50 protein-coding genes (1 of these 50 cut by a window edge) are annotated in these 57,115 nt (G+C 71.8%); 26 read left to right on the top strand and 24 right to left on the bottom strand.

Annotation, left to right across the window (positions count from 1 at the left end; all coding sequences use genetic code 11):
* Nucleotides 1-737 carry the end of an alkyl/aryl-sulfatase gene (locus tag ACFWJW_RS11110; protein ID WP_387237966.1) on the top strand. Its footprint begins 1,090 nt before the window's first position, so only the last 737 of its 1,827 coding nucleotides appear in the window; its start codon lies beyond the left edge, outside the window; its stop codon occupies nt 735-737.
* A 98-nt stretch (nt 738-835) separates the two neighbouring features.
* Nucleotides 836-2,869 (top strand): ATP-binding protein, encoded by a 2,034-nt coding sequence (locus ACFWJW_RS11105; protein ID WP_387237963.1) that lies wholly within the window; start codon nt 836-838, stop codon nt 2,867-2,869.
* A gap of 18 nt (nt 2,870-2,887) precedes the next feature.
* On the opposite strand, the gene ACFWJW_RS11100 is transcribed toward ACFWJW_RS11105, so the two are convergent.
* The 5 genes from ACFWJW_RS11100 to ACFWJW_RS11080 are packed head-to-tail and all read right to left on the bottom strand — an operon-like array spanning nt 2,888 to nt 6,731.
* Nucleotides 2,888-3,928: a serine hydrolase domain-containing protein gene (locus ACFWJW_RS11100; protein WP_387237960.1), complete on the bottom strand. Its 1,041-nt coding sequence runs from the start codon at nt 3,926-3,928 to the stop codon at nt 2,888-2,890.
* The gene (locus ACFWJW_RS11095; RefSeq protein ID WP_387237957.1) at nt 3,925-4,848 is read right to left on the bottom strand and encodes a DUF6895 family protein; all 924 of its coding nucleotides are present in this window, start codon (nt 4,846-4,848) and stop codon (nt 3,925-3,927) included. Before ACFWJW_RS11095 ends, ACFWJW_RS11100 begins: the two co-directional genes overlap by 4 nt.
* On the bottom strand, nt 4,845-5,831 hold the full coding sequence (locus tag ACFWJW_RS11090; RefSeq protein ID WP_387237955.1) for a DUF6895 family protein: 987 nt from the start codon (nt 5,829-5,831) through the stop codon (nt 4,845-4,847). The genes ACFWJW_RS11095 and ACFWJW_RS11090 overlap by 4 nt, the downstream gene beginning before the upstream one ends.
* Nucleotides 5,828-6,529 carry a hypothetical protein gene (locus ACFWJW_RS11085; RefSeq protein ID WP_387237952.1) on the bottom strand — a complete coding sequence of 234 codons (702 nt, stop codon included), beginning with the start codon at nt 6,527-6,529 and terminating at the stop codon, nt 5,828-5,830. The genes ACFWJW_RS11090 and ACFWJW_RS11085 overlap by 4 nt, the downstream gene beginning before the upstream one ends.
* A gap of 16 nt (nt 6,530-6,545) precedes the next feature.
* Nucleotides 6,546-6,731 carry a hypothetical protein gene (locus ACFWJW_RS11080; RefSeq protein ID WP_042152426.1) on the bottom strand — a complete coding sequence of 62 codons (186 nt, stop codon included), beginning with the start codon at nt 6,729-6,731 and terminating at the stop codon, nt 6,546-6,548.
* Nucleotides 6,732-7,272: 541 nt separating this feature from the next.
* On the opposite strand from ACFWJW_RS11080, the gene ACFWJW_RS11075 reads away from it, so the two are divergent.
* Nucleotides 7,273-7,845: a hypothetical protein gene (locus tag ACFWJW_RS11075; protein WP_387237949.1), complete on the top strand. Its 573-nt coding sequence runs from the start codon at nt 7,273-7,275 to the stop codon at nt 7,843-7,845.
* 85 nt (nt 7,846-7,930) lie between these two features.
* The gene (locus ACFWJW_RS11070) at nt 7,931-8,338 is read left to right on the top strand and encodes a molybdopterin-binding protein (protein ID WP_387237946.1); all 408 of its coding nucleotides are present in this window, start codon (nt 7,931-7,933) and stop codon (nt 8,336-8,338) included.
* Nucleotides 8,339-8,428: 90 nt separating this feature from the next.
* Here ACFWJW_RS11070 and ACFWJW_RS11065 read toward each other — a convergent pair whose 3' ends face one another.
* On the bottom strand, nt 8,429-9,289 hold the full coding sequence (locus ACFWJW_RS11065; RefSeq protein WP_387237943.1) for a PucR family transcriptional regulator: 861 nt from the start codon (nt 9,287-9,289) through the stop codon (nt 8,429-8,431).
* A gap of 328 nt (nt 9,290-9,617) precedes the next feature.
* Here ACFWJW_RS11065 and ACFWJW_RS11060 point away from each other — a divergent pair, with 328 nt between their 5' ends.
* On the top strand, nt 9,618-10,172 hold the full coding sequence (locus ACFWJW_RS11060; protein WP_387237940.1) for a molybdopterin-dependent oxidoreductase: 555 nt from the start codon (nt 9,618-9,620) through the stop codon (nt 10,170-10,172).
* Nucleotides 10,173-10,200: 28 nt separating this feature from the next.
* On the opposite strand, the gene ACFWJW_RS11055 is transcribed toward ACFWJW_RS11060, so the two are convergent.
* Nucleotides 10,201-10,620 carry a molybdopterin-binding protein gene (locus ACFWJW_RS11055; protein ID WP_387237937.1) on the bottom strand — a complete coding sequence of 140 codons (420 nt, stop codon included), beginning with the start codon at nt 10,618-10,620 and terminating at the stop codon, nt 10,201-10,203.
* 309 nt (nt 10,621-10,929) lie between these two features.
* Here ACFWJW_RS11055 and ACFWJW_RS11050 point away from each other — a divergent pair, with 309 nt between their 5' ends.
* The 3 genes from ACFWJW_RS11050 (at nt 10,930) to ACFWJW_RS11040 (ending at nt 14,338) form a co-directional block, all read left to right on the top strand.
* The gene (locus ACFWJW_RS11050) at nt 10,930-11,325 is read left to right on the top strand and encodes a molybdopterin-binding protein (RefSeq protein ID WP_042152434.1); all 396 of its coding nucleotides are present in this window, start codon (nt 10,930-10,932) and stop codon (nt 11,323-11,325) included.
* Nucleotides 11,326-11,471: 146 nt separating this feature from the next.
* Nucleotides 11,472-12,275, top strand: coding sequence for a molybdate ABC transporter substrate-binding protein (gene modA, locus ACFWJW_RS11045; protein ID WP_387237934.1), 804 nt, complete (start codon nt 11,472-11,474; stop codon nt 12,273-12,275).
* A 92-nt stretch (nt 12,276-12,367) separates the two neighbouring features.
* Nucleotides 12,368-14,338 (top strand): ABC transporter permease, encoded by a 1,971-nt coding sequence (locus ACFWJW_RS11040; protein WP_387237931.1) that lies wholly within the window; start codon nt 12,368-12,370, stop codon nt 14,336-14,338.
* A gap of 16 nt (nt 14,339-14,354) precedes the next feature.
* On the opposite strand, the gene ACFWJW_RS11035 is transcribed toward ACFWJW_RS11040, so the two are convergent.
* From ACFWJW_RS11035 to ACFWJW_RS11000, 8 genes are all read right to left on the bottom strand, one after another.
* Nucleotides 14,355-14,801, bottom strand: coding sequence for a nitroreductase family deazaflavin-dependent oxidoreductase (locus tag ACFWJW_RS11035; RefSeq protein ID WP_387237928.1), 447 nt, complete (start codon nt 14,799-14,801; stop codon nt 14,355-14,357).
* A gap of 927 nt (nt 14,802-15,728) precedes the next feature.
* Complete coding sequence (locus ACFWJW_RS11030) at nt 15,729-17,183, bottom strand: SulP family inorganic anion transporter (RefSeq protein ID WP_387237925.1); 1,455 nt, start codon at nt 17,181-17,183, stop codon at nt 15,729-15,731.
* A gap of 17 nt (nt 17,184-17,200) precedes the next feature.
* Nucleotides 17,201-17,803 (bottom strand): carbonic anhydrase, encoded by a 603-nt coding sequence (locus tag ACFWJW_RS11025; protein WP_387237922.1) that lies wholly within the window; start codon nt 17,801-17,803, stop codon nt 17,201-17,203.
* Nucleotides 17,804-17,894: 91 nt separating this feature from the next.
* Entirely contained in the window at nt 17,895-18,296 is a 402-nt protein-coding gene (locus ACFWJW_RS11020; RefSeq protein ID WP_387237919.1) for a hypothetical protein, read from the bottom strand.
* Between the two features lie 162 nt (nt 18,297-18,458).
* Complete coding sequence (locus ACFWJW_RS11015) at nt 18,459-19,769, bottom strand: MFS transporter (RefSeq protein WP_387237916.1); 1,311 nt, start codon at nt 19,767-19,769, stop codon at nt 18,459-18,461.
* Nucleotides 19,770-19,801: 32 nt separating this feature from the next.
* Nucleotides 19,802-20,317 (bottom strand): hypothetical protein, encoded by a 516-nt coding sequence (locus tag ACFWJW_RS11010; protein ID WP_387237913.1) that lies wholly within the window; start codon nt 20,315-20,317, stop codon nt 19,802-19,804.
* Between the two features lie 53 nt (nt 20,318-20,370).
* Nucleotides 20,371-21,609, bottom strand: a complete 1,239-nt coding sequence (locus ACFWJW_RS11005; protein ID WP_387237910.1) for a hypothetical protein — start codon at nt 21,607-21,609, stop codon at nt 20,371-20,373.
* A 184-nt stretch (nt 21,610-21,793) separates the two neighbouring features.
* The gene (locus ACFWJW_RS11000) at nt 21,794-21,949 is read right to left on the bottom strand and encodes a hypothetical protein (RefSeq protein WP_199812699.1); all 156 of its coding nucleotides are present in this window, start codon (nt 21,947-21,949) and stop codon (nt 21,794-21,796) included.
* Nucleotides 21,950-22,317: 368 nt separating this feature from the next.
* Between ACFWJW_RS11000 and ACFWJW_RS10995 the strand changes: the two genes are divergently transcribed.
* Nucleotides 22,318-24,027 (top strand): hydrogenase maturation protein, encoded by a 1,710-nt coding sequence (locus ACFWJW_RS10995; protein ID WP_387237907.1) that lies wholly within the window; start codon nt 22,318-22,320, stop codon nt 24,025-24,027.
* An 84-nt stretch (nt 24,028-24,111) separates the two neighbouring features.
* Here ACFWJW_RS10995 and ACFWJW_RS10990 read toward each other — a convergent pair whose 3' ends face one another.
* Entirely contained in the window at nt 24,112-24,645 is a 534-nt protein-coding gene (locus ACFWJW_RS10990; RefSeq protein WP_387237904.1) for a winged helix-turn-helix domain-containing protein, read from the bottom strand.
* Between the two features lie 818 nt (nt 24,646-25,463).
* On the opposite strand from ACFWJW_RS10990, the gene ACFWJW_RS10985 reads away from it, so the two are divergent.
* From ACFWJW_RS10985 to ACFWJW_RS10975, 3 genes are all read left to right on the top strand, one after another.
* Entirely contained in the window at nt 25,464-26,420 is a 957-nt protein-coding gene (locus ACFWJW_RS10985; RefSeq protein ID WP_387237901.1) for a hypothetical protein, read from the top strand.
* 211 nt (nt 26,421-26,631) lie between these two features.
* Nucleotides 26,632-28,083, top strand: a complete 1,452-nt coding sequence (locus tag ACFWJW_RS10980) for an amino acid permease (protein WP_387237898.1) — start codon at nt 26,632-26,634, stop codon at nt 28,081-28,083.
* Between the two features lie 140 nt (nt 28,084-28,223).
* Nucleotides 28,224-29,108 (top strand): GNAT family N-acetyltransferase, encoded by an 885-nt coding sequence (locus tag ACFWJW_RS10975; protein WP_387237895.1) that lies wholly within the window; start codon nt 28,224-28,226, stop codon nt 29,106-29,108.
* Between the two features lie 82 nt (nt 29,109-29,190).
* Here ACFWJW_RS10975 and ACFWJW_RS10970 read toward each other — a convergent pair whose 3' ends face one another.
* The 3 genes from ACFWJW_RS10970 to ACFWJW_RS10960 all read right to left on the bottom strand — a co-directional run bounded on the left by ACFWJW_RS10970 (nt 29,191) and on the right by ACFWJW_RS10960 (nt 32,534).
* Nucleotides 29,191-29,697: a DinB family protein gene (locus tag ACFWJW_RS10970; protein ID WP_387237893.1), complete on the bottom strand. Its 507-nt coding sequence runs from the start codon at nt 29,695-29,697 to the stop codon at nt 29,191-29,193.
* 121 nt (nt 29,698-29,818) lie between these two features.
* Nucleotides 29,819-30,010 (bottom strand): hypothetical protein, encoded by a 192-nt coding sequence (locus tag ACFWJW_RS10965; protein WP_387237890.1) that lies wholly within the window; start codon nt 30,008-30,010, stop codon nt 29,819-29,821.
* Nucleotides 30,011-30,134: 124 nt separating this feature from the next.
* Nucleotides 30,135-32,534 (bottom strand): SpoIIE family protein phosphatase, encoded by a 2,400-nt coding sequence (locus ACFWJW_RS10960; protein ID WP_387237887.1) that lies wholly within the window; start codon nt 32,532-32,534, stop codon nt 30,135-30,137.
* 151 nt (nt 32,535-32,685) lie between these two features.
* Between ACFWJW_RS10960 and ACFWJW_RS10955 the strand changes: the two genes are divergently transcribed.
* Nucleotides 32,686-33,468 carry a VOC family protein gene (locus ACFWJW_RS10955; protein WP_387237884.1) on the top strand — a complete coding sequence of 261 codons (783 nt, stop codon included), beginning with the start codon at nt 32,686-32,688 and terminating at the stop codon, nt 33,466-33,468.
* Between the two features lie 57 nt (nt 33,469-33,525).
* Here ACFWJW_RS10955 and ACFWJW_RS10950 read toward each other — a convergent pair whose 3' ends face one another.
* Both ACFWJW_RS10950 and ACFWJW_RS10945 read right to left on the bottom strand, forming a co-directional pair.
* Nucleotides 33,526-36,159, bottom strand: coding sequence for an ABC transporter substrate-binding protein (locus ACFWJW_RS10950; RefSeq protein ID WP_387237881.1), 2,634 nt, complete (start codon nt 36,157-36,159; stop codon nt 33,526-33,528).
* A 316-nt stretch (nt 36,160-36,475) separates the two neighbouring features.
* Nucleotides 36,476-38,026 carry a S1 family peptidase gene (locus ACFWJW_RS10945; protein WP_387237878.1) on the bottom strand — a complete coding sequence of 517 codons (1,551 nt, stop codon included), beginning with the start codon at nt 38,024-38,026 and terminating at the stop codon, nt 36,476-36,478.
* Between the two features lie 396 nt (nt 38,027-38,422).
* On the opposite strand from ACFWJW_RS10945, the gene tdh reads away from it, so the two are divergent.
* The 4 genes from tdh to ACFWJW_RS10925 all read left to right on the top strand — a co-directional run bounded on the left by tdh (nt 38,423) and on the right by ACFWJW_RS10925 (nt 43,214).
* Nucleotides 38,423-39,451 carry an L-threonine 3-dehydrogenase gene (tdh, locus tag ACFWJW_RS10940; RefSeq protein ID WP_387237875.1) on the top strand — a complete coding sequence of 343 codons (1,029 nt, stop codon included), beginning with the start codon at nt 38,423-38,425 and terminating at the stop codon, nt 39,449-39,451.
* A gap of 65 nt (nt 39,452-39,516) precedes the next feature.
* Nucleotides 39,517-40,716, top strand: a complete 1,200-nt coding sequence (locus ACFWJW_RS10935; protein WP_387237872.1) for a glycine C-acetyltransferase — start codon at nt 39,517-39,519, stop codon at nt 40,714-40,716.
* 35 nt (nt 40,717-40,751) lie between these two features.
* Nucleotides 40,752-41,660 (top strand): LysR family transcriptional regulator, encoded by a 909-nt coding sequence (locus ACFWJW_RS10930; protein ID WP_042152478.1) that lies wholly within the window; start codon nt 40,752-40,754, stop codon nt 41,658-41,660.
* 195 nt (nt 41,661-41,855) lie between these two features.
* Entirely contained in the window at nt 41,856-43,214 is a 1,359-nt protein-coding gene (locus ACFWJW_RS10925) for a chloride channel protein (RefSeq protein WP_387237869.1), read from the top strand.
* 23 nt (nt 43,215-43,237) lie between these two features.
* Here ACFWJW_RS10925 and ACFWJW_RS10920 read toward each other — a convergent pair whose 3' ends face one another.
* Both ACFWJW_RS10920 and ACFWJW_RS10915 read right to left on the bottom strand, forming a co-directional pair.
* Nucleotides 43,238-43,906 carry a formylglycine-generating enzyme family protein gene (locus ACFWJW_RS10920; protein ID WP_387237865.1) on the bottom strand — a complete coding sequence of 223 codons (669 nt, stop codon included), beginning with the start codon at nt 43,904-43,906 and terminating at the stop codon, nt 43,238-43,240.
* A 36-nt stretch (nt 43,907-43,942) separates the two neighbouring features.
* Complete coding sequence (locus tag ACFWJW_RS10915) at nt 43,943-44,974, bottom strand: PHP domain-containing protein (RefSeq protein WP_387237862.1); 1,032 nt, start codon at nt 44,972-44,974, stop codon at nt 43,943-43,945.
* A 768-nt stretch (nt 44,975-45,742) separates the two neighbouring features.
* On the opposite strand from ACFWJW_RS10915, the gene ACFWJW_RS10910 reads away from it, so the two are divergent.
* From ACFWJW_RS10910 to ACFWJW_RS10875, 8 genes are all read left to right on the top strand, one after another.
* Nucleotides 45,743-45,958 (top strand): type A2 lantipeptide, encoded by a 216-nt coding sequence (locus ACFWJW_RS10910; protein ID WP_387237859.1) that lies wholly within the window; start codon nt 45,743-45,745, stop codon nt 45,956-45,958.
* A 178-nt stretch (nt 45,959-46,136) separates the two neighbouring features.
* Complete coding sequence (locus ACFWJW_RS10905; protein WP_387237856.1) at nt 46,137-46,943, top strand: HlyD family efflux transporter periplasmic adaptor subunit; 807 nt, start codon at nt 46,137-46,139, stop codon at nt 46,941-46,943.
* Nucleotides 46,940-49,225 (top strand): NHLP family bacteriocin export ABC transporter peptidase/permease/ATPase subunit, encoded by a 2,286-nt coding sequence (locus tag ACFWJW_RS10900; protein WP_387237853.1) that lies wholly within the window; start codon nt 46,940-46,942, stop codon nt 49,223-49,225. The genes ACFWJW_RS10905 and ACFWJW_RS10900 overlap by 4 nt, the downstream gene beginning before the upstream one ends.
* Before the next feature lies 1 nt (nt 49,226).
* Nucleotides 49,227-52,106: an NHLP bacteriocin export ABC transporter permease/ATPase subunit gene (locus ACFWJW_RS10895; RefSeq protein WP_387237850.1), complete on the top strand. Its 2,880-nt coding sequence runs from the start codon at nt 49,227-49,229 to the stop codon at nt 52,104-52,106.
* Nucleotides 52,107-52,211: 105 nt separating this feature from the next.
* Nucleotides 52,212-52,664 carry a cyclic nucleotide-binding domain-containing protein gene (locus ACFWJW_RS10890; RefSeq protein WP_387237847.1) on the top strand — a complete coding sequence of 151 codons (453 nt, stop codon included), beginning with the start codon at nt 52,212-52,214 and terminating at the stop codon, nt 52,662-52,664.
* A 240-nt stretch (nt 52,665-52,904) separates the two neighbouring features.
* Nucleotides 52,905-53,522, top strand: coding sequence for a hypothetical protein (locus ACFWJW_RS10885; RefSeq protein WP_387237844.1), 618 nt, complete (start codon nt 52,905-52,907; stop codon nt 53,520-53,522).
* Entirely contained in the window at nt 53,515-54,804 is a 1,290-nt protein-coding gene (locus ACFWJW_RS10880; RefSeq protein WP_387237841.1) for an MAB_1171c family putative transporter, read from the top strand. Before ACFWJW_RS10885 ends, ACFWJW_RS10880 begins: the two co-directional genes overlap by 8 nt.
* 129 nt (nt 54,805-54,933) lie before the next feature.
* On the top strand, nt 54,934-55,911 hold the full coding sequence (locus tag ACFWJW_RS10875) for a phytoene/squalene synthase family protein (RefSeq protein ID WP_387237838.1): 978 nt from the start codon (nt 54,934-54,936) through the stop codon (nt 55,909-55,911).
* Between the two features lie 42 nt (nt 55,912-55,953).
* Here the strand turns inward: ACFWJW_RS10875 and ACFWJW_RS10870 are convergent, their stop codons facing one another.
* A complete protein-coding gene (locus ACFWJW_RS10870) occupies nt 55,954-56,685 on the bottom strand; it encodes a helix-turn-helix domain-containing protein (protein ID WP_387237835.1) in 732 nt (243 codons plus the stop codon).
* A gap of 212 nt (nt 56,686-56,897) precedes the next feature.
* Between ACFWJW_RS10870 and ACFWJW_RS10865 the strand changes: the two genes are divergently transcribed.
* On the top strand, nt 56,898-57,115 hold a 218-nt coding region (locus ACFWJW_RS10865), incomplete at its 3' end, for a galactokinase family protein (protein ID WP_387237832.1).

Here is a 57,115-nt window from a genome sequence, read left to right as displayed (position 1 = left end):
ACGGCTCGCTCAGCGACAACGTCAAGGCGGTCTACCAGCGCTACCTGGGCTGGTTCGACGGCAACCCCGCCCATCTGTGGGAGCATCCGCCGGCCGAACAGGCCCGGCGCTACGTGGACACCATGGGCGGCGTCGAGGCCACGGTGGACGCGGGCAAGCGCTACGCCGCCGACGGCGATCTGCGGTTCGCCGCCACCCTCCTCAACCACGCCGTCTTCGCCGCCCCGAAGAACCTCCGCGCCCGCCGCGAACTGGCCCTCGTCTACGAACGGCTCGGCTACGGCTGCGAGAACGGCACCTGGCGCAACTTCTACCTCACCGGCGCCATGGAACTGCGCGGCAGCCTCGCCGAGGCCGCACCGGACACCGTCCACCCCGACCTCGCGATGGCACTCCCCGTAGACCACCTCATCGACTCGCTCGCCATCCGTATCGACGGCCCCCGGGCCTGGTCCACCACCCTCGCCCTCGACCTCTACCTCCCCGACGAGGACCGCACCTGGCAGCTGACGCTCTCCCACGGGGCCCTCACCTACGTCAGTGCGCCCGGAGTCCCCACCCCGTCCGAGGAACGCACCCCGGATCTCACCCTCACCCTCACCAAACCCCAGCTGTTCGGTCTGCTCAGCGGCAAGGGGCCGGAAGAGGCCGCACAACACGGCGAGACGGGGGCGCTGCACCAGTTCCTGGGCCTGCTCAGCACGCCGCATCCCACCTTCCCCGTCGTCACGCCCTGACGGAGAACGCGCCGCCCGGCCGGCCGCCGTCAACCTCGCGCCCCGGCCCGCTGCCCCCACCGGACCGCAGGACGCCGCGACTGGGGCAAACTGGCCCGGTGGCGAGCAACATTCCCGAGGAGTCGACCAGCTTCGTGGGCCGGCAGGCCGAACTGCGGCGGATCGACGACGAGTTGACGGAGCACCGGCTGATCACGCTGACCGGCCCCGGTGGTGTGGGCAAGACCCGGATCGCGATGCGGGCCGCGCGTGCGGCGGCGGCCCGGTTTCCTGACGGGGTCTGCTGGGCCGACCTGTGGCCCTTGCAGGGGGACGGGCTGCTGGTGGCCAGCGTCTGCGATGCCGTCGGCCTGGCCGACCACACCGCCCGGACACCGGTGGCCGCGCTGTGCGAATGGCTCACCGACAAGCGGCTGCTGCTGGTCCTGGACTCCTGCGAACACCTCGTCGACGCCTGCCGTGACCTGCTCGGGGACCTGCTGACCGCCGCCCCCGCCGTGACCGTGCTGGTCACCAGCAGACAGCCGCTGGACATCGTCGGCGAGTGGACCACCGAGATCGGCCCGCTGCCGTGCACCGGCGACAACGACGCGCTGGCCCTCTTCACCCAACGGGCCGGCACCGCGGCACCCGGACTGCGGCTCACCACCCCGCTGCATGCCCAGGCCGCCGCCGTCATCTGCCGCCGCCTCGAAGGCATCCCGCTGGCCCTCGAACTGGCCGGCGCCCAACTGGCGCACAGCTCCGTCGAGCACATCGCCGAGCGGCTGACCTCCCGCTTCGACACCCTCGACCCCGCCGACGGCCCGGTACGGCTGCCGAGGCACCGGACGCTGCGCTGCGCCATCGGCTGGAGCCATGAACTGTGCGCACCGCTGGAACGGCTGCTGTGGGCCCGGCTGTCCGTCTTCCGTGGGACCTTCGACGAGGAATCCGCCAGTGCCGTGTGCGCCGGGGGGCCGCTCACCGGACCAGGCGTACGCAGCACCCTGGCCGCCCTGGCCGCCAAGTCGGTGCTCACCCGCGAGGGCACCCGCTTCCGCATGCTCGACACCCTGCGCGAGTACGGCCGGATGTGGCTGGCCGAACTGGGCGAGGTGACCGCCCTCGCCGACCGGCACGCCGCGCACTTCGCCGACTTCGGCCGCCGCGCCGAGCTGGGCTGGCTGGGCCCCGAACAGGTCAGCTGGTACCGCCGGGTCGCCGACGCCCATGTCGATCTGTGCACCGCACTGGACCACCTCCTGGTCACCGACCCGGAACGCGCCCAGCAGCTCAGCGCCTCGATCGGCCTCTTCTGGAGCTGCTGCGGCCATCTGCACGAGGCCCGCGAATACGTGGCCCGGGCCCTCGCCGCCCAGCCGGAGCCGAGCCCGGCCCGCACCCGGGCGCTGTGGGCGCTCGGCGTCGCCGTACTGCTCCAGGGCGATCTGGCACTGGCCGACGCCCTGGGCCTGGAGTGCGCCCGTGCGGCGCGGGCGTCCGACGACGCGGAGGCGGTCCTGGCGGCCGGCTACCTCATCGGCCTCACCCATCTGATCGCCGGCCGCCCGATGTCCGCGCACACCGTCGCGGAACAGGTGCTGGGCCCGCCGCCCTACGACCCGTTCGACTCTCCCGGGCGGCTGCGCTGCCAGCTCGTACAGATCTTCGCGCTCACCGGACTGGGGGAGCTCGCCCGGGCCCGTGCCGAGGCGACCGCACTGCGCCGCGGGTGTGTGGAGCGCGGCGAATACTGGACCCGCTCCTACACCGACTACCAGCTCTCGCTGATCTCGCTGCTCCAGGGCCGCCCCGAGGAATCGGCGGAGCACGCCCGCGCGATGCTCTCGGCCAAGCAGGGCATCGGTGACAAATTCGGGATCGCGCTCGGTCTGGATCTGCTCGCGGCCGCGGTCGCGGCCCAGGGCGACGGTGCCGCGGCCGCCCGCGTCTACGGAAGCGGCCAGGCCATCTGGCGCACCGTCGGGCATCCGCAGCGCGGCACCCCGGAGCTGCGCGCGGTCCGCGAGGAGTGCGAGCAGCGGGCCCGCGCGGCGATCGGCGACGCGGCCTACGCGGAGCTCTTCCACCGGGCCAGCGAGGAACGCCCCGGGACCTCGCTCGCCCGGATCCTGGCGGGCGACCTCTGACCGGCGGCGTTCACCGCTTCAGGGCGCGGGGTCGGCGGCCAGCGCGTACAGCAGCTCGTAGGCGGTGGTGATCATGTGGCAGGTACGGCCGCGGCGGGTGGCCAGCGCGACCAGGCCGGTCCGCGTCGCCGGGTGGTACCCCAGGAACGCCTGCTGGCCGAAGGTCGCCCCGACGTGGAAGAGCAGCGGCCCGCGCGCGGCCGGGTGCTGATACCACGTCAGGGTATGGGTGTCGCGTTTGCGCAGGCCCCGGCGCAGCAGTGGCACCTGCACCTCGCGCAGCGGTCCGGCCAGCGGTGTGTCGTCGGGGGAGAGGTGCGCTTCGAGATAGCTGAGCAGATCGCCGGGGGTGGAGCGGACCGAGCCGGCGGCGATGAAGGCCCCCATGTCGGCGCTGCGTACCGGCGTCACCCCGTTCGTCCGGTGGCCGATGGCGTCGGTGCCGGTGGTGCCGGGGCCCAGGGTCGTGTCCTTGAGGTCGAGCGGTTTCAGCACCCGGTCGGTGAGCAGGGCGGGGTAGCCGGCGCCCGCGGCACGGGACATCACCGGGCCGAGCAGCGCCAGCCCGAAGTTGGAGTACCGCCAGCGGGTGCCCGGCCGGTGCCGCGGCCGGGTCCGGGCGAAGGTGTGCAGCAGCCGCTCCGTGTCGTAACGGGCATAGCCGTTGGCGTATGGGTGCACCAGCGCCCCGGCGATCAGATCGGCGGGGATCCGCGGCAGTCCGGAGGTGTGGGTGGCCAGATGCCGCAGGGTGATCCGGCGGGAGTTCGGATGCGGCAGCGGCAGCTCCGGCAGATGCGCGGTGAGCGGATCGTCCAGGGACAGCACCCCGGACCGGGCCAGATCGGCGAGCAGCAGCACGGTGAAGGTCTTGGACAGCGACCCCAGCTCGTAGCGCAGGGCATGCCGGGGGGTGGGCGGTGCCATGGCCGAACCGCCGGTCATCACGGTCCGCCGGCCGCGCCGGGTGACGGCCACCACGATGTCCGGGGCGTCGATCAGGGTGACCGCGTCCGCGAGACGGTCGGCGAGCCCGGCTCCGGGGCGCTCGGGGCTCATCCGACGGCGGACAGGGCCCGGGACGTGGCCATCGCGGAGGCGAACGCGGCGACCAGAGTGGGGTGGTGGACCAGGTCGAAGACCCGCGCCGCGTCGCCCTGCGGCATCCGGCGCTGAATGGGCATCGCGCCGGTGGCGGACTGCGCGGCGGCGTAGCGCTCCCACAGCTCCGCGTCCAGGGTGGGCCGCGGCAGACAGGCGTCGACGACCAGGAGTTCGCCGAGCAGATCCCAGTGTTCGAGGTCCGCCCAGTCCTCCATCCAGGCGGGCAGATACCGCGTCAGATAGTCGGCGATGGCCGGCGGGATCTGCTCGGGGGCCTCGCCCCAGTTGGTGAGGTGGAAGACGGTGTGGGTGAGGTCGTAGGCGATGTGCAGCTGCACCGTCCACGGCTCCGGCAGCTGTCCCAGCCAGGTGCGCGCCACCGCCTGGTCGAAGTCGCTGCTGGGCGGCAGGCCGAGCTTGCGTTCCGCGTTGAGCACGCCGAGCCGCCGGTTGGGCATCATCTCCAGCGCCGTCCAGGTGGTGGTGCGCCGGCACACCTCCAGCGCGGACTCCAGCCCCGGATGACGGTGGCCCAGTTCGTGGAAGGTCGCATAGACCTCCAGGGGCACCGGGGAGAGCGGCTCGTCGTGCTGGAGCCGGGCCAGTACGTTGCCGCCGTCCAGCAGCTCCCGCCAGGTGAAGTCCAGCAGCTTCCCGGCCCGCTCCTTCTGCCGGGAGCCGGCCACGCCCTCCCGGAACAGCACCTGCATATTGAGTGCCAGCTCCCCGATGGGCTTGAGTCGCTCGACGACCGCGCCGTTGTTGGCGAAGTCCTCAGGGGTCAGCCGGAAGTGCTCACGGTGGTCGTCGAGCCAGGTCAGGGCCCGGTCGCCGACGCGGTGCAGCAGGGCGGGGGATGCGGCCGTCACGGTCACGGGGCAGTCTCGCTTTCGCAGGGGGTCCGCCCGCCCGCCGTCGCCGCGTTCCCGGCCGGAGGACCGGCCTCGGCCTCGTCGGAGGCGATACGCGCGAGGGTGGCGGCGAACGCGGTCACCAGGGTGGAGTGGTAGCAGGCCGTGAACGCCTCGGCCCGGTCGCCCGTGGACGGCGCGGCGCCCAGCTCGGGCACGCTCCCGTCGGCCGCCTGTGCGCCGGCCAGCCGCTGCCAGGCCGCCGCGTCGTAGGGGGCCGCGGGCAGACAGGCCGTCACGGCCAGCAACTCACCGACCAGGTCCCACAGTTGTTCCTCCAGCCAGTTCTCCAGCCAGGCGGGGACCCACCGCCGCAGGTAGTCGGCGAGTTCGGGGGCCAGCCGCTGCCGGTTGCGCCCCCAGTCGGTGAGGTGGAAGACGTCATGGGTGATGCCGTACGCCGCCTTGCGGTCCAGCGCCCAGGGCTCCGGCAGCCGGCCGAGGCCGGTCAGGGCGAGCACGGCACCGAAGTCGGCGTGCCGGCGCAGCCCGATCCGCCGCTCCGCGTTGAGCACGCCGAGCGTGCGGGTGTGGTCCTCGCGGGCCACCCGCCAGCCGCGCAGCCGCGTCGTGGTCCGCGTCAGCGCATCGGCCTCGGCGTGGCGCAGCCCGGCCTGGGCGAAGACGCCGTAGAGCTCCACCGGATAGGTCGCGAACGGCTCACCGCGGATCAGCTCGGCGAACAGCTCACCGTCGCGGGTCTCGTTCCAGGCGAACGCGAAGAGACCGCGGGCCGTCTGCCGGATGTCGTCCCGCGGGTGCAGTACTCCGATCAGCTGAGTGAGTTCGGCCAGCTCACCCAGGGGTTTGAGGGTCAGATTGGGATCGGCGTCCGTGGTCACGTTCGAGGGCAGGCGGAAGAACGGGCGTGCCTCGTCCAGCCACCCCAGGCTGTCGCGGACCATCCGGTCCAACAGCCCGGGGTCGCCGCCCCGGCCCCCGGTCACCAACCCCGTCCGTAGAAGCGCTGGGCGGCCGCGACATGCAGCGCCACCCGGGGGTCACCGCCACCCATATGGCGGACGAACGCCAGCCCGCTGTCGAGCCCCAGGGTCTGCGGGGCCTCGGGCAGCCGTGCCAGCCAGCGGCCCAGGCCGGCCGCCTGAAGCCAGTCCCGGCGGCGGACCGCCCGGACGAAGCCGCGGGCCAGATCGTCGGTACGGGTGGCCAACTGCTCGGCGAGACCGGGCGCCAGCCCGGGCAGCGCGAGCGCGGCGACCTGGGACACCCGGTGAGAAAGTTTGGGCCAAGGGTCTTGGTCGACCCAGTCGGCGGTGGCCTCGGGCGGCGACGGCCAGTGCTGTGCGCTTCCGGGGAGAAAGGCATGCGATGCCTCGACCAGGCCCCGGTAGCTCCACACCGAGACCTCCGAGGCATCCGCTCCCGGCGGATAGGCCGCCAGCGCCTGCCGGACCACCGCTTCGTCGTCCGCACCGATGTGCGCGCCGACCTGGTCCATTGCGTACGGCGCGAGCGCGTCGGCGCCGAGCACCCGGATGGCGGCCGGAGTCAGCGCATCGCTCTGTCGCAGAATGCCGGACAACGCATAAGGGTCGCCCTCACCCCGCAGGGCGAGGGCGACCCCGGTTGCGGCATCGGCAATCACAGCGCTCAGCGGGACTGCTCCCTGCGTCTGTTCAGCCAACGCTTTCCCCTCAGCCTTAGCGAATGTCAGTCTTGGGCCGGGGGGTGGGGGGCGAGATCAGGAGCAGCGCGGCCAGCAGCAGCGCACCTCCACACTCGCGGGTATCGCGGAAAACACCGTCGGCCTCGGCGGGTTCAAGCAGTCCCTCGACCTCGGCGGCCAGGGCGGCCGTCTCGACCGGCGCTGTGCGATCCGTAACCATGCGATCAACTCCTTCGACGAATGGGATACCAGATTCACATCGCCATATTTCGGGCGCAAGAGGAGAAATGGTGCAAATCGTAATCTTTCGGGTTGGTGTGATGGGTGTTCAGGGAGCTCCCCGCACACCAACTTCCTTGATCCGCACGGCGGATGGCGCCTCATCCGGCTCGGCAGGCGGCGGTATGGCGCGCTTGCGCCAGGAGTGACGAAGACCCGCTGATGGCGGATCGGACTGCTCTGTTCGGATGTCCCCATCCGACACGGACGGCCCCCCGAGGGCGACGCCGGAGCGGGCCCCGGGGGGGCGGAAGCGCGCCGCCCCCTCGCTCCGGTTGCCGGACGGCGGCCGCCCCTCCTCGCCTCCCCCTGCGTCCGAGGCAGGCCGCCTTCCTCCGCACGGGTGATCCGGTCCCGTCCTGAGGCGGATGTCCCGGGACACGGGCGGCAGCGATCTTGGGAGCACAGCCAGTGACCGCTCCCCGGGTCGTCGGACGCCCACGCTCTCCGCATCGGCCCGCGCGAGGACGAGGAGACTCCCCATGCCCGCTCGCACCATCCTCACCAAGCTGCACGGCCGGCCGGTGCCGGGCGTCCCCCGCTGGGCGGCGCGGACCGCCTGCGCCATCACCCTGCTCGCCCTGCCCTCCTGCGTCTGGCGTATCGCCGCCCTCAACCTCAACGCACCACTGCTGGAACACGACGCGACGGCCCCGGCCGGCCCGGAGCCGTTCGACGGCGAGTGGTGGTACCTCATCGGGCTCAGCGTGTTCAGTGAGGCGCTGGCGTTCCTGGCGGTCGGGCTGGTCGCCCGGTGGGGCGAGGTGTGGCCGCGCTGGATCCCCGTCCTGCGCGGGCGCCGGGTGCCGGTCCTGGCAGCCGTCCTCCCCGCCGGCCTCGGCTCGGTGGCGTTGCTGGTCTTCCCCTACGCCATGGTCATGTCCGCCCTCGGCCTGAAGATCACCGGCGAACCCGGGGGGATGGCCGCCCACGGCTGGCAGATCGTCGCCTTCTGGATCGCCTACCTGCCGCTCACCGCCTGGGGCCCGCTCCTCGGCCTCCTCACGGTGCACTACTACCGGCGCCGCCGCGCCGCCCCCCAGCGGGCGGATTGATGTCGCGACAGGGTCGCCCCTGCGCCCGGTCAGCCGTCGCGCGGGCACTGACGGGCCGGCCAGGTCACTGCCCTAGAGTGCGGGGGTGCCGACGTACAGCATTGGTCAGGCAGCGGGGCTGCTGGGTGTGAGTTCGGAGACGGTCCGCCGCTGGGCCGACGGTGGTCAGCTGCGGATGGAACGGGACGGTGCGGGAAACCGTGTGCTCGACGGGGTGAGTCTGGCGGCGTTCGCCAAGGAGCGCGCCGCGGGCCTGCATCCGGTCCCCGGCGAGGTGCTGACCTCCGTGCGGAACGCGTTCGCGGGGATCGTCACCCGGGTGACCCTCGACGATGTGATCGCCCAGGTCGAGATCCAGTCCGGACCGCACCGGGTGGTGTCCGTGGTCAGCCGGGAGGCGGTCGAGGATCTGGGGATCGCGGTCGGGGTGACGGCCACCGCCCGGGTGAAGTCCACCCATGTACATATCGACCTGACGGACCACCGGCGCTGACGGCCGGACCACCGGCTTTGACTGCCGGACCACCGGCGCTGGGCCGCCCGTCCGGGTGCTGACCGAGCCGCCCGGCCCACCGCGCGCCGCTCAGCGGCAGAGCAGCGCCGCCTGTAGATCCAGCTTGTGCTCCAGCCGGGACAGATCGCGGCCGGTGAGCAGCTCGACGCGCTGGATGCGGTAGTGCACCGAGTTCACATGCAGCTGGAGCGCCGCGGCCGTCCGCGCCCAGGACCCGTGATGCGCGAGGAAGACCTCCAGCGTCTCCAGCAGCATCCGGTGCGAGCCGTCGCGCGCCAGCGGACCCAGCACCCGGCTCCGGAAGGCCGTACGGACCTCCTCGGGAACCCCGGCGAGCAGGGCGGCCAGGGTGCCCAGGTCCTCGACAGCGGTCACCCGGGCCTGGTCCGGGGCCTTCGCGCGCGCCGCCGCCAGCGCATAACGTGCTTGTCCCAGCGCGGAGTTGAGGCCCTCCGGGGTGCGCACCGGGCCGCTGACCCCGGCGTGCAGCGGTATCTGCGGCCGCCGGGCGTACAGCGCCGGCCACAGCTCGGCGAGCGAGGGCCGCGGCTGGGCGTCGGGCTCCGCCGGGACGAGGGCGACCGCCTCACCGCTGGGGAGCCGCCCGGTCGCACCCGGCTCACCGGGGGAGTGCCGTAGCGCCGCCGCCAGCGCGTTCACCGCGTGGCCGCTCTCCTCGCCGACCGTCGTGGCCACCACGACCCGGTACGGACCGGAAGCGGGCAGCCCACAGGCGCGCAGCGCGGCCTCGAGCGCCGCACCCCCGGCCGCCCCGGCCGCGGCGAGCGCCACCAGTTCGTCCGCCGCCCGACATCCGGCGGCCTGATCTGTGCCGCCCATGTGCTCCGGTGGCGGCTCGTCGTGCCCGGTGGGGCGGCCGCTCGGATCGCCCGGCCGGGGCTGTTGCTGGAGGAGGTCGTGGACGTGCATGTGCGGGCTCCTTGGGCGGCTGCCGGGCACGGTCCCGGCACCTCACATTCACCAGGCGAAAGCGAGTCCACACATGGTAAATGCCAGAAGATCAAGGTCATAGTCCTGTGGGGTGATGGGCTGGAGCCGGGGTGGGGGCGGGGGCAGGGGTCCGCCCGTCCCGACGGGCCGGGGCCTCCGCCCCCGGATATGCCGCCTCCCCTCCCTCTCCCACCTCACGTCAGCCAGGCAAAAACCCGCAACAGCCTCGCATCCGTGATTCAAGGACGCACCGGTCGGGCATCACAGGGACGCAGTCGTCGCGTGGATCGCCTCAAGGAGGTCTCGAATGAGCCGACCCGGCCCGCCGTCCCGCACCGCCGCCGTACGCCCGCTCCCCGGAGAGGCCCTCCCCGCCGGCCACCGGCGCTTTCTGATCCGCGGTCAGCTGCGGTGCCCGCTCGCGCTGACCGTCGCGGATCTGCGGGAGCGGTGGCCGCAGCGGCGGGCCGAGGTGGTTTTCGACTGCGCCACGTACGGGCCGCAGCACCACACCTTCGAGGGGCCCCTGCTGCGGGAGGTCATCGACGCGGCGGGCCCCGCCTTCGACGCCCGGCGGCGCAAGGACCGCTCCCGCTATCTGCTGGCCGTCACGGGCGGGGACGGGCACCACGCGGTGCTGTCCTGGGCGGAGCTCGACGCGGACTTCGGCGATGCGCCGGTCCTGCTGGCGACGGCCATGGACGGGCGGGCCCTCGACGCGGCGGGCAGTCAGCTCGTGGTGCCCTCGGACCGCTGCGGTGCGCGCTATATCAGCGCCCTGACCGGCATCTGGTTCGGGACCTGCGCCCCGCCCGAGCCGGTGCCCGAGACGTCCTCGGGCGATCTGGCGGACAGCTCCTGATTCCCCGTCACCCCGGGGCTTCGGGGGCTCAGGAGGCGGCGAGTGCGATCTCGGTCGACTTGATCAGTGCGATGACCTCGGAGCCGGCGGCCAGGCCGAGGTCCTCGGCCGCGTCCCGGGTGATGGCCGCGGTCAGCTCGCCGCCCGCGACGGCCACCTTGACGCCGGCCATCGCGCCGCCGGTGGCCACCTCGGTGACGGTGCCGGGGATCTGGTTGCGGATGCTGAGGCCCTCGACCGCGCCGGTCGCGAGCGCGACCTCGGTGGACTTGATCAGCGTGCGCACCGCGGAACCCGCCTCGATGCCCAGCTCCCGCACCGCCTCCCGGGTGATGGCGGCGGTGATCTCCTGGCCGCCCGCCAGCCGGACCTTGACGGTCGCCATGACCTCGCCGGGGGTGACGGAGGCGACGGTGCCGGGAATCTGGTTACGGATGCTCAGGCTCATGGACATGCCTCACCGGGGGAGGGGGAAGGTGAACGTAGTGGGGGAAATGCGGGCGTAACTCCCGCTCCGGTCCGCACTGTAGTCACGGTTCGGGTGGCCGCCGGGATGCCTTGCGGCGCCGGATGGGTGTCCGTAGGTGCCGGACGGGTGTCCGTAAGCGCCGGCCGGGATGGAGCACGGTGCGCCCCCCAACCCGGGGTCCGGGCCGGGTGCGGGACCTCGTTCCTTCCTCCAAGGTGACTGGCATTTGCTATAGAGCTTTGCTCTATTGGTTGCAGATGCGAGTCAATGTTGCCTATCTTGTCGCACATGCAGTCCTATACGATCGGCCAGGCGGCGCGACTGCTGGGCGTCAGCCCCGATACCGCGCGCCGCTGGGCGGACGCCGGCAAGGTCGCGACCCATCGCGACGACGGCGGCCGCCGCCTCATCGACGGCCGTGATCTGGCCGCCTTCTCCATCGAGGTGGCGCAGAACGGCACGGGTGAGGACGACGCCTCGTACACCTCCGCACGCAATGCCTTCCCGGGCATCGTCACCGCCGTCACCCTCGGCGATGTCGCCGCCCAGGTCGAGATCCAGGCCGGTCCGCACCGGCTGGTCTCCCTGCTGACCCGGGAAGCGGTGGAGGAACTGGGCCTGGAGGTCGGCATGCAGGCCACCGCCCGCGTGAAGTCCACCAGTGTGCACATCGACCGCACCTGACACACCGCGGTAGCACCACAGCCGATCCGCGAACCGTCCCCCACCGGCCGGCTGCCTCATCTCAGCGGCGTCGCCCGTCCACGGCGCGGCTTTTCCCATCCGCTAGGACGACCCCCGTCGTCCTGGGTTCCAAGGAGTCCCGCCTCATGCCCGAGCTCTTCACCGCGCGCCGCGCCGCCGCCGCGCTCGTCACCGCCGCCCTGCTCGTTCCCCTCACCGCCTGCGGTGGCAACGACGACGGCACGAAGGACAAGGGCGCCGCGAAGTCCGACAGCGCCGCCCCCAAGGCGGAGCTCACCGTGCTCGCCGCGTCCTCGCTGACCGATGTCTTCAAGAAGGCCGGTGCGGTGTACGAGAAGGAACACGCCGGCACCAAGGTGAACTTCTCGTTCGCCGGGTCCCAGGAGCTGGCCGCCCAGGTCCGGGAGGGGGCCCCCGCCGACGCCGTGGTCACCGCCGACACCAAGACCATGGACGGCATCAAGGTGGACGTCGGCAAGCCCACCGTCATCGCCAAGAACCGCCTGGTCATCGTCACCGGTGAGGGCAACCCCAAGAAGGTCGAAAACCTTAAGGCCCTCGCCGACAGCAAGCTGAAGGTCGTGCTCGCCGCCCCCCAGGTGCCGGTCGGCCGCTACGGCCAGCAGGTTCTGGACGCGCAGAAGGTGCACGTCAAGCCGGTCTCCGAGGAGCCCAACGTGCGGGCGGTGCTCAGCAAGGTCGAGCTCGGTGAGGCCGACGCCGGGCTGGTCTACAAGACGGACGCCGCCACCGCGCCGAAGAAGGTCGATGCCGTCGACATCCCCGACGCGCAGAACGCCGTCGCCTCCTATCCGGCCGCGACTCTGAAGGCGTCCCAGCACACCGCGGCCGCCGCCGCGTTCGTGAAGTGGCTGAGCACGCCCGAGGCGCAGCAGATCCTTCAGCGGGCGGGTTTCCAGAAGCCGTAATCCGGCCGGGCGCGCACGGGACTGTCCAGCTCGGGGGAGTGGACAGCCCCGGGCGCGCCACCGCCGGGCCCGCCCCGAGCCGAGGAACCCCGATGAGACGCACCCTCACCCCGCCCCCGGCAGGCAGGTTTCGCGCGCCCGGTGCCCGCACCCCCCTCGTGCTGGCCGTGCCCGCGCTGGTCGCCGTCGCCTTTCTGCTGCTGCCGCTCCTCGGCATCCTCGCCCGCACCAACTGGAGCGACCTCGGCACCCACCTCACCACTCCGGGTGTCCTCGAAGCGCTCCGGCTGTCGCTGCTGGTGTCCTTCTGGGCGCTCGGGCTCGCGCTGCTGCTGGGCGTTCCGCTGGCCTGGCTGCTGGCGCGGGTCAGCTTCCGCGGCAAGGCGCTGGTCCGCTCGCTGGTGCTGCTGCCGATGGTGCTGCCGCCGACCGTCGGCGGTGTCGCGCTGCTGCTCGGCTTCGGCCGCCGTGGCCTGGTCGGCCCGTGGCTGGAGGGCACCTTCGGCATCGTGCTGCCGTTCCACACCTCCGGCGCGGTGGTCGCGGCCACCTTCGTCGCGATGCCGTTCCTCGTCATCAGCCTGGAGGGCACACTCGCCGGACTCCGCCCCAGTTACGAGGAGACCGCGGCCTCCCTCGGGGCCTCCCCCGTACGTGTCTTCTGCACCGTCACCCTCCCCATGGTCGCCCCCGGCCTCGCCGCCGGCGCCGCGCTCACCTGGGCCCGTGCGCTCGGCGAATTCGGCGCGACGATCACCTTCGCCGGGAATCTGCCCGGCACCACCCAGACCCTGCCGCTCCAGGTCTATCTGCTGCTCCAGGACGCCCCGGAAGCCGCCACCTCGGTCTCGTTGCTGCTGCTGGTCATCGCCATGGCCGTACTGATCTGTCTGCGCGGCCGCTGGACCGGCGCCACCAGCACCGACCGCGCGGCCCGCCGGGTACCCGCCGACGACGACACCGGCGCCCCGGCCCCGCCCGCCGCAGGCGCCGAGGAGCCCGCCGCACCGTCCGCGGCGCACCGGGAGCGCTGGCCGCTGCACGCCGAGGTCACCGGCTTCAACCGGCTGACCCTCGACGCCGGCCCGGGCACCACCATCGCCGTCGTCGGCCCCAACGGGGCCGGCAAGACCACCCTGCTGCGCGCCCTGCTCGGCCTCACCCCGCGCGCCCGCGCCGCGCTCCGCCTCGGCGACACGGACGTCACCGCGCTGCCCCCGCACCGCCGCGGCGTCGCCTGGGTCCCCCAGGACGGTGCGCTCTTCCCGCACCTGAACGCCCTGCACAACACCGCATACGGGCTGCGCGCCCACGGCACCCCGCGCGGTGACGCCCGCCGCACGGCACAGCAGTGGCTCGACCGGCTCGGCGTCGGCCACCTCGCGCACCGCAAGCCCGCCCAGCTCTCCGGAGGCCAGGCCCAACGCGTCGCGCTGGCACGGGCGTTGGCCGCCCGCCCCCGTCTGCTGCTGCTCGACGAGCCGCTCGCGGCGCTCGACCAGACCACCCGCGCCCGGGTCCGGCACACCCTGCGCAGCCATCTCGCGGAATTCGGCGGCGTCTGTCTGCTCGTCACCCATGACCCCGTCGAAGCGGTCTCCCTCGCCGACCGGGTCCTCGTCCTCGACGACGGGCGCGCCCTCCAGGACGCCCCGCCCGCCGAGGTCACCCGGCACCCGCGCTCGCCCTGGGTCGCCCGGATGCTCGGCCGTAACGCCTGGCCGGGCACCGTCACCGGCGAGGTCATCGCCCTCACCGGCGGCGGCCGGCTGGTCATCGCCGACCCGCTCCCCGACGGTGCCCGAGCACTGGCGATCATCGCCCCCGAGGCCGTGTCCGTACACCTCGACCGGCCCACGGGCAGCCCCCGCAACGTCTGGCCGGGCACCGTCCGCGAACTCACCTCCGCGGGCAGCCGGCTACGGGTGCTGATCACCTCGCCCGAGGTGCCCGACCTGGTGGCCGAGATCACCCCCTCGGCGGCACTGGAACTCGGCCTGGCCGACGGGGTGTCCGTGTGGACCAGCGTCAAGGCCACCGAGGTCTCCCTGGTGACCCTCTGAGCGTGAAAGCGGCCGGTCAGTGCGCCGTGGGCGCCGGTTCCAGCACGAACACCGGGATCTGCCGGTCCGTCTTCTTCTGGTAGTCGTCGTAATCGGGGTACGCCTCGACGGCACGCCCCCACCACAGCGCCTTCTCCGCCCCCGTGACCTCACGGGCGGTCATGTCCTGGCGCACCGGGCCGTCCTGGAGCTCCACCCGCGGATCGGAGACGAGGTTGTGGTACCAGACGGGGTGCCGGGGGGCACCGCCCATGGAGGCCACCGCCGCATACGCCCCGTCATGCTCCACCCGCATCAGTGGGCTCTTGCGGATCTTGCCGCTCTTGGCGCCCCGGGTGGTGAGGATGACGACGGGCATCCCGCGCAGCGTCGTGCCTTCCCGGCCTCCGGAGGTCTCGTACTGCTCGACCTGATCGCGTACCCACTGCGCCGGGCTCGGCTCGTACTCACCCTGAAGAGGCATGCGGTCCGTCCCATCTCCGTAGACAACGTGACATCGTCGGCGTCCGGGGGCGTCGGCGCCACCCGGCACGGTCCTGACAATCACTCAACAACCGGGGCGGGTGCAATATTCCGGGCTCCGCCGTCGTGTCCGTGCGAGCCCCTGGTGTGCCTCTCGCGCGGTCTTCCGTACGAGCCGGCGCCATGCCTACGTTCTCGCGGATGAGCACCCGATCGGCCGCTGCCGACGCCCCCGCACCAGGCACCGCACAACCCTCGGACGGAACGCCGTCGGTACCGGTGACCTGGTCTTCTTCGTGGTGGCCGCGGCCGCCCCGCTGACCGTGACGGCCGGCGCGGCGCCGGTGGCGATCGGAATGGCCGGCCAGGCGGCACCGCTCGGCCATCTCCTCTCCGGGCTGCTGATGATCGTCTTCGCCGCGGGCTTCACCGCGATGAGCCGGCACGTCCGCCCGCCGGGGCGTTCTACGCCTACATCGGGCGCGGCCTCGGCCGGGCGACGGGGGCCGGCTCGGCGTATGTGGCCGTGCTGTCGTACAACGCCATCGAAGTCGGGCTGCTGGCGGTCTTCGGCTGGTTCGCCGAGTCCGGCTTCCGGAACCTCACCGGGGTGCATGTGCCCTGGGGGGCCTGGGCGACGGCAGGACTCGTCGCGATCGGTGTCCTCGGATGTCTCAAAGTAGCCCTCAGCGCCAAGGCGCTCGCCCTCGCGCTCGCCCTCCAGTCGGGCATCGCCCTCGTCGTGGTGCTCGCCACGATGGTCTCCGGCCGGGACCCGTACGCCGTCACCTTCCTGTGGAGCAACGGCGCCGGCCACCGGCGGCTGCCCCGGGACGCCTCATCGGCGCCACGGGAACAGCCGGACCGGTGGCCGGCGCAGGCGGTCGGGCTGCCCGTCCGCCGGACCGGCGGACGGGCAGGGCGGTGGTCAGGACACCAGTTCCACCTCGTGGGCGCTCCGGCGGTGCTGCTCGGCCCAGTTGGTCAGCGCGGCGCCGCAGGCGTGGTCGAGATGGCGCAGCCCGCTCAGGTCGAGCTCCACGTCCCGGTCCGCGGGCAGCGCGTCGAGCTGGTCGAGGATCTTCGGCAGCCGCAGGAACGTGGCGTTGCCGACGGCCCGCACCTGCACCGGCTCCGCCGTGTCCTCCGGCGTCCGGACCTCCAGGTGGACATGGGAGGTCTCCCAGGCCGTCTTCGCGACGGCCAGCAGCAGACCGATGAGCACGCCCTCGAACATATTGACCGTCACGATCGCGATCGCGGTGACCAGGAGGACGACGGCTTCGCCACGGTGCTCGCGCCACAGCGGACCCAGCGCACGCACCGGGATGAGCTTGCAGCCCGCATGCACCAGGACGCCCGCCAGCGCGGCCACCGGAACGACACCCAGCGCGGCCGGGAACGCCGCGGCGAACACCAGCAGCCAGACACCGTGCAGCACCCGCGACGCCTTGGTCTTCGCGCCCGCCTGCACATTGGCGGCGCTACGGACGATGACGGCGGTCATCGGCAGGGCACCCAGGACACCGCAGACGGCGTTGCCCGCGCCCTGGGCCATCAGCTCCTTGTCGTAGTCGGTCTTCGGCCCGTCGTGCAGCCGGTCGACCGCGGCGGCGCTGAAGAGGGACTCGGCGGAGGCGATCAGCGCGAAGGCGAGGACCGTACCGAGCACACCGAAGCTGCCGAGCCGGCCGAGGTCATCGAGGCCAGGGGGCTGAATCGCGTCCAGCAGCCCGCTGACCTGGACCCGGGCGACCGGCATGTCCAGCACCCACACCGCGGTGGTGGCGAGCGCCACCGCGGCCAGCGGCGCCGGGAGGACCCGTGCGGCGGCCCGCCAGCGCGGCCACAGCACCAGGACGGCGATGGTGCCGGCACCGATGGCGAGCGCGGCCAGCGCGTCCGGCGACCCCGCGGTGGAGCTGACCAGGCCGGGGAACCCGCCGATGTTGGCGAGCCCGCTGCCCGGCGCCTTGGCGTCCGTGAGGGCGTAGAGCTGTCCGGCGATCAGGACCAGGCCGATACCGGCCAGCATGCCCTGGACCACGGCGACCGAGATCGCCCGGAACCAGCGCCCCAACTTCAGTGCACCCATGGCCAGTTGGAGCACACCGGCGGCCAGTACCAGCGCACCGAGCGTGCCGAGGCCGTACTCCTTGACGGCTTCGAAGACCAGCACCGTCAGACCGGCGGCGGGCCCGCTGACCTGGAGGCTGCTGCCGGGGAGCAGACCGGTGAGCAGACCGCCGACGACACCGGTGACCAGGCCCAGTTCGGCCGGGACACCGGAGGCGACCGCCACCCCGACACACAGCGGGACGGCCACGAGAAAGACGACGAGGGAGGCGGTGAAGTCCGCCCGGAAGGAGGTGAAACGCTTCATGAGATCCGGCCCCGCCATCACAGGGGGAGGAACAGGTCGGAGGCCGGGTGATGCGCCGCCACCATGCCGGTGTGGACTTCGTAGAACCAGCCGTGCAGCGTCACCTCTCCGGCGGCCAGCCGCTCCTGTACACAGGGGTAGTCGCGCAGCCGGCTGACCTGTTGGCGGACATGCTGCTGGACCGCGGCGGCGACCGTCGGCTCCTCGTCCCTGGGGAGTTCGTCGGACAGCGCCTGCGCCAGCCAGTCCCGTACGGCCGGAGCGCCGGTCAGGTCCTCACCGCGGGCCTTGGCGCCGACCGCGCCGCAGTGCGAGTGACCGCAGACCACGATGTCGGCCACGCGGAGCACGCGCATCGCGTACTCGATGGTCGCGGCCTCCGCGCAGGCCGCCATGCCGTCCTGGTACACGGGCACGGCGTTGCCGGCCGTCCGGAGCTCGAAGAGTTCACCGGGCCGTGCTCCGGTGATCAGGGACGGTACGACCCGGGAGTCGGAGCAGGTGATGAACAGGGCGAGGGGCGACTGGCCGGCCGCGAGGCGGCCGTACGTCTCTTGTTCGTCGCGGCCCTCGGCGATACGGGCCATCAGGCCCCGGGCATGCTGGATGAAGGTCTCCACGAGGAGGTCTCCTGCTGATGAGGGTTGCCACTGTGGGGTGGTGGCGGGAAGGTACGAGGCGCGGCTGGTGGGGCAGGCCACCACGGCGCCCTCAGCAGCGGAAGACGCAGTGGAGAAGCGGGATTTCGACCGGTCTGGATGCGGCCTTGGTGGTGCTGCCGGCCTTGGGGGCACCCGATGCCGGGACGGTGTCCGGCGCCGCGGCGCTGTAGAGGGGCGGCAGCGGACGGCCGGTGTGGTGCGGGACGCCGACGGCGGTCCGGACGGTGCGCCGGGGCTGGCCGCGCTCGGCCGCGCGCTTGGTCTTTTCCTCGGTGCTGTCGTAGCTCGGCTTGGCGGCCGGCAGGGCGCTCGCGGACTTCGTGCCGGGCGGGCCGGAGAACGTCGCCCGGTCCATGTCGGGATCCGCCGCGCTGCCCAGCAGGAAGGTCAGGATCACCATGACGGCGAGCAACGGCGCGCGGAACCGGCGCGGCACCGGTGTGCCCTGCATGCAGGTGTCCTTCCGCATCGTTGCCCCCCGTGGCTCGTTCACACGGTCCACCCTGCCTTTACAGTGCAGCATCCAGGTTTCCGGCGTGATAACGAGAAATGACGCCAAGTTTCAAGATGCCCGCAATCTCGATTCGGGCACATCTGTGTGACGAACGGACGTTCAATGAGGTTCCCGCTCCGCGGGGGAAGTTGCCGGAGCGGTGTCCGCGTGAGAAGGCCGGCGGACCGCCCAGGCCACCACGGGCACGATCGCCAGCGCAAGCACCGCACCCGCCAGCGCGAGGGTCGGATAGCCGCCCAGGACGACGACCGGACCCGAGGACATGCCGCCGGCCGCGCCCGCGAGCGCGATACCGACATCCACCAGGCCCTGGGCCGACGCGCGCCGGGCGGGCGGCAGCGCGTCGGTGACGATGGCGGTGCCGCTGACCAGCCCGAAGTTCCAGCCGAGGCCGAGCAGTACGAGTGCCGTGGCGAGCGCGGGAACGGAGTGCGGCGGAGCCACGGCGGCCAGGATCCCGGCGGCGGCCAGCGTCAGACCCGAGGCACCGGCTATCCACTGCCGGCCGAGGCGGTCGACCAGCAGCCCGGTGAGCGGGGACGGCAGGAACATCGCCCCGACGTGCAGGGCGATGACCAGCCCGGCCGCCTGGGTGTCATGGCCGTGCGCCTGCATATGGACCGGCGTCATCGTCATGACCGCGATCATCACGAGCTGAGTGAGGATCATGACCGTGGTGCCGATGACCACCTCGCGCCGTCGCGGCTGGGCGTCCGGCCGGCCGTCGGTGTCCTCGGCCGGGCGCTCGCCGGCTTCCGTGGCTTGGGCCGCCGCCAACTTCTCGGCCAGCCGCAGCGGATCGGGCCGCAGCAGAGCGGCCAGGGCCACCGACGCCGACCCGAACGCGGCGACGGCCAGCAGGAACGGCCCGGCGAGACGGGGGATGCCCCAGGAGTGCGCGACCTCTCCCGTGAAGGTCACCAGGTTGGGGCCGACCACCGCGCCGAGCGTGGTGGCGAACAGCACCGTGCTCACCGCCCGGCCGCGCCGCTCGGACGAGGCCAGATCCGCCCCGGCGTAGCGCGCCATCAGGTTCGTCGCGGTGCCCGCCCCGTAGACCAGCAGGGACGTGAACAGCAGCAGCGCACTGCCGACGGTGGCCGCCACGACGACCCCGAGGCTGCCGAGCGCCCCGACGGCGTACCCGAGCGCCAGCCCGGGGCGGCGGCCGTAGCGCCGGCAGATCTGGCCGATGCCGAGGGCGCCCAGCGCGGCCCCGGCGGTGAACAGCGCACTGGGCACGCCGGCCAGCCCGGTCGAGCCGAGCATCTCCTCGGCGAGCAGCGCCCCGACGGTGATTCCGGCGGCGAGGCCCGCGCCGCTGAGGATCTGCGAGAACACCAGGACGGACAGAATCCGCCGCTGTTCGGGTACCTCGTGGCCGGCCGTGACGTCGTTCCGGTCCGTCATGATTCCTTTCGGTTCCCGCGGGTGCGGGCGGGCTAGGTAGTGGCCGCCATCGGTTCCAGCGCCGCGATGGCCGCGAGCGACAGGTCCATCTGCTCGTGGAGGAAGCGCACGATCGTCCAGTGCGGCAGCGCCCCCTCGTCGAACGGGCCGAACTCCTGGCAGTACAACGGGATCCAGCGCAGGGCCTCTTCGAGGGCCTGCTCGCGGCCGGGCTCCTGCTGGTAGTCCTCATAGGCGATGCTGCGGTGCTCGATGAAGAACTGCCCCGGCAGCCGTTGCTCACACAGCGCACGGTATTCGCGGGTCTGGAGGATGAGGTAGTGCCAGATCTCGTCGATGTCCTGCTCGACCGGCAGGAAGAGACCGCTGAGCTGGTCGTGGTGCCGGGAGACGAGATAGAGATAGCGCAGACACTCGGTGACCTGGCGCTCCACGAACTCCCGCGGCGCGGCGGTCTTCTCGTCGAAATACGTCACCACTTCGGCGTGCAGCGCCGCACCGAGCAGTTCCTTGAGGTCATCGGCGGATATCCGCGGCTGGCTGGTCATGCTTCTCCTGTCCGAGTGGCGCGGACGTCCGGGGAACGCGGACGTCCGGTGGGTCAGCTGCCGGTGGTGAGCCAGGCGTACTTCCCTGACTTCCCGATGGGGAGGTGCGTACGGTGTGCGAGCCGGCAGCGCCGCCCGGTCAGTTCACCGATGCCCTCTTCCAGCGCCGAGGTCTGCGCGAGTTCGACGGGCGCGCCGTGGAATGTCGTGTACACCAGCTGTGCTTCGGCGTCGCCGGTCAGCAGCAGCTGGTACCCGAAGACGTCCGGGGAGATCTCGGCGATGCACCGGTCGAGGTCGCCCTGGGCGACCGGCCCGTGCGGAGTGCTGAGCAATTCCTTTTCCCGGCCGCAGAATTGGGCGATCTTTCCCGGATCGGGCGAACCGTCCAGGGTCCGTACGCAGTCGCCGGAGCGGTAGCGGATCAGCGGCATATAGGGATTGCGCACGCTCGTCACGATGAGCTGGTAGATCGTGCTCCCGTCGGCGACCGGCTGGAGCTCGACGCTCATCTTGTCGAGATGCGGCCAGTAGGTGCCGCGGCGGTCGCTGTAGTAGAGGTACCCGAGCTCGGTGCTGCCGAAGAGGTCGATGACCGGGCAGTCGAAGTGCTGGTGCAGAAAGCGCCGGACGTTCGCCGGGGTGTATTCGTAGGCGTGGATGATGCTCGCGGGTGGCGGGAAATCGTCCCACAGCCCCCACTCGCCGACCTTCCGCACCAGATGCGCCAGGTGATAGCCGGAGCAGTCGAGGTGGTACCAGCCGCGTGGGTGCGCCTGGCGGGCGGCCCGGATCTCCGCGAGCATCCGCACCACCTCGTCCCGCTCCCACAGTGCCGGGTCCAGCCGCAGATTGACGTAGCAGGTGCGCTCGTCGAGCCGGCGGTCGTCGAGGGCGGGGACCGGGTCCGGCGTGGTGCCGCGCCGGGCCGCGTTGACCCGCGCCACATGTTCCGTCGCCAGCACCGTGGTCAGGGACACCCGCCGGCAGCCGGCTTCCCAGGTCTCGGCGATATCGGGGTGTTCGCTCCAGAGCTGGTAGTAGGAGCGCAGCAGGAAATACGGGGGCCGGATGATCTGCATCCGGGCGTGGTGGGTGCCGGTGGAGAGGACGAACTCCGCCTCTCCGGACTCCAGCGCCGCGGCCAGCCGGGGCGTCATCCAGTTGTCGGGAAAGCCGCGCGCGATCTCCGGCTTGTCGAGTAGGGGGAAGTAGCCCTTCGCCAGCGACTCACGGTAGATCGGTATGTCGCGGATCTGCTCGATGACCTCGGCGGTCGGCTGACCATCCATGGAAATCCTCGTCGTTGCTCGGGATGCGGTGCACACGGGGAATTCGGGGTGCTGGGCGTGTCCGCAACGTCCCGCCCGGCTCGCGACGCGACGTTGCGGCCACGCCCTGGGCCCGGGAGCGGGCGGCGGTGGCGGGATGCTCACCGCCGCCGGCCCGCTCCCGGGCTTCTGGGTGGCGCGAGGGTCAGGAGATACAGCCGGCCTTGGGCGCGGCGCTGATGCAGCCCGCCTTCGGGGCGGCGCTGATGCAGCCGTTCTTCGCCGCCTGCTGTGCGGAGTTGGCGGCGAGCCAGTTCTGCCAGACGTTGTCCTGGGCCATCTTCTTGATGAGCTGCTCCATGGGAACCTCCGAGAGAGAGTGCGGAAGACGGACGGGGCACACGGCGCTGACCTGCGCTGATGCCACGCAATGAAAGTAAAAGTATGACCAAGTGGATGTCAATTAAAGGCAATGTTCCGGGCCTCGGTTGGGTGGCCCGTGCGCCAACTTTGGCGGGATCCCGACGAGATGATCACTGCCGGAACTACTTGACGCTCCATCAGTTGACGGCGGGCCCGGCGCCGGCGCCCCGGCGGTCCGGGCGCCGCATTGCGCCGCACGGCGGCCGTCGATCGGGTGACCCGTAGCGCGGCTCCGGAGCCGCGCGGCCACCGGTGCGGGACGATCCAGCCATCCGCCCATCGGTCCCAGCTCCAGGGGAGTCTGCTGTGCGCATTCTGCTCATCGCCGGCGCGTTCAACAGTCTGACGCAGCGCGTGTACGCCGAACTCGGTGACCACGGACACCAGGTGAGCGTGGAGCTGGTGACGCGGGACACCCCGCTCCCCGAGGTCGTACGCCGTCATGGGCCGGATCTGATCGTGGCGCCGATGCTCAAGACGGCCGTCCCCCGGGAGGTGTGGTCCGCCCACACCTGTCTGATCGTGCACCCCGGGCCCGTCGGCGACCGGGGCCCGTCCTCGGTGGACTGGGCGGTGCATCTGGGCGCGGACCGGTGGGGCGTCACGGTGCTCCAGGCCAACGACGAGATGGACGGCGGCGACATCTGGGCCGCGGCCGGCTGTCCCGTTCCCGACGTCGGCAAGAGCGACCTCTACCGCAACGAGATCGCCGATGCCGCGGTCCAGGCGGTCCTGACGGCCGTCGCCCGTGTGGCGTCCGGCACCCACCGCCCGCAACCACAGGACGGGCTGTCCGACGCCGCGAAACCCGGCCGCCCCCGGCCCCCCTTCCGCCAGGATCTGCGCCGGATCGACTGGCGCTCCGACTCCACCGACACCGTGGTCCGCAAGCTGCGCGCCGCCGACTCCCAGCCCGGCGTACGGGACGAACTGCTCGGCGACAGCTGGCATTTGCACGGTGGCCACCCGGAGGACACCCTGACCGGCCCGCCGGGCGAGCTGCTCGCCACCCGATGTGGCGCGATCTGCCGGGCGACGGCCGACGGCGCGGTATGGATTCCGGAGCTGCGGCCGCCCCGCACGCCGGGGGAGCCCGGCACCCTCAAACTGCCCGCCACCCTGGCGCTGGGCGATCGCCTCCCGCCGCTCCCCGAAGTCCCGGCCCCGCTCGACCCCGGTGACGGCCCCCGGACCTGGAGCGACATCCGGTACCGCGAGGACGGCCCGGCCGGCTTCCTGGAGTTCTCCTTCCCCGGTGGTGCGATGAGCACCGACCACTGCCGGCGGCTGCTCGCCGCCTACCGCCACGCCTGCGCCCGGCCGACCTCCGTGCTGGTCCTCGGCGGCCGCCGGGACTTCTTCTCCAACGGCATCCATCTGCACGTCATCGAGGCCGCCGCGGACCCCGCCGAGGAGTCCTGGGCCAATATCAACGCCATGGACGATCTGGTGCACGCCGTCCTGACCACCACCGACCGGCTGGTGGTCGCCGCGCTCGGCGGCAATGCCGCGGCCGGCGGGGCGATGCTGGCGCTCGCCGCCGACGAGGTGTGGTGCCGCGCGGCCGTGGTACTCAACCCCCACTACCGGCTGATGGGGCTCTACGGCTCCGAATACTGGACCTACACCCTCCCCGGCCGGGCGGGACCCGAGGTGGCCGGGCAGCTCACCGCACGCGCCCTGCCGGTCACCGCCGCGACCGGCGCGCGGCTCGGCCTGGTGGACCGGATCCTCGACTGCCCCGCACAGGACTTCGCCGCACGGACCGCGGAGCTCGCCGTCCGGCTGGCCTCGGCGTCCTCGACGCAGGCCCGTATCGCCGCGAAGAAGGCCGGCCGGGAACGCGACGAGGCCCACCGCCCGCTCGCCGCCTACCGCGAGCTCGAACTGGCGCGGATGCACCGCATCTTCTTCGACCCGGACCAGCCGTACCACGCCCTGCGCCGGGCCTTCGTCCGCAAGGAACCCGCGGCGGCGACCCCCGCGCACCTCGGTTCCGCACCTGCCGGGACCTGAGGACGCGCGGCAGCGGGCCGGCGACCGGCCGAGGTGGCCGGTCACCGGCCCGCTGCGGCGCGAGCGTCCCTCGCGTCTGCCGGCCTACGAGACGGGCTGGTACTTGTATCCGATCCCGAAGACCGTACTGATGGAGTCGCGCAGGCCGGGGCCCAGGCGCCGGCGCAGCCGGGCGATGTGGACGTCGACGGTGCGGTTGCTGGACTGGCAGCTGGGCCAGACGGCGGCCATCAGCTGCTCCCGGGTGAAGGCGCGCCGGGGATGCAGCACGAGATGGGCCAGCAGGTCGAATTCCAGGCGTGGCAGGTCGAGTTGGCGGCCCCGGACGAAGACGGTCCGGGCCGCGGTGTCGATCCGGATCGGCTCCGGACGCGGCCGGCCAACCGGTGGTTCCTCGGCCGGTTCCGCGCGCGGGGGCGCCAGGATGATGTGGACCTCGTCCGACGGCAGCCGCTGCACCGATACGGGTTCCAGGTCGTGCAGGGTCAATTGCCACTTGCCGTCAGGGAGCCGGTCGACCGCCAGGGGTGGCCCTTCGCCGGGCCCGGCTGTGGGCGGCCGGCCGAAGTCGGCGTCCGGTCGCAGCGCAAGCGGGGTCGTCGAGGAGTTCATTAACATGATCTGGGCCCATTCCTCTTGCAAAGCAGGCGTGTACGGACAGACATGGCGGTGCTCGACGTGCAGGGGCGCTGAGGTACTGCCGCAGTGCTCGCGGCGCGGTCCGGTGCGTGGCGGGTGGCGACCCAGGCACTTGTGGTGCAGGTCCGCCCAGCGGGGTCGATCGCTCCGTTCGCGCCGCAAGAACGCTCGCGCCCATGCCCGTACCCAGCCATGACGTGGTGTGAAGTCACGGCCTCCGGTCCAGACGAACGCTACATGTGATCGCGCGCTTCCGGAAAGTAGCATCCGCTAATTCGGTTGCTCTTGAGCCGAATTTGTGATGCGCGATCCCAACGTGGGCGGCGGCCCGATGGGTTGGGGCCGGGGGTGCTGCTCCGTTCAACAAGTGCACGGTCTCCGGGGGCGCGTGGGCGGGTCCGGGTGGAGGCTCGCCCTCCGGGGCTTCGTGGCCGCCGGGCCCCTCTCCGGGCGCGTGAGCGCGCGGCAAGGCGAGCCGGGGATACGGAGGGGTAATGGGCAGTGAGGCGCACTTGTGGAGGACCTGCAAGCCCGTGAATATGCCAAATAAATGGCCTGTGACGAACGGACCGGCAAAGTGGAGGGCTTCTGAAGGCCGGACGAGAAGTTGTTTCTGTTTCAATCTCATCGAGACTAAAAGGTGCGGAACCAGATATTCCAGGCGGCTTGTTTTCGCAATGAGTTGAGGGTGAGTAGGGTGTGGCCGCTGTCACTTGACCGGTGGCAGGGGTCCAGCTGAATTCGGCGCAGCTGGAATGCCGTGCGGGGGAAGACGCCTTCGTGACCGGGAGGGGACCATGGCGGCCGGCTCTTTCGAGGGGCAGTACGTGTGGAGTCCAGCGGCCGATGACCGGGCCCTGGCGCGCGCGTGTATGGACGTTCGGGCCGGGCGGTACTTGAGCGCACACGAGGTTCTCCGGGAAGCCCGGGAGGATTTCGAGGTGCGGGCCCACCGGTCGCTGGTACTGGCGTCCGTGGCCGCCGATTCGGACCTGGCCGAGCGCTGGCTGGCCGAAGAACCGGGACCGGATGCGGCGCTGCTCTGGGCCCGGGTGGCGATGCTCCGGGCGCTGCGCATGGCCGACGCCGGTGACCGGCGCCAGGGCGCCCTGGCGCGGATAGCGCAGTCGGCGTGCGAGCGGGCCGCCAAGCTGCTCCCCGACGACCCCACCCCGTGGGTGGCCCAGCTGGCGCTGACGCGGCTGGACCGTCCCCAGGACCCGGCCCCGCAGGGGCTGCTGACCGCGCCGGCCGGCCCGTGGTACCTCCTCGCGCACATCCTCCGGCTCGACCCCTGGCACCGCGAGGCGCACCACCGCTTTCTGTCGTTCTTCTTCACCCGCTACGGCGGTTCGTCCAGCGCGAGCTGGGACGTGGCCGCGTTCCTGAGCCAACGGGCCCCGGCCACCTCACCGCTGCGGCTGCTGCCGCTGGTGGCGCTGGTCGAGGACTACGACCCGTCCGCGCTGCTCGCGGACCACGCATGGGAGCAACCCCAGTGGATCAGCGCCGCGTTGAGCATCTACCACCACTGGTTCCCGCGGGTGGCCGGTTACCGCTTCACCCCGGTGCTGGATCTGGCGTATCTGGCACATGCCCTGTTCATGGCGAAACATGAATTCGAGGCGCGGGAAGTCTTCACCGCCATGGGGCCCTATGCCTCGCGTATGCCCTGGAGTGCATTCGGCGATCCCGAGGAGCAACTGACAAAGGCCAGGCGTTCGTGCGGACTCCCCGTTCCGCACGGCGGCTGATTCACCGGTGCGCATGAGGCGGCGTGAATTCTTGCCGCCAAAGGCGCCCCGTTCCGCACCACCCGTTCGAACAACTCAGCCCGATCCGTTCACCTCCCTGCTTCCCCCCAGAAAGGTTTCGGTTGTGTCCGAGCGTATGTCTCCAGCTCGCTCGCAAAACCCCCACACGGCAGATCCCGCCACCCTTGACGACGATGCCACGCTGCATGCCATGGGCTATCCGCGGAAACTCACCCGCAGATTCCGCGCGTTCGACAACTTCGCCATTTCCTTCACCATCATCAACATCATTTCCGGCATCTTCTCCTCCTTCGGATTCGGGATGAACGCCGGCGGCCCGAGGATCCTGATCTTCGGCTGGATCGGCGTATCGATCATGGTGCTGTTCGTCGGCGCCGCGATGGGCGAGATCGCCTCCGCCTACCCGACCAGCGGCGCGCTCTACTTCTCGGCCGGCAAGCTGGCCAAGCGTCACCAGGGCGCCTGGTCCTGGTACACGGGCTGGCTGAACTTCGTCGGCCAGGTAGGCGGCACCGCCGCCACCAACTTCGCCGCCGCCACCTTCATCCAGGCGTTCCTCACCATGCAGTGGCCGTCCTACGAGGCGACACCGCAGCAGACGGTCGGCATCACCGCGGCCATCCTTCTCCTCCAGGCGCTGGCCAACACGTATACGGTGCGGCTGGTCGCGGTGGTGAACCGGATTTCCGTGTGGTGGCTGCTGATCGGCATGGTGGTGATCGTCGGCGCGCTGACCCTGATCCCCGACCACCACCAGTCGCCCTCGTTCGCGCTGCACTTCGTCAACAACACCGGCTTCACCCAAGCGATTTACGGCGGAATGCTGGGTCTGCTCGTCACCAGCTGGACCTTCACCGGTTTCGACGGCAGTTTCCACATGTCCGAAGAAACGGTGAAGGCGACGGTCAACGCGCCCAAGGGCATCATGCGCGCGATCAGTTACTCCGCGATCACCGGACTGATCCTCATGCTCGCGCTGGTGTATGCGATCCGTGACTACGGGCATGCGGCGAGTGCCGATGCGCCGCCGGTGCAGATTCTCATCGACGCGCTCGGCCAAAGCACCGCGCAGTTCCTGCTGTTGATCGTTATCGGCGCCATGCTGTTCTGCGGCCTGGCCAACATGACCAGCAATACCCGGCAGATCTTCGCCTTCTCCCGGGACGGTGCGATGCCCGGCTCCCGTTGGTGGCATTCGGTCTCCGCGCGCACCCGGACGCCCGTCAAGGCCGTCTGGCTCGCCGCGGCCTGCCCCCTCGTGCTGGTGCTGCCCGGCTGGTGGTCGCACACCGCCTTCACCGCGGTGGTGAGCGTCAACGTCGTCGGGCTGTTCCTCGCCTACGCCGTGCCCATCTTCCTGCGGCTGCGGCTCGACGACTTCCAGGCCGGCCCGTGGAACCTCGGGCGCTACGGCAAGCCCGTCGCGGCGATCGCGGTGACCTGGATCCTGATCAGCAATGTGCTGTTCATGCTGCCGCAGGCGTACCCCATCACCCCCGCCTCGTTCAACTATGCGCCGATCGCGCTGGCAGTGGTGCTGATCATCGCCACCGTGTGGTGGTTCGCCACCGCCCGGCAGCGCTTCCAGGGGCCGGTCAGCTACGGCCGCCCCGACGAGGTCGCCGCCATGGACCTGATCTGACGCCGGCCGCGAAGGCAGGCGGGTCCGGGCCCGCCGGAGGAGTTGCTCCGGCGGGCCCGCCCCGCCACCACCCGGTACCGGCCCCGCACGGTTCCCGTTCACCCGCCCCCTGACCCCACCAGAAGGGACGAACACCCCGCATGCCCACTCTCGGCAACGCTCCGGATCCACAGCCCGTCACCGGCGAACTCACCGTCAGCACCGCCTCGTTGGACGACTGGCACGAGGTGGCCCAATGGGCCGCCGACGAAGAGTGGAACCCCGGACGCGGCGACACCGCCTGCTTCCACCCCACCGACCCCGCCGGCTTCTTCGTCGGACGCCGCGCCGGACGGACCGTCTCCGCGGTCTCCGTCGTCAACTACTCGGACGCCTATGCGTTCCTGGGCTACTACCTCGTCCACCCCGACCACCGCGGACAGGGCCTGGGCCTCGCCACCTGGCGGGCCGCCCTCCCGCACGCCGGTGCCCGGACCGTGGGTCTCGACGGGGTCCCGGCCCAGCAGGACACGTACCGGCGCGCCGGGTTCGTTCCCGCCCACGAGACCGTTCGCTACGCCGGACCCGCCCTCGGCCCCGGCGCTCCCACGCCGGACGTCGTCCCCGTCACCCGGGCGCATCTCGACGCGGTCGCCGACTACGACCGGCGCTGCTTCCCCGCCGACCGCCGTGCCTTCGTCACCCGCTGGCTGACGGCCCCCGGCCACACCGCCCGCGCCTGTCTGCGCGACGGCGCGATCGCGGGCTACGGCGTGCTCCGGCCGTCCCGTAGCGGGCACCGCATCGGCCCGCTCTTCGCCGACACCACTGAGGCCGCCGAAGCGCTCTTCGACGCCCTCGCGGCGTCGGTCGACCCGGCCGATGAGCTGTGCGTCGACGTCCCCGGCCCCCGGCACGCCGCGCACACCCTGGTCACCTCCCGCGGTCTGACCCCGCGGTCGCACACCGTGCGGATGTACAACGGCCCGGTGCCCCCGGCGGACCAGGAGCGCACCTTCGGCGTCACCAGTCTCGAACTCGGCTGAGGGACGGCCTCCGGCGTACGCGGCGGCGGGCCGCACCGGTTCCCGTCCGGCCCATGCCGGGGTGGGAGCCGGTGCGCTCGGCTCAGGCGCCGACCGTGCCGTCGATGGCCTCGCGGAGGAAGTCCGCATGGCCGTTGTGGCGGGCGTACTCATGGATCAGGTGCAGCATCACCAGACGCAGCGAGACATGCTCGCCCCAGCGGGGCTGGTAGCCGGTGACGTCGAGCGAGGCGGCCGCCTGCTCGATGCGGCGGGCGTGCGCCACCTCCGTCTGCCAGGCGTCGAACGCCTCCGCGCCGTCGGCCTTGCTCGCGTCGTACGCCACCTGGAAGTCGCCCTCGGCCGACCAGACGAGCGGGATGTCCTCGCCGTTGATCACCCGGCGGAACCAGGTGCGTTCCACCTCGGCCATGTGCCGCACCAGCCCGAGCAAGGAGAGCGTGGAGGGCGGACTCGACTGACGTCTGAGGTCCTCGTCGGACAGGCCCTCGGTCTTCATGGCGAGCGTGGCCCGGTGGAAGTCGAGACACGAGCGCAGGGTCTCCCGCTCGCCGCCGCGCATGGGTGGGGTGATGCGTTCAGTGGTCACGGAGGGTGATCTTCCCGGGCGCCGCGGGGCGCCGCAAGGGGTTTTGCGGACGCGCGCCGGCACACCACGCGCGGAACGGGCCGTCCTCCGTGCGCCCCGCCCGCCGCTCGGCCGGCGGTGCTCAGGGCAGATACCGCTCGATCGCGCCGGGTCCCTCCTCAGCGATCAGACGCCTGGCCCATTCCAGGCTCTCGGGGGTGGGTTCGCGCCCGGACGCCTTTACCAGGTCCTCCGGGTCATAGGGCCGCTCGCTACCGGTGTACAGCTGAGTCGGCCGCCGCTCGGCCGCCTGCTCCCTGCCATTGGTCGTCACAGGGTCCTCCTCTGTCCGCGCCCGCCGAGTCGCCGGGACCTCGCTTGGTTCCATCATGGGACCCGCTCCGAACACCCGCACGATGTGCGCCGGGCCGGCCCGCGCCCCCGCGTCCGTCGGCCGGTCACCGGGCCGGCCGCGGAGCCCCGGAATAGTGCGGCGGAAACGCCTGCTCCGTCCAGATCGTCTTGCCGTACGGCGTGTAGCGGGTACCCCAGCGCTGCACCAGTTGCGCGACGATGAAGAGCCCCCGCCCGCCCTCGTCGTCGCTGGCGCTGTGCCGTAGGTGGGGCGAGGTATGGGCGGTGTCGGACACCTCGGTCAGCAGGGTCCGGTCACGCAGCAGCCGCAGATGGAGCGGCCCCGCGGCATGCCGTACGGCATTGGTGACCAGCTCACTGACCACGAGTTCGGTCGCGTAGGACAGCTCCGTCAGGCCCCACTCCCGCAGCTGCTCGGTGGCCAGCTCACGGGCCTTGGCCACCGCGGCCGGCTCCGCGGGCAGCTCCCAGGCCGCCACCTGCCGGGCATCCAGCTCGCGGGTGCGCACCAGCAGCAGCGCCGAGTCATCGGTGGCCGGACCGGCCGGCAGCAGCTCGGTCAGTGCGTGGTCACACAGCTCGTCCAGGGGACGGCGGTGCTCGCCCAGCACCCCGCCGAGGATCCGCAGCCCCTCGTCCACATCCCGGTTACGGGCCTCGACCAGCCCGTTCGTGAACAGGGCCAGCAGACTGCCGACCGGCAATTCGAGCTCCAGGGACTCGAACGGCAGGCCCCCCAGGCCCAGCGGCGGGCCGGCCGGCAGATCCGGGAAGGAGACCCCGCCCCCGGGCTCGACGACGGCCGGCGGCAGATGCCCGGCCCGCGCCATGGTGCAGTGCCGCGACACCGGGTCGTAGACCGCGTAGAGGCAGGTCACACCGGTGGCCACATCGTCCGTGCCGCGATCCGTGCCGACCGTGGCCGCCTGCTCCTCGGCGGTCTGTTCCACCAGGTCGTCCAGCCGGCCCAGCAGCTCGTCGGGAGCCAGGTCCAGCCGGGCCAGGGCGCGTACGGTCGTCCGCAGCCGCCCCATGGTCGCCGCCGCCTGGAGGCCGTGGCCCACCACGTCCCCGACGACCAGGCCGACCCGGGTACCCGAGAGGCCGATGACGTCGAACCAGTCGCCGCCGACCCCGGCCCGGTCATCGCTGGGCAGATAGCGGTAGGCCAGATCGACCGCGGACGGGGACGGCAGATGCTGGGGCAGCAGATCGCGCTGGAGCGTCAGCGCGGCGGTGTGTTCCCGGGCGAAGCGGCGGGCGTTGTCCAGGCACACCGCCGTCCGGGTGACCAGCTCGTCGGCGAGTTCGATCTCCCCCTTGTCGAAGGGCGTCATCGGGGCGCCGCGCCGGAAGGTGACCAGTCCCATCGGGGTGCCGCCGGCCCGCAACGGCACGACGATGGTGTTCTCCTCGCGCACCATCCCGCCCGAGGAGAGGCTGCGGTACTGGAGCGAGCCGGGCGGGTACTCGACGCGGTGCGGGCTGTACGGGGCGCTGTCCGGCCCCTCATGGACGGAGCGGGTGGCGACCCGCACCAGCGTGGGCAGCACACCGCCGGCCGGCTCCGGCTCGTCGCCATCGAGGGCGGACTGCATCAGATCGACGGTGACCGTGCTCGCGAACTCCGGCACCGCCACCTCGCTGACCTCCCGGGCGGTGACGGTCATATCGAGGGTGGTGCCGATCCGGGCGCCGGCCTCCACCAGCAGGTTCAGCCGGCGCTGCGCCTGATAGCGGCCGGTGATGTCGAAGGCGTCCTCGCACACCCCGAGCACCTGCCCGTGGGTGTCCTGGAGCCGGTAATAGGAGCAGGACCAGACGTGATCGGGTCCCGGGTCGGAGGGCTGCTGGCCGACGAAGTGCAGATCGAGGATCGGTTCGCCGGTGTCGATGACGTGGTGCATCACCGCGTCGAGCGTGCGCGGATACCCCTCGGTGACGAACTTGCCGTCCGGATACAGCTCATCGGCGCGGGCACCGAGGAACTCCCGCAACGGCAGCCCGACCTCCCGGATATAGGCACTGTTCGCCCAGGTCAGCCGGAGATCGGTGTCATAGATGCCCAGGCCCACCGGGGACTGGGTGGCCAGCCCGTGCAGCATCGCCTGGCGGGACTCCCACATCCGGTGGGCCTCCAGTCCGGCCGCCACCAGGACCCGGGCCGGCTGGGGACCGGGCCCTTCGGCCACCTTGGCGAGCGGGCAGAACGCGGCCGCCATCCGCACCAGCCGGCCGTTCCGGTGCCGCACCGTGAGCTCCCGGCCGCCGCTCAGCTGGTCGTCCGCGGTCCTGACAGCGGGCGGAATCAGCCGCTCCAGGGGCTGCCCGACGATCTCCTCCGGCAGATAGCCGAGGAGCCGCTGGGCAGCCGGGCTCCAGCCGATGATCAGGTCCTGGGCGTCCAGCACCGCGGTGGCCGCCCTGGTGACGTCGAGGGGACCACGGAAGTCGGCGCTCTCCGCCGCGTTCCATGCGTTCATGGCATCAACCCAGACCGGTTCGGTATCTACAGCATCGAGCCTGATCAAGACCGGCACAACCGCGCTGCCGCAGGGGGACGCGCCCTTGGTGCGGCCCCGCTCCGTCGCTGGCAGAGTGGGAAGGGGCGCTGAGCAACAGGAGGCAGATGTCATGTCGGCCCATGGCCCCGTCCCCGCGGTACGCGGCGCTCCGTGCTGGGTCAGCCTGATGGCCCGCGATCTGGAGGCCGCGCAGCGCTTCTACTCCGCGGTCCTCGGATGGCGGTTCCGCCCGGCCAGCCTCGGTGAGGAGTTCTGCATCGCGCTGGCCGGCGGCCAGCCGGTCGCCAGCATCGGGGCCCTTGCCCAGAGTTTCCAGGTCGCGGTGGCCTGGACCTCGTATTTCGCGGTGGAGAACGCCGACGAGACCGCCGACAGGATCCGTGAGCGCGGGGCGACCGTCGCCGTCGGGCCGCTCAAGCTCGGCCCCGGACGCGCCGCCCTCGCCGCCGACCCCGACGGCGCCACCTTCGGCTTCTGGGAGGGCCAGACCCTGGCCTGGTCGGTCGGCCAGGGCAACGCCCCCGCCTCGCTCGAACTGCGCACCCGTGACGCCTTCGCCGCCGCCATCTTCTACGCCGAGGTCCTCGGCTGGGCCTCCGGGGAGCCGGGCGGCTGCGATGTGACCTACGAACACGACCAGGTGATCGTCAGCGACGGGACGCACGCCGTCGCCAGCCTGCGCGGCGGTGGCGTCGAGTCCGCCCCGGACCCGCGGGTGCGCCCCCGCTGGCACGTCCACTTCCCGGTCCGCGAGATCGAGAAGGTGACGGCCGCCGCGGTGGCCGCCGGCGGAACCGTCACCCCCGTCACGCCGACCGCGGACGGCGAGGGCTGCCAGGCCGTCATCCGCGACCCCGACGGCGGGCTGTTCACGGTCACCTCCTCGGCCTGACACCGACGGCCGGGCTCCGACCCGCCACCGGCCCTGACCTTCGCCGCGTCGCCCCGGTCAGCGGTCCTTCTCCGCCTCCAGCGGCGGACACCACGACGACTGCTTCCGCCCGCCGACCCGGCCGCAGAAGCCCGCCTGGGCGGCCCGGCCCGCACCGTCGATGTGCTGCACGGACAGCAGTTTGTCCAACGGGACCTGACGGTCCACATCACCGCCGAAGCTGATGATCCCGCTCTCCCCGTCGAGCGCCTCGTCCCCGTGGACACCGCTGATCGCATGCCAGACGGCGGGCGGGGTCAACGGCATCCGCGCGGCGTCCTCACGCAGTTGCTTGACCGCGTTGACGTACAGCTTGACGGCGTCGAAACCGAGCGCCGCATGCCCGTCCAGCGAGGAGCTCGCGACCTGGGCGCACTCCTCGGGGAACAGCCTGCTCAGCTCCGTGTACAGCTCGCTGGTGTCATCGCAGCGGGCCGAACCCAGCGTGAAGTCCAGGAAGTCGTACGGGATCCCGGGGTAGTGCTGCCGGCGTTCCGCGTCGGCCGCCAGCCGGGCCACATCGTCGCCGCCGAGGAGTGCGGGCGGATCCGAGTGGCAGGACTCGTTGATGCCGCCGAGCAGCGACTCGAAGTCCTCCGAGCGCCCCGCGAAGAACACCACGCCCGGGTAGGAACAGCTCCGCCGGCCGACCGCCCCGGGGCCGGGGGCGTCCGACGAGGGGTCCGCGCCGGGCGGCGGGGGCGGCGTGAAGGAGGTCTTCTCGACCGTGAACCCGCGGGCCCGGAAGCGCTGGGCGACATCGTCGCTGAGGGTCCTGCTGTAGGTGTCGCTGGGATCGGCGGAGCTGATGATCCGGACCTGCCGGGCCGGCTTCTTCCCGCCGTGGCCCACGACATGACCGGCGTAGGCCGCGGCGACCTCCGCCTCCCGGGTGTTCTGCGGCGACACCTGGAAATACATGGGCGACTGCCGCACGAGCGAGTCCGCGGACAGCGTGGTGGCCACCATGGGCAGCCCCACCGCGGTCAGCTTCCGGATCGTCCGGTTGGTGGCCTCCCGGCTCTGGTCGAGTCCGGTGACCCCGACGAGCGACGGATCCTGCCGCTGGAGCCCCTCCAGGATCTCCACCACCCGTGTGCCGAAGCGCATCCCCGACCCGGCGTTGGCCGGGAAGATCCGCAGAATCGGCTCCGCCGCGCCGGTGCTGCGCAGCTGCCGGGACTGGGCGCTCGCCGCGCCCTGGAGCGCCTCGCGCCCGTAGGCGAGCTGCCCGGTGGACTTCCCCGAGACGCTGAGCAGCGCCGACAGATGGACGAGGGTGACGAACGGGCGTTCCGGCGCCGCGCGATGGGCCTCCTCCGCGCGGGCGTTCTGGGCGTGGATGGTGCGGAGGGTCTTGTTGAGCAGCGGGTCGGGGGAGTGGAAGGTGAAGCCGTTCCGTGCCACTCCTATGCACTCGCCGGTCTCCACGGTACGCAGGGTCTCCGCGTCGCCCTCGAAACGGTGCAGACCGCAGTGCGCCTGCCGGTAGTCGCGCTCCCGGCTCAGCACCAGCCCGCCCGCTCCCAGCAGTGCGACGAGTACCCCGCACGCCGCCACCACCGACACCGCCCGGCGGGCCCACAGCGGCGGTTCGGGTATCCGCAGCCGGGCGTCCTGGGCGACCTCCAGCCGCCGCGTCAGCTCATAGCTCTCGTCGGACGGCGGCAGCAGCCGCGGAACGGTGACCGGCAGATACCAGGGCGCGCGGTTCCGGGCCCGGCCCTGGTGCAGAAAGGTGTCCCGCCAGCCGCCGTAGAGCCGGTCGGCGAGCTCCCACAGCGAGCTGTGGCCCCAGTCCGCGCGGATCCCGGTGCCTTCGGCGGGCGGCTCGGCGCCGCAGCTGATGACCAGCAGCGGATCGAAGGCGCCCGTCTCGTTGCGTACGTCGATGATGGTCTGCAACAGCGGATAGCCGCAGTTGTGGGCGTTCGCCCCGTCGAGCAGCGCCACACAGTACGCGGTGCGCCGGGCCGTACGGGGCCGCCAGATGCGGCGGCGGAACGCGACCCGCAGATCCTCCAGAAAGGCGTTGACCATCAACTTGCGTAATTGTTCCGGGTCTTCGGCCTGGTGGTGCGGTGCGGTCAGCCGCTCGGCGAACCCGATGAAGGTGCCCGGGTCGCGCGGCGCCAGATAGGGCTGGTTGAGCAGCCAGCGGTACTCGCGGCCCAGCCCGCGGCGGACCCGGAACCACGCGAGCGGAAAGACATGGACGGCGAACAGCCAGACCCACCACGGCACGGAACCGTCCACCGCGAGCTCCGTCTCCGGGGAGCGCAGCAGTCCGAACATCCGCCGGCGCCGGAACTCCCGCTCGCGCAGCCCCTGAAGCAGTGTGTGGTCGTTGCCCTCCATACCGCCCGCGTACGGCGCGGCGCCGGTTGCCCCGGCCTGCGTCAGCCAGTTGACCAGGCCGAACCTGCGGAAGCGGACCCGTCCGTCGCTGCCGTGGACGCTGCGGGCGAAGCCCTGCGCCAGCCGCTCCAGCGTGCGGCGCACCGCCTCGACGGATTCCGGGGGCGGGGGAGCCGAGCCGTCCTGGAGGTCGTGCAGACAGTGCGGGACCCGCCGGGGATCGGCGTGGCTGAGGAAGTAGCTGATGCCCTTGGCGAGTTGGGTGTGGTCCTCCCCGCTGACCAGACAGAGCACCGGCAGACCTTCACGTCCCTGAGCCACTCCGCGGTGCCGCACCGGCTCCGGACACTCCCGGCGCCGTGGCCTGCGCACCAAATCGGCTATCAGACGCAGGAGATGCCCGGCTCCGCGGAAGACGGGGATAGTGGAATCGAGTGCGTTCGACGCCATGACGCCCCTGAGGAAGGGTCGGAGTAGGGCCGGTATTCTGACACCGCTCCGCAGGCGGTCGCTATGGTTCCGCCGCACTCAGGGTCCGTAACGCTCACCGGCCCCGCTCTCCTTCGTCGTGGAAGGGGCGGGGCCGGCCGCGCAGCTGGTTCCTGGTGCGTCAGTTCAGGGCGTCACCGCCGCCCGCGCCGGGGTCCTGGGCACCCGCTCCCGCGTCCTGCGCGCCGGTACCGGGGTCCTCGGCGCCCGCACCCGGGTCGCCCGCTCCCGCACCCGCGTTGCCGGCCCCCGCGTTGCCGGCACCGGCGTTTCCCGCGCCGCCGCTCGCGGCGTTGCCGCCACCCGCGGCATTGCCACCGCCATTGCCGCCGGCCGCACCATTGCCGCCGGCCGCGCCGTTGTCGCCGCCGCCCGCACTGGCGTCGCCGCCCCCGGCGCCGATCTCCGCACCCGTGGCCTTGAGGGCGTCGGTGACCGGCTGGAAGAAGGTCTCACCGCCCGCGGTGCAGTCGCCGCTGCCGCCGGAGGTCAGCCCGACCGCCGAGTCGTCGGAGAACATCGCGCCGCCGCTGTCGCCGGGCTCGGCGCAGACGTCGGTCTGTATGAGGCCGTTGACGATGTCGCCGTTGCCGTAGTTCACCGTCGCGTCCAGGCCGGTGACCGTGCCGTCGTGCAGACCGGTGGTGCTGCCGGAGCGCTGCACCTTCATGCCGACGGCGGCCTCCGCGGCCTTGGTGATCTCCTGGGTGCTGCCGTTGCCCAGGTCGACCGCGCTCTGCGGCTTCGCGGCGGTGTCGTCGTAGGTGACCAGCGCGAAGTCGGTCTTCGGGAACTTGGAGTCGGCGACCGTGCCCAGCGGCTGGCTGCCGCCCTGGTCCGCGGTCCAGGTCTTGGAGTCGTTGCCGCAGTGACCGGCCGTCAGGAAGGCCGGGGCGCCCTTGACCGTGACGTTGAAGCCCAGCGAGCAGCGTGCGTTGCCGCCGAAGATGGCGCTGCCGCCGATCGGCCCGGCGGCCTGCCCACCGTCTCCGGCACCACCACCGCCGTCTCCCGCGCCACCGGCCGCGTCTCCCGCGCCGCCTGCGGCGTCTCCGGCACCACCTGCGGCGTCTCCCGCGCCGCCCGCGGCGTCTCCGGCACCCCCCGCGGCGTCTCCGGCGCCACCCGCGCCGCCCGCCGCACTTCCCGCGTCCCCGCCGTCGTACCGCTTGAACTCACCCTGCGACCGCTTGACGGTCACCATGCCCTCGCCCATGCCGTTCGTGGCCTTGCTGAGGGTGGCCATCTTTGCGCCGGTGACGGTTCTGTCGGCGGTCACCACGATCTTGTTGGTCTTCGGGTCGATCGCCCAGGCGGTGCCGGGCACCGCCGCGGTCTCGCGCAGCGTCTTCGCTCCGGACTTCAGCGCGGTCATGCTGTTGTGCACGACCTTGGCGACGGCACCCTTGGCCGTGACGCTCGCGGCGTCGTCCTCCGACAGGACGTTCATGACCAGGTGGCCGTTGGAGCTGTCCAGGTACCAGCCCGCGCTCTGGTCTCCGAGGTCCGCCTTCAGGGACGTCGCCAGCTGCGTGGCCGAGTGGGCGCTGAGTGTCTTGGGGGCCGCCGGCTGGTCCGTGCTCGCGTTGGCGTTGGGCAGCAGGATCGCTGCGGCCGCGACGGCGGCCACACCGGCGGTGGCGATGGCGCCGGTCCGCAGGCGCTTGTTCACATGTCGGTGGCTCAATTCACTGACCTCCAGGGACGCACAGGAACGGGGCACACGGGAGACCGCGGTGCGTCGCGTCAGCACCCGTGTGTGGTGCTCACCCAGTCCTACGTAGCCCCGTGCACCCCGGTCTCACGGCCACTCAAGCTGTGATGAATTCCGCCGCTTGCGGTGGCGAACGTTTACACTCCCGGGCTCCGCCGGAGCATGAGCAGCCTCACGCCCCGGCGGGAGCGGGGGGCCCGAAGCCCGGTGCCGAGGGGGCGTAAAGGGCAGCTGTGACCGCGCTTAAGAAAACCTCGATGGACCGCGCGGCCGAGGTACGGAAGATTTCCTTGACGAAGATCGGGTGGCCGGGGCGGGCCCCCGGCAGGTCACGTACGTACGGGAGCCGCTGCGGTGAAGGCACTGGTCAAGGAGAAGACGGAGCCGGGTCTCTGGCTCATGGACGTGCCGGAGCCGGCCATCGGCCCGGGGGATGTGCTGATCAAGGTGCTGCGCACCGGCATCTGCGGCACGGATCTGCACATCCGGGCCTGGGACGGCTGGGCGCAGAACGCCGTGACCGCCCCACTGACGATCGGCCATGAATTCGTCGGCGAGGTGGTGGAGACCGGCCGCGATGTGGCCGAGATCAAGGCCGGTGACCTGGTCAGCGGCGAGGGCCACCTGGTCTGCGGAAAGTGCCGCAACTGTCTGGCCGGCCGCCGCCACCTGTGCCGCGCCACGGTCGGCCTCGGCGTCGGCCGGGACGGTGCCTTCGCCGAGTACGTGGCGCTGCCCGCCACCAATGTCTGGGTGCACCGGGTCCCCGTGGACCTCGATATCGCCGCCGTCTTCGACCCGTTCGGCAACGCCGTGCACACCGCGCTGTCGTTCCCGCTGGTCGGCGAGGACGTGCTGATCACCGGCGCGGGGCCGATCGGCATCATGGCCGCGGCCGTCGCCCGGCACGCCGGGGCCCGCAATGTCATGATCACGGACGTCAGCGAGGAGCGCCTCGCGCTGGCCCGCAAGGTCGGCGTCAGCCTCGCCCTCAATGTCGCCGAGGCGACGATCGCCGACGGCCAGCGCGAACTGGGCCTGCGCGAGGGCTTCGACATCGGACTGGAGATGTCCGGCCGGCCCGAGGCGATGCGCGACATGATCACCAACATGACGCACGGTGGCCGGATCGCGATGCTCGGCCTGCCGTCCGAGCAGTTCCCCGTCGACTGGTCCCGGATCGTCACCTCCATGATCACGATCAAGGGCATCTACGGCCGGGAGATGTTCGAGACCTGGTACGCGATGTCCGTGCTGCTCGAAGGCGGCCTCGACCTCTCGCCAGTGATCACCGGGCGCTACTCCTACCAGGACTTCGACGCCGCCTTCGACGACGCCGCCAGCGGCCGCAGCGGCAAGATCATCCTCGACTGGACTGTCTGATTTTGGCTCGGTTCGCCGCCGGGGCCCGACAGCCTCACTCGTCTCACACACCTCAAGGAGCCCCCATGCTCGACTCCGTACGCAACGAACTCCGCGGCACCCTCGAAGAGATCCGCGCCGCCGGTCTGCACAAGCCCGAGCGCGTCATCGGCACCCCGCAGTCCGCGACGGTCGCGGTCACCGCCGGGGGCAGCCCCGGTGAGGTCCTCAACTTCTGCGCCAACAACTACCTCGGTCTCGCCGACCACCCCGAGGTCGTCGCGGCCGCCCACGAGGCGCTCGACCGCTGGGGCTACGGCCTCGCCTCGGTCCGCTTCATCTGCGGCACCCAGGAGGTCCACAAGGAGCTGGAGCAGCGGATCTCCGGCTTCCTGGGCCAGGAGGACACCATCCTCTACTCCTCCTGCTTCGACGCCAACGGCGGTGTCTTCGAGACCCTGCTCGGCCCGGACGACGCGGTGATCTCCGACGCCCTCAACCACGCGTCCATCATCGACGGCATCCGCCTGTGCAAGGCCCGCCGCTACCGCTACGCCAACCGCGATCTGGCCGACCTGGAACGCCAGTTGAAGGAGGCGACCGCGGGTGGCACCGGCCGCACCCTGATCGTCACCGACGGCGTCTTCTCCATGGACGGCTATGTGGCGCCGCTGGACGAGATCTGCGACCTGGCCGACCGCTACGGCGCCATGGTGATGGTCGACGACTCGCACGCGGTCGGCTTCGTCGGCCCCGGCGGCCGAGGCACCCCCGAGCTGCACGGGGTCATGGACCGGGTCGACATCATCACCGGCACCCTCGGCAAGGCCCTCGGCGGCGCCTCCGGCGGCTATGTGGCGGCCCGCGCCGAGATCGTCGCCCTGCTGCGCCAGCGCTCCCGCCCGTACCTCTTCTCCAACTCGCTCGCCCCGGTGATCGCGGCCGCTTCGCTGAAGGTCCTCGACCTGCTGGAGTCGGCCGGTGACCTGCGCGAACGGCTGCACGCCAACACCGCGCTGTTCCGCTCGCGGATGACCGAGGAGGGCTTCGACATCCTCCCCGGCGACCACGCCATCGCCCCCGTCATGATCGGTGACGCGGCCGAGGCGGCCCGGATGGCGGAGCTGCTCCTGGAGCGCGGCGTCTACGTCATCGGCTTCTCCTACCCCGTGGTCCCGCAGGGCCAGGCGCGGATCCGCGTCCAGCTCTCCGCCGCGCACTCCACCGAGGACGTCAACCGCGCGGTCGACGCCTTCATCGGTGCGAGGGCCGCGCTCGGGGGCTGACACCGCCCGCGGGCCGCTCCTGCGAGACTGGAAGCATGATCGAAGCACGACGGCTGCACATCCTCCGTGCGGTGGCCGACCACCGCACGGTCACCGCCGCGGCCGCCGCGCTCTATCTCACGCCCTCGGCGGTCTCCCAGCAGCTGGCCGCCCTGGAACAGGAGACCGGCCACCGTCTGGTGGAGCGCAGCGCCCGCGGCGTCCGGCTGACCGCCGCGGGCGACATCCTGCTCACCCACGCCAACGCCGTCCTGGCACAGCTGGAGCGCGCCGAGTCCGAGCTCGCCGCCTACGGCTCGGGCGAGGCGGGCACGGTGACCGTCGCGGCCTTCGCCACCGGCATCGGCCTGGTCGTCGCGCCCGCGCTCACCGCCCTCGCCCGCACCGCCCCCGGCATCCGGGTCCATGTCCAGGACGCCGAGGGCGACGCCAGTCTGCTGATGGTCCTCGACCGGCAGGTCGATGTGGCGGTGGCCGTCGAATACCGGGGCGCACCGGGCGCCGACGACCCACGGCTGACCCGGGTCCCGCTCTACGCCGAGCCGTTCGACGCGGTCCTGCCGCCCGGACACCGCCTCGCCGATACGGACCGGCTGGCCGTGGCCGATCTCGCCGGCGACCCCTGGATCGGTCCCTACCCCGGCAACCCCTGCCATGACGTGGTGGTCCTGGCCTGCGAATACGCCGGTTTCCAGCCGCGCCTGGAGCACACCTCCGACGACTTCCGCGCCGTCGTCGCGCTCGCCTCGGCCGCGGCGGGCGTGGCCCTCGTCCCCCGCTCGGCGCTGCGCGACATGGACCTCACGGGCGTGGTGGTCCGCCCCGTCGACGATGTGGCCCCCACCCGCCGGGTCTTCGCCGCGGTACGCCGGGGAGCCGAGGAGCACCCGCTGTTCCGCCCGGTGCTCGCCGCCCTCCGGGAGGCGGCGGCCTCGCAGGGGTGAGGCAACTGCCGCGACGGAGGGCCCGGATCCGCCGTGCCCGCCGTACCCGCCGGACCCGCCGTGCCCGCCGAGCTCGTTCGCCGTGCCCCGCCCGGCCGCGCCCGAGGTGCCGGCCCGGACCGGCCGTGGCAGGCTCATCACCGCGGCGGCCCCAGCGGGCGCCGGGGCAGCCCCGGGTCCGAGGAGGCGAGGCGCATGGCGGTCGGCCCGGCCGGCCCGGTGGGCGGAGCCCCGACCACCGCGCCTCAGGACCCCTACGCGCTGGTGCGCACCCGCGGATACCTCAAGCTCCTGCTGGTGTCCGGGGCGATCGGCTTCCCCGTCTGCGCCGTCGCGTTCGGCTTTCTCGCGCTGGTCCACGAGCTGGAACCGCTGATCTACCACGATCTGCCGCGGGCGCTGGGCTTCGCCGGGACACCGATCTGGTGGCCGGTTCCGATGCTGCTGGTGGCCGGGCTCCTGGTCGGGCTGACCGTCCGTCATCTGCCCGGTGGCGGAGGCCATGAGCCGGCCGACGGGCTGGCGCTCAGCGGCGCGCCCCCGCTCTCCGCGCTCCCCGGTGTCGTCCTCGCGGCCCTGACCTCCCTCAGCTTCGGCGTGGTGCTCGGCCCCGAGGCGCCGCTGATCGCCCTCGGCGGCGGTCTGGCCGTGGGCGCCGTACGGCTGCTGAAGCGGGGTCTGCCGGACCAGGCCGCCGCCGCGGTGGGTGCGGCCGGCAGCTTCGCGGCGATCAGCGCCCTGCTCGGCTCGCCGCTGCTGGGCGCGTTCCTGCTGATGGAGGTGTCGGGGCTGGGCGGTCCGATGCTGGGCATCGTCCTGGTGCCCGGTCTGCTGGCGTCCGGCCTGGGGGCGCTGATCTTCACCGGGCTGGGGGAGTGGACCGGGCTCGGTACGTACTCCCTCACCCTGCACGACATCCCCGCGGCCACCGTGCCCACGATCCCGGAGTTCGGCTGGGCCCTGGTCATCGGGCTGGCCGCCGGCTTCGCCGCGAACGGGGTACGGCGCTTCGCACTGTTCCTCAAGGGGCATGTCGTCCGGCACCGGGTACCGGCCACGATGGTGATGGGCCTCGTGGTGGGCGCCCTGGCGGTGGCGTTCGCCGCGGCCACCGGCAAGCCCGCCTCCGAGATGCTCTATTCGGGCCAGTCGGCGCTGGGGTCGCTGTTCCGGGACAGCGCCGGTTACACGGTGGGCGCGCTGCTGCTCCTCATGCTGTGCAAGGGTCTGGCGTACTGCGCGTCGCTGAGCGCCTTCCGCGGCGGCCCGATCTTCCCCGCGCTGTTCCTCGGTGCGGCGGGCGGTGTCGTGCTGTCCCACCTGCCCGGTCTGTCGCTCACCGCGGCCTTCGCGATGGGCGTCGGCGCGATGTGTGTGGGCATGCTCCGGCTGCCGATGACCTCGGTGCTGCTGGCCACGCTGCTGCTGGGGAAGAGCGGTCTGACGGTGATGCCGCTGGTGATCGTCGCCGTGGTCGTCGCGTATGTGGTGGTGCTGCGCCTCACCCCGGCCGCCGCGCCGGACCTCCCGTCCGCCGCGCCCCACCCCGCCTGACGACGGGGCCGGAGCCCCGCCCGTCAGACGGAACGCGCGATACGGAAGCCCACGTCATCGATCCGGAAGGTCGGGTGGCTGCGGCGCCGTACCGAGGCCCGGCAGCTCCAGCGCTCGTCGAACCATCCGCCGCCGCGCAGCACCCGGTAGCTGCCGTAGACCTCGGCGTCGTAGACGTCCCAGCACCACTCCCACACATTGCCCAGCATGTCGGACAGGCCCCATGCGTTGGGCCGCCGCCCGCCGACCGCGTGGATCCGCTCGTGCGAGTTGCCGCGGTGCCAGGCGATGTCGTCGAGCCGTCCGTACCGCGCCGCCGTCGTGCCGGCCCGGCAGGCGTGCTCCCACTCGGCCTCGGTCGGCAGCCGGTACCCGTCGGCGGAGGTGTCCCACTCGATCCGTTCGGCGTCGGTCTCCAGGCGGTACGCGGGCGCCAACCCCTCCTGCGCGGACAGGGCGTTGCAGAACCGGACCGCGTCCCACCACGAGACGCCCTCGACGGGGAGCCGGTCGCCCCGCGCGCTGCTCGGGTGCTCGCCGGTGACCTGTGCGTACCGCTCCTGGGTGACCGGACACGGCGCGAGCTGAAAGGGCGCGAGCTCGACCGGCCAACTGCGCCGCGTCCGCCGGTCCGACAGCGTCACCCGCCCCGGGGGGACGGCGACCATCTCGTACTCCGTGCGCGTGTCCATGAGGAGGCGAGCGTATCGTGCCCGCCGGGAGCGCGGTCAGCCGTGCGGGGTCCGGCCCGTCCGGGTCCAGGTGGCCAACTGGCGTTCCGTCCAGGTGTTGATGACCCGCTCCGGCGGGACGCCGCACTCCTCGGCACGCGCACAGCCGTAGATCTGCCAGTCCAGTTGGCCCGGTGCGTGGGCGTCGCTGTCGATGGCGAACAGGGTCCCGGTCTCCCGCGCCAGGCGGAGCAGCCGGCGCGGGGGATCGAAGCGGTCGGGCCGGCAGTTGATCTCCACCGCGGTGTGGTGCTCGGCGCAGGCCGCGAACACCTCTCCGGCGTCGAACTGCGACTCCGGGCGCGGTCTGCCGGTGATCTGCCGCCCGGTGCAGTGACCGAGCACGTCCACCAGCGGATTGCGCACCGCGGCCAGCAGCCGCCGGGTCATCGGGCCCTTGTCCATCCGCAGCTTGGAGTGCACCGAGGCGACCACCACATCGAGCTGCTCCAGCAGCTCCGGCTCCTGGTCGAGTGAGCCGTCGTCGAGGATGTCGCACTCGATCCCGGTCAGCAGCCGGAACGGTGCCAGCCGCTCATTCACCTCCGCCACCAGCGACAACTGCTGGCGCAGCCGCTCGGCGGTCAGTCCGCGGGCGACGGTGAGCCGGGGGGAGTGGTCGGTCAGCACACACCAGGCGTGGCCGAGGTCGCGGGCGGCCCGCGCCATCGTCTCGACCGGGCTGCCGCCGTCCGACCAGTCCGAGTGCAGATGGCAGTCGCCGCGCAGCGCCTGACGCAGCCGTTTCCCCTGGTCCCCCTCGACCAGCGGGCCGCCCGCCTCCTCCTCAAGGTGTGTCAGATACTCCGGCCGCGTGCCCGCGAGCGCCTCCTCGATCACCCGGGTGGTCTTGGGCCCCAGTCCTTTGAGCCGGGCCAGCGAGCCGCTGCGGGCACGGGTGCGCAGCTCGTCGGCGGACAGCGCGCCGATCACCGTCGCGGCCGTACGGAACGCCTGGACGCGGTAGGTCACCGCCCCCTGCCGCTCCAGCAGGAAGGCGATCCGCTCCAGCGCCTCCACGGGCTCCACGTACGGCTCCTTCCCGGGGCGCGGCCCCGCAGCGTCGTTTCTCACGGTGCCCCACCTGAGGGGCGGCTGCCACCGGGCTGCCGGCGCAGTGGTGCCAATCGCCCATTACCGACGGGTCCGAAGGCGCTCCGTTATGCGGTTATGTCCGTTGTCCGGTCACTCGATCCGCTCCTGATCCGTTTTCGCGGAAATGGCATACGGATAGCGCCGATGAGTCCATTCCATACGTTCAGCACCTTCAATAAGGCCCCTGAACTCCGGGCGAATCGGGCGCACTTAATGGCCTTGCAACATTCGGTGCGGCTCCGTCGGAAGCGTGCGCCGGAGTTGTCGGCCCGTATCGCGCCGAGGTGCCGTAAAAATTGGCGGCCTTCAAGGAATCTGCACACCGAATGTGCAGTCGGCACACGCTCCGACGTGTCACATTCCCACGCTGACCTGCGGCTCAGCGGTTTGGTGACGGAATGTCCAGTTCGCCGAACGGGCGCTTGCCGAGGTCCCGGAAAAGAAACCGGAGGAGATGTGAAGAAGCTGCCACCAAGTCATGGACGGGCGTGCACGTCAGGTATTTCGAGGGGGCGATCTCGCCCGGATCGGCGGCTACCCGATTAGCAGGGCAACGCACCTGCATGCTTTGATCCTTCGCACTGCGGGAGTCACCCCCCGGTTCCCGATTTCGGGAGCCCGACTGCCGCTGCCGCGACCGGGCCGACCCACCGGACGGTGCGGGCGCGGGTTTTTCGAGATATTCATCCGAAGGGAATCATCATGAACTCCACCCCCCAGGTTCAGACGCAGGAAATCTCCGACAGCGACCTGGACAACGTGTCCGGTGGCCTCGTGGGCGGCGTGCTCGGCGCTGCTGACTCCGTCGCCCCGATCTCGGGCACCGTGGGCACCGCCACCGGCCTGGTCGACGGTGTCGCCGGCACCGACACCGCGGGCGTCGTCGGCACCGTCGCGGGCCTGACCGCCGGTCTCTGAGCCCCTTCTGTGCCGCTGAGCGGCACAGCCGGCTTTGAACGGTGACAACGGCAGGTCGGCGCCCCCTCCTTGCCGATATGCCGGGCCGGCTGCCCCGGTCGTCCGGACTCCATCCGGGCCCCGGGGCACCGGCCACCACCCGTCCGAACCAGAACGTTGCAGTTGAGGGAAGAGTGTCGTGCAGTTCCGCCAACAGGCCCTTTCCAAACTGCAATCGCCCGAGGAAATCGATCTTCCGGTGCGGTTCGCCCGCCCCCAGGGCTGGCTCGTGCTGACCGTCACGGTCCTCTTCGTGATCGCCGCCTCCGTATGGGCGGTGACCGGCACCGTGTCGTCCACCCTGAACGCACCCGGCATCCTCACCCACGGCCAGGGCAGCTACGTCCTCCAGAGCCCCGTCGCGGGCCAGGTCACCGCCGTACTGGCGGAAGAGGGCAAGCGAGTGGCCGCCCACACCCCCGTCCTGAGGGTCCGTACCGCCCAGGGCACCACCGTCGTCCGTACGCTCGCCGCCGGCCGGCTGACCACGATGGTCGCCACCATCGGCTCCGTCGTCACGACCGGAGCGGATGTGGCCTCCGTGGAACGCATCGCCCGGGCCGGCGACCCCCTGACGGCGACCCTGTACGTACCGGCCGAGAGCGGCGCGACCGTCCCCGTCGGCGCGTCCGTCGACCTCACCGTCCAGTCCGTGCCGACCCAGCAGTACGGCGTCCTGCGCGGACGGGTCAAAGCGGTCGGCCGGACCGCCCAGTCCCGCCAGCGGATCAGCACCTTCCTGGGCAGCAGCCAGCTCGGCGAGGAGTTCTCGCAGCACGGCCAGCCCGTCGCGGTCCTGGTCCAGCTCGACGCCGCCCCGCACAGCAAATCCGGCTACGCCTGGTCGACCTCCGACGGCCCGCCGTACGCCGTCGACTCCATGACGCCGGCCAGTGGCGCCGTCCACCTGGCCGCGCAGCACCCGATCGATTGGCTGCTGCCGTGACCGCCCCGCACGACTCCGCCGCCCCGCAGCAGCAGTTGCCGCCGCCGGTCCGCGGCCGCCGCCGCGCGGACACCGCGCCCGGCGCCCGCCGCACCCGCCGGGCCGCGCCCGCCCCGAAGCCCAGGAAGACGAAGACCGTCCGCACCCCCACCGTCCTCCAGATGGAGGCCGTGGAGTGCGGCGCCGCCTCGCTGGCCATGGTGCTGGCCCACTACGGACGGCATGTGCCGCTCGAAGAGCTGCGGATCGCCTGCGGTGTCTCCCGCGACGGCTCGCGCGCCAGCAATCTGCTCAAGGCCGCCCGCAGTTACGGACTCCAGGCCAAGGGCATGCAGATGGAGCCGGCCGCGCTCGCCGAGGTACAGGCGCCCGCGATCCTGTTCTGGGAGTTCAACCACTACGTCGTCTACGACGGCACCGGCCGTCGCATGGGCCGCCGCGGCGTCCACATCAACGACCCCGACAAGGGCCGCCGCTTCGTGGCGACGGAGGACTTCGACACCAGCTTCACCGGTGTCGCCCTGGTCCTCGAACCCGGCGAATCCTTCCACAAGGGCGGCCGCAAGCCCGGCGTCCTCGGCGCCCTGCCCGCCCGGATGCGCGGCACGACCGGCACCCTGCTGGCCGCACTGCTCGCCAGCCTGCTGCTGGTCGCGGTCGGCGCGGCGGTGCCCGCGCTCAGCCGGACCTACATCGACATGTTCCTGATCGGCAACCAGACCTCGCTGCTGGGGCCGCTCTTCGCGTCGATGGCCGCCATGGTCGCGCTGACCGCGATCCTGACCGGTCTGCAACAGGCCAATCTGCTGCGCGGCCGCATCATCTCCTCCACCCTCACCAGCGCCCGCTTCCTGCGCCATCTGCTCAGACTCCCGGTCACCTTCTTCGCCCAGCGCAGCCCGGCCGACCTGGTCCAGCGGCTCCAGTCCAACGACGCGGTCGCCGAGACGCTGGCCCGTGACCTCGCCGCCGCGGGCGTGGACGGCATCGTCGTCATCCTCTACGCCTTCCTGCTGTGGACCTACGACCCCCAACTGACCGTCATCGGCGTGGGAATCGCGCTGCTCAACGTCGTCGCCATGCGGATCGTGATCCGGCTGCGGGCCACCCACACCCAGAAGCTGCGCGCCGACACCGCACGGCTGACCAACACCTCCTACACCGGCCTCCAGCTCATCGAGACGATGAAGGCCACCGGCGGCGAGAACGGCTACTTCCGCCGCTGGGCCGGCCAGCACGCCACCACCCTGGAGGAACAGCAGCGGCTGGGCGTGCCGAGCGCCGCGCTGGCCGTGGTCGCCCCCACCCTGGCCACGCTCAACAGCGCGCTGATCCTGTGGATCGGCGGACTGCGGGCGGTCGAGGGCCATATCTCCATCGGTCTGCTCGTCGCCTTCCAGGCGCTGGTCACCCGCTTCACCGCGCCCATCACCCGGCTCAACGGAGTGGCCGGCCGGATCCAGGACTTCGCCGCCGACGTGGCCCGCCTCAAGGACGTCGAGAGCTTCCCCGTCGACACCCTCTACTCGCGCCCCGAGCCGGAGGCCGACACCCGCCGGCTCAAGGGCCATGTGACGCTGGAGAACATCACCTTCGGCTACAGCCCGCTGGACAAACCGCTGCTGACCGGCTTCTCGCTGGCCGTCGGCCCCGGCCGGCAGGTCGCCCTCGTCGGTGGCTCCGGCAGCGGCAAGTCCACCGTCTCCCGGCTGATCTCCGGCCTCTACAGCCCCTGGGAAGGCACCATCCGCATCGACGGACAGCGGCTGGAGGACCTCTCCCGCAGCGCGCTGGCCGCCTCCGTGTCCTTCGTCGACCAGGACATCTTCCTCTTCGAGGGCACGGTCCGGGACAACGTGGCGCTGTGGGACCCGTCGATCCCGGACGACGCGGTGATCACCGCCCTCCAGGACGCCGCGCTCTACGACGAGGTGATCGCCCCCCGCCCCGACGGCATCCACAGCCGGGTCGAGCAGGACGGCCGCAACTTCTCCGGCGGACAGCGGCAGCGGCTGGAGATCGCCCGCGCACTGGTCCGGCGCCCCAGCATCCTGGTCCTCGACGAGGTCACCAGCGCACTGGACGCCCGGACCGAACAGATCATCATGGACAACCTGCGGCGCCGCGGCTGTGCGTGCGTCGTCATCGCCCACCGGCTGAGCACCGTCCGCGACAGCGACGAGATCGTCGTCCTCGACCACGGGGTGGTCGTCGAACGCGGCCGGCACGAGGACCTGGTCGCCGCCGGGGGCCCGTACGCCGAGCTGGTCAAGGAGCACTGACGTGTCCGTACCCCCGCCCGCGGTCGTGGGACCGGGCGACACCGATGCCGTCACCTATGCGCTGGGCGGCCTCGGCACGCCGGTCGACTGCACCGGGCTGCGCAGCGTTCCCCTGGAGGGCCCGCATGTGCTGTGGCTCGTCACGGGCGGCTCGCTGGATCTCTTCGCGGTCGACGCCGCCCAGGAGGGGCACTGGCACTTCCTCGGCCGCCTCGAAACGGGCACCCTGCTGCTCGGCCCGGTCGCGGGCCCGCAGCACACCCTGCTCGGCCGGCCCTCCCAGGACTGCCTGCTGCGCCGTATCCCGCTGCGCGAACTGCCCCGCTACGACTACGGGGAGTACGGCGACACCGGTTCGTTCCCGCAATACGGCGCGCAGGGCTACGGCAACGACCCCGCCTACGGCGCCCAGGGCGAGGCGCCCTCCGCGCTGGAGCACGCCTTCGCGCTGGGCACCGCCCGCAGCCTGGGTGTGCTGTTCGAGGCGCCGCTCGACGGCCGGCCCGCCGACGAGGCGGTGGCCGACGACGACATCCTGTGGATGCCGGTCCCACCCGGCACGGTGCAGTACGGCGCCTCCTACAGCGCGGAGGCGGCCGGCGATCTGCTGGTGGACCCCGAGCTGTGGCAGCAGATGGTCAATCAGCAGTACCGGCTGCTGTCCGCCGTCGACCGCTGGATCGAGCAGCTGGAGCGCGCCCACGAGGACCGTACGGCGGCCGGCATCAAGGCCGGTGAAACCGTCCGCGAGCGCGCCGACCAGGCGCTGGTGGCATCCATCGGCCGGGCCGGGCGGGGCAGTACCACGACGGACCGGACCAGCGACGACACCACCTTCGCGGTCTGCCGCACGGTCGCGGAGGCGGCCGGCATCACGCTCACCGAGCCACCGAAGGGCGGCGCCGTCAACGACCGGATCACCCCGGTCGAACGGATCGCGGTCAGCTCGCGGATCCGGACCCGCGCGGTCCGGCTCCAGGGACCCTGGTGGCGGACCAACACCGGCCCCCTGGTGGGGCATCGCGCCAAGTCCGGTGCGCCGGTGGCGCTGCTGTGGCGCCGCGGCCGGTACGAGGCGGTCAACCCGGTCTCCGGGCTGCGGATGCGCCTGGGCAAGGACAACGCCGACGAACTCGAACCGCGCGCCGTCATGTTCTACCGCCCGCTGCCGGAGCGGCCCATGAGCCTGTCGCGGCTGATGCTCTTCAGCCTGCGCGGGACCCGTATGGACCTCCGCAATCTGGCCCTCAGCGGCCTGGTGACCGTCGGCCTCGGCGCCCTGGTCCCCATCGCGACCGGCAAGGTGCTCGGGGAGTACGTACCGAACGCCGACAAGAGCCTGATCGTGCAGGTCTCCCTGGCCGTCATGATCACCAGCGTGGTCTCCGCCGCCTTCATGCTGCTTCAGAACCTCACCGTCCTGCGGATGGAGGGCCGTATCGAGAGCACGCTCCAGCCGGCCGTGTGGGACCGGCTGCTGCGGCTGCCGACGAAGTTCTTCACCGAACGCTCCACCGGCGAGCTGGCCAGCGCCGCGATGGGCATCAGTACCATCCGGCGGGTGCTGTCCGGCCTCGGCCCGGTGGCCGTGCAGTCCAGCACGATCGGCGCGATGAACCTGGTGCTGCTGCTCGTCTACAGCGTGCCGCTGGCGCTGGCGGCGATCGCCATGCTGATCGTCATCGGTGCGGTGTTCCTCGCCATGGGCCTGTGGGAGCTGCGCTGGCAGCGCCGGCTGGTCAAGCTCGGCAACAAGCTCAACAACCAGGCGTTCCAGACCCTGCGCGGGCTGCCCAAACTGCGGGTCGCCGCGGCCGAGAGCTTCGCGTACGCGGCCTGGGCCCGGGAGTTCGCCCGCTCCCGGGAGCTCCAGCAGAAGGCCGGCCGGATCAAGAATCTGACCACCGTCCTCAACGCGGTCTATCTGCCGGTCTGCTCGCTCACCCTCTTCATCCTGCTGGCCGGTCCGGCCCGCGGCACCATGTCGGCCGCCTCGTTCCTCACCTTCAACACCTCGGTGACCATGCTGCTGACGGCGGTCACCCAGATCACCGGCGCGTTCGTCTCGGCCGCCGCCGCGCTGCCGATGTTCGAGCAGATCAAGCCGGTGCTGGACGAGAAGCCGGAAGTCCGCGGGGCCAGCGCCCAGCCCGGCACCCTGTCCGGCGGCATCGAGGCCAAGAAGCTCTCGTTCCGCTACACCGACGACGGGCCGCTCGTCCTCGACGATGTCTCGCTGCGGGTCCAGCCGGGTGAGTTCGTGGCCGTCGTCGGCCCGAGCGGCTGCGGCAAGTCCACCCTGCTGCGGCTCCTGATCGGCTTCGACAAGCCGTCCTCGGGCAGTGTGCTCTATGACGGCCAGGACCTGGCCGCCCTGGACCAGGCGGCGGTGCGCCGGCAGTGCGGGGTCGTGCTCCAGAACGCCCAGCCGCTCACCGGATCGATCCTGGACTGCATCTGCGGCGCCGAAGCCTTCACTCAGGAAGAGGCATGGGCGGCCGCCGAGATGGCGGGCCTGGCCGAGGACATCAAGCGGATGCCGATGGGCCTGCACACCATGATCTCCGGCGGGGGCGCGATCTCCGGCGGCCAGCGGCAGCGCCTGATGATCGCCCAGGCGCTGGTCCGCCGCCCGCGGATCCTGTTCTTCGACGAGGCCACCAGCGCGCTGGACAACGAGACCCAGCGCATCGTCAGCGACAGCACCAGCCGGCTCAGCGCCAGCCGGCTGGTGATCGCCCACCGGCTGTCCACGGTCATGGACGCCGACCGTGTGATCGTGATGGCGGAGGGCCGGATCGTCGAGCAGGGCGCCCCGGCCGAACTGCTCGCCGACACCGGTGGCCGGCTGCACGACCTGGTGCGGCGTCAGCTGACCTGACGGATGGACGGGTTCCGGCGTGCCGGTGACCGGCGGGCCGAGCCGTTCCCCCGATCTCCGCAAAGCTCCGCATATCGTGCAGGCAGCGAGCGGAGGAACCTGACCATGATCGAAAATATGCTCGACGAGTTGCCGCCCGACCGGCGCCGACAGCTGACCGATATCGCCGTCGAGGTGTCGCTGCCGCGCGCCACCCGGCTCTTCGAGGAGGGGCGGCGGGCGGACCGGTTCTGGATCATCCGCAGTGGACAGGTGGTGCTCGACCAGCACGTCCCCGGGCGCCGGGCGGCGGTCGTGGAAACCCTCGGCCGTGGCGAACTGCTCGGCTGGTCGTGGCTGTTCCCGCCCTATCTGTGGCACCTGGGAGCGGAGACCGTCGGCCCGGTGGAGGCCGTGGAGTTCGACGCCAGGGCGATCCGCGAGCTGTGCGAATCCGACCCCGTCCTCGGCCGGGCGATGTACCGCTATGTGGCCAAGACGGTGGCCGATCGGCTGCACGGCACCCGCACCCGGCTGCTCGATCTGTACGGCCCCCAGGGCAGCGGCCTCGACGCCTGAGGGCTGTCCCGTGTGACGGCAGTGGTCGGGGCCACGGCTGCCTCCCCGGGGCCGGTGCGCAGGGGCCGGCTCGCCGTGGCGCCGGTCCGTGCGCACCGGGTAACTTTTGGCTTGCGCAGGGCTTCCTCCGCCCTCGTCCCGGGAGGAGGGTTCGCTACCCACCGGGCCCGCGGTCGTCCCGGGTCGCGTAGCGTTCCTTCCTCACCCCGAGCGCGGCAACAGCTGTAGGAGTAACCGTTCATGTGGTGGCCCCGTCGTCATGGTCCAGCGCGGCAGGCGAAAGCGCCGCAGCCCACCCGCCACCGGCCGCCCAGCTCCCCGTGGGCCTCGCTCCGGGAGCAGTTGGCGGTCTTCTTCGCGACCTGGTCCGTCACCCGGCTCGTCCATCGCGACCTCGGGCTGTCCGGTGTACGGGACATGCAGGGACTGGTCGACGCGGTGGCCGTGCGGCGCAACAAGCCGATCACCATCACCGAAGTGCCGCTCCCGCAGCAGGTGTCCGGGTTCTGCGCCCGGGGCAAGGACCGTGACTTCATCGTGGTGGACGCCACCGCGAACGAACTGACCCGCCTGCACGTCAGCCTGCACGAGCTGTTCCACCTGTGGGAGGAGCACCCGGCCGAGGACGGCTCGGCCGGCCAGCTCATGACCGAGGAGACCGTGCGGCAGCTCCTTCCCGGACTGAAGACGGGCCCGGTGCTCCAGGTCCTCAACCGTTCGCACTACGACAGCGCTCATGAACGGCGGGCCGAGGCGTTCGCCACCGTGATGCTCCAGCGCCACCTGGAACTGCGGCGCGATCAGCGCACGAACGGGTTCCTCTCCTCGGCGCTCTCCCACAGGAGGTCCGGTGTCTGAGAGCGCCTCGAACGTCGTCTATCTGAGCATCGCGATCATCGACTTCGTGATCGCCGGGTGGAAGTGCCTGGCCCTGCTGCGCGATCCCACCCCGACGCTGTCCCTGATCACGGTGAACTTCGTGGCGTCCGGCCTGGTGTTCGCGATGGCCGCCCCCGCGGGGTACCGGATGCTGGGGGAACTCACCGGCGTCCCCAGCTTCGCCACCCTCCCCGTCTACATCGGCATCCTGTGCTGCTTCTCCCTCCTCCACCTGCTCACCATGCTGTGGGATCCCCGGTTGCGGCAGAGCCCGGCGGTGCTGCGCCGCCGGGTCACGGTGTGGTCCGCGGTGTATCTCGCGGCACCGGCCGTCATGGTCGTCGCGTTCTGCTCCGCCGATCTGTCCGGCCCGATGGACCCGCTCAAGTTCAACACCAACTTCGCGGGCGACCCGCTGATCCAGGTGTTCCTGGCGGTCTTCCTCGCCACCCTGGCCTGCGGAACCCTGAACACCTACCGGCGGTGCCGCAAGCTCAACCCGGCGGCCCCCCGATTCCGGCGCGCGCTGCGCTCCTTCGGCACCGCCATGCTGTTCGTCTTCGGCTATGTGGTCTGCTCCGTCCCGGCCATCGTGCTGGCCGCCCTCGGCAACCACGCCCTGGACACCGTGGGGGTGCTCGGCTCCACCTTCGGCTCGATCGGCGCCCTGATCACCAGCTACGGCCTCTCCGGAGCCGCGGTGGGCGCATGGCTGCGCGAACGCCGGGACATCAAGGCGCTCCAGCCGCTGTGGGACCTCGTCGTCGAAGGGGTCGACGAGGACCTCGCCTTCAGCGTGGACAGCGCGCGGAGTCATCGCCTGGCATGGAACGTGGGATTCAACCTGCACCGCCGGGTGATCGAGATCCTCGACGGGATGCGTGCGCTGCGTCCCTGGGTGTCGCCGCTGCCCGCGGCCGCCGTCTACGCCGCGCAGGAACATGCGGTGTCCCGGGGCACCCCCGGCGTCCGGCCGCTCTCGGAGCAGGAGTTGCAGGCGGCGGCCACCGCCGCCGCCCTGCGGGACGCGGCGCACCGCCTTCAGGCCGCCCGGATCGAGGCGGCGGCACAGGGGCATTCCGGCCATCCTCAGCCGCCTGAGGGACCGCAGGTGGCGCTGCCCGGCGAGGACACCGCGGCCTCCGACGAACGCCAACGGCTGCTGCGCGTCGCCCAGGCGCTCACCGCCCCGCTGGTCACCACGGCGCTCCAGGTCGTGCGCGTACAGCGGTCCGCCACCGAGGTGGCCGAAGGGCAGTAGCCGGCCACGGCGGACGTGGCACGCTCCCGTACCGGCCCGGGCGTCCTGACCATGCCTCCCGGGACGGATCGGCCCCGTCGGCCCCGATCACCTAAGGTGAATCCGCACTCTAGGAAAGGGGCGCCGACGATGGCCACGTGGCCGAAGACGCTCGACCAGGCAGGGATCACCGATCCCGCACTGCGTCGTGATTACAGCGAACAGCGTGAGCTGGTGGCGCACTACGCCCGCGCCGAGTACACGGCCGTGCGTCTGCTCCTGCCCGCGCCGCTGGTGCCCGACGTCCTCGCCGCGACCGCGTTCATGCACCACAGCGACAACCTCATCGACCAGGGACCGGCCGAGGAGCGCATCGCCGCGCTCGCCGACTGGGAGAGCCGGGTGCACGCCGCCCTCAAGAGCGGCGAAGCCGACGAGCCCGTGCTGCGGACGCTCCTCGACACCCTCACCCGGCAGCCGCAACTCCGGCAGTACGTCGAGGACTTCCTCGCCGGGGCGCCGCTGGAGGTGCGGACCGCGGGATTCGTCACGGAGCACGACTTCCAGCACTACATCGACGGCTATTCGCTGCCCGCCTTCCTGCTCATCGCCTGCCTGCTGGGCGACGGAGCGCCCTCGGCGCCGTACGTCGCCGGCTGCCGGACCTTCATCGAGGCGAGCCAGCGGCTGGACTTCCTGAACGACCTCGCCGAAGACCTGGCGGGCGGCCGCCTCGGCATCCCCGAGGAGCTCCTCACCCGCCACGGCCTGACCCGCGCCGGCCTGACCCGCACCGGCCCGAACGGCAAGGACGGCGCCGCCGTTGACGGCCTGCGCCCGCTGCTCGCCGACCAGGTCCGGCGGATCCGCTCGGGTCTGTCGGCGTCGTACGGGCTGGTGGATCTGGTGCCCGCCCGCAACCGGCCGTTCGTCCGCGCGCTCGTCAGCATCCAGGGCCTCACCCTGCGCGCGGCGGCACGGAAGGGGACCACGCTGCTCGACGGGTCCGCCCGGCCGCAGGTGGCGGCGGCCCTGCGGGTGCTCGCCCGGGAATACGCGGCGGCGCGTCGCGGTCGTGACACGGAGTCAGCCGTCAACGGGAGCCCGACGGCAGGCAGGACGGCCTGATCCCGGAGGCGGACCGGGCGGACCGGCGGCGTCCGGTGCCGTTCAGCCGCCGTGCCGGCCGGGGGACGGACGATCCTCGTTCTCCGGCCGGGCCAGGCCCAACAGCCCCTGGATCAGGGGGAAGACCCGCGTTCTGCTCTTGGAGGGCAGCGAGCGCATCCGGTCCGTGAGCTCCCGTACCTCGGGATCCTCGCCCTCGGGGCGGCTCAGCACCTCGGACAGCGCGTCCCGGAGTTCCCGGTCGATCCGGCTGTCGCCGCTGGTGCCGCTGCGCATCGCCAGCCGGTTGATGCCCTTGCCCCTGAGCAGCGCGAGATGGGTCAGCTGCTCATGCGTGGACTGTAGTGCCCGGTACAGCGCCTGACGCTCGGTGGCGGTGAAGAAGCCCGGCTCGACCTCGAAGAACTTCTCCAGTTTCCGGGTGACATCCAGCCCGGGGCTCTTCCGCTTCCCGTTCAGGAGGTAGCCGACCTGGCCGTGGGAGATGCCGGCTCCGGCACCGATCTCGTCGAGGGTGTACATCTTCCCGTCCGGCTTGCGGCGGGTCTCCCGCAGGAAGACGAGGCGGTCCTGGAAGGAGTCCTGCTCGTTCTCGGATTCCTCGCCGGAGTGGTCGAGCAGCGCCTGTACGCGGGAGACCGTGAGGCCGGTCCGGTGCGAGAGGTGATCGATGTCGATGACGTCGCGCCCGAGGTCCAGGTCCCGGAGAAGCTCGTCGATCGCTGCGACGACGGCTTGAAGACCATCCGCCGGGTGCAAGTCTGAGGCATCCATGGCGATGGGCGGTCTCCTGGTCGGTGGACAGACGGGACGGCAGCACGCTCGCAGCCGCTCCGAGGTTAACGGTAGCCAGCACCGTACGCCATGAACGGCACAACAATTGTGTCGAGGTGCATCGTTCGATGGTCCGCGAAGTCGTCACCAGCACTCTTGAGTTAAACGATTGTTGACAACGTGGCTTGGATTGAAGGATCCTCACCAGGGCGATGCCGCTGAACGCTTGGCGGGCACGTTGCGCAGGGGGCCGCTCACATCGTTTCCCGCACCTCGCAACTGCCGCCCTTCCCGGCGGTGGGGGGGGGGGGGCGGGGGGGCCCGCCCCCCCCCCCCCGGGCCGGGGCGCGCCCCCCGGCCGGGTCAACCTGATCGGTGAACACACCGATTACAACGACGGTTTCGTGATGCCGCTGGCCCTCCCGCACAC

The organism is Streptomyces sp. NPDC127097 (assembly GCF_042724075.1).
Taxonomy (GTDB): Bacteria; Actinomycetota; Actinomycetes; order Streptomycetales; family Streptomycetaceae; genus Streptomyces.
This window is presented reverse-complemented; position numbering and strand designations above follow the sequence as displayed.

Excerpts from the sequence above, each read along its gene's own strand:
- ACFWJW_RS11055 (WP_387237937.1), bottom strand. The coding sequence starts at position 10,620 with ATGAGCCTGAGCATCCGTAACCAGATTCCCGGCACCGTCGCCTCCGTC.
- ACFWJW_RS10920 (WP_387237865.1), bottom strand. The coding sequence starts at position 43,906 with ATGGACACGCGCACGGAGTACGAGATGGTCGCCGTCCCCCCGGGGCGG.
- ACFWJW_RS11080 (WP_042152426.1), bottom strand. The coding sequence starts at position 6,731 with ATGGTTACGGATCGCACAGCGCCGGTCGAGACGGCCGCCCTGGCCGCC.
- ACFWJW_RS10875 (WP_387237838.1), top strand. The coding sequence starts at position 54,934 with ATGGCCACGTGGCCGAAGACGCTCGACCAGGCAGGGATCACCGATCCC.
- ACFWJW_RS11100 (WP_387237960.1), bottom strand. The coding sequence starts at position 3,928 with ATGAGCCCCGAGCGCCCCGGAGCCGGGCTCGCCGACCGTCTCGCGGAC.
- modA (WP_387237934.1), top strand. The coding sequence starts at position 11,472 with ATGCCCGAGCTCTTCACCGCGCGCCGCGCCGCCGCCGCGCTCGTCACC.
- ACFWJW_RS10910 (WP_387237859.1), top strand. The coding sequence starts at position 45,743 with ATGAACTCCACCCCCCAGGTTCAGACGCAGGAAATCTCCGACAGCGAC.
- ACFWJW_RS10985 (WP_387237901.1), top strand. The coding sequence starts at position 25,464 with ATGGCGGCCGGCTCTTTCGAGGGGCAGTACGTGTGGAGTCCAGCGGCC.
- ACFWJW_RS10980 (WP_387237898.1), top strand. The coding sequence starts at position 26,632 with ATGGGCTATCCGCGGAAACTCACCCGCAGATTCCGCGCGTTCGACAAC.
- ACFWJW_RS11050 (WP_042152434.1), top strand. The coding sequence starts at position 10,930 with ATGCAGTCCTATACGATCGGCCAGGCGGCGCGACTGCTGGGCGTCAGC.
- ACFWJW_RS10930 (WP_042152478.1), top strand. The coding sequence starts at position 40,752 with ATGATCGAAGCACGACGGCTGCACATCCTCCGTGCGGTGGCCGACCAC.
- ACFWJW_RS11030 (WP_387237925.1), bottom strand. The coding sequence starts at position 17,183 with ATGAAGCGTTTCACCTCCTTCCGGGCGGACTTCACCGCCTCCCTCGTC.
- ACFWJW_RS10990 (WP_387237904.1), bottom strand. The coding sequence starts at position 24,645 with ATGTTAATGAACTCCTCGACGACCCCGCTTGCGCTGCGACCGGACGCC.
- ACFWJW_RS10975 (WP_387237895.1), top strand. The coding sequence starts at position 28,224 with ATGCCCACTCTCGGCAACGCTCCGGATCCACAGCCCGTCACCGGCGAA.
- ACFWJW_RS10870 (WP_387237835.1), bottom strand. The coding sequence starts at position 56,685 with ATGGATGCCTCAGACTTGCACCCGGCGGATGGTCTTCAAGCCGTCGTC.
- ACFWJW_RS11035 (WP_387237928.1), bottom strand. The coding sequence starts at position 14,801 with ATGCCTCTTCAGGGTGAGTACGAGCCGAGCCCGGCGCAGTGGGTACGC.
- ACFWJW_RS10890 (WP_387237847.1), top strand. The coding sequence starts at position 52,212 with ATGATCGAAAATATGCTCGACGAGTTGCCGCCCGACCGGCGCCGACAG.
- ACFWJW_RS10925 (WP_387237869.1), top strand. The coding sequence starts at position 41,856 with ATGGCGGTCGGCCCGGCCGGCCCGGTGGGCGGAGCCCCGACCACCGCG.
- ACFWJW_RS10955 (WP_387237884.1), top strand. The coding sequence starts at position 32,686 with ATGTCGGCCCATGGCCCCGTCCCCGCGGTACGCGGCGCTCCGTGCTGG.
- ACFWJW_RS11015 (WP_387237916.1), bottom strand. The coding sequence starts at position 19,769 with ATGACGGACCGGAACGACGTCACGGCCGGCCACGAGGTACCCGAACAG.
- ACFWJW_RS11065 (WP_387237943.1), bottom strand. The coding sequence starts at position 9,289 with ATGCACGTCCACGACCTCCTCCAGCAACAGCCCCGGCCGGGCGATCCG.
- ACFWJW_RS11020 (WP_387237919.1), bottom strand. The coding sequence starts at position 18,296 with ATGCAGGGCACACCGGTGCCGCGCCGGTTCCGCGCGCCGTTGCTCGCC.
- ACFWJW_RS10960 (WP_387237887.1), bottom strand. The coding sequence starts at position 32,534 with ATGAACGCATGGAACGCGGCGGAGAGCGCCGACTTCCGTGGTCCCCTC.
- ACFWJW_RS11075 (WP_387237949.1), top strand. The coding sequence starts at position 7,273 with ATGCCCGCTCGCACCATCCTCACCAAGCTGCACGGCCGGCCGGTGCCG.
- ACFWJW_RS10935 (WP_387237872.1), top strand. The coding sequence starts at position 39,517 with ATGCTCGACTCCGTACGCAACGAACTCCGCGGCACCCTCGAAGAGATC.
- ACFWJW_RS11000 (WP_199812699.1), bottom strand. The coding sequence starts at position 21,949 with ATGGAGCAGCTCATCAAGAAGATGGCCCAGGACAACGTCTGGCAGAAC.
- ACFWJW_RS10885 (WP_387237844.1), top strand. The coding sequence starts at position 52,905 with ATGTGGTGGCCCCGTCGTCATGGTCCAGCGCGGCAGGCGAAAGCGCCG.
- ACFWJW_RS11040 (WP_387237931.1), top strand. The coding sequence starts at position 12,368 with ATGAGACGCACCCTCACCCCGCCCCCGGCAGGCAGGTTTCGCGCGCCC.
- ACFWJW_RS11010 (WP_387237913.1), bottom strand. The coding sequence starts at position 20,317 with ATGACCAGCCAGCCGCGGATATCCGCCGATGACCTCAAGGAACTGCTC.
- ACFWJW_RS11060 (WP_387237940.1), top strand. The coding sequence starts at position 9,618 with ATGAGCCGACCCGGCCCGCCGTCCCGCACCGCCGCCGTACGCCCGCTC.
- ACFWJW_RS11005 (WP_387237910.1), bottom strand. The coding sequence starts at position 21,609 with ATGGATGGTCAGCCGACCGCCGAGGTCATCGAGCAGATCCGCGACATA.